This is a genomic window from Chloroflexota bacterium, assembly GCA_014360905.1.
Lineage (GTDB): Bacteria > Chloroflexota > Anaerolineae > UBA2200 > UBA2200 > JACIWX01.
Genome location: JACIWW010000001.1, coordinates 171251 through 216153, shown reverse-complemented (window position 1 = coordinate 216153; position 44903 = coordinate 171251). Strand labels below are relative to the sequence as shown.

Annotated in this window: 36 protein-coding genes (1 of these 36 cut by a window edge); 18 read left to right on the top strand and 18 right to left on the bottom strand. The window is 54.6% G+C overall.

From position 1 onward, the window contains the following. Positions 1 to 372: 372 nt before the first annotated feature. The 3 genes from H5T67_00985 to H5T67_00975 all read right to left on the bottom strand — a co-directional run bounded on the left by H5T67_00985 (position 373) and on the right by H5T67_00975 (position 4295). Entirely contained in the window at positions 373 to 1470 is a 1098-nt protein-coding gene (locus H5T67_00985) for a hypothetical protein (GenBank protein ID MBC7243894.1), read from the bottom strand. Positions 1471 to 1617: 147 nt separating this feature from the next. Then, positions 1618 to 3195 carry an AmmeMemoRadiSam system protein B gene (gene amrB / locus H5T67_00980; GenBank protein MBC7243893.1) on the bottom strand — a complete coding sequence of 526 codons (1578 nt, stop codon included), beginning with the start codon at positions 3193 to 3195 and terminating at the stop codon, positions 1618 to 1620. A gap of 65 nt (positions 3196 to 3260) precedes the next feature. Then, positions 3261 to 4295 (bottom strand): DUF2804 domain-containing protein, encoded by a 1035-nt coding sequence (locus H5T67_00975; protein ID MBC7243892.1) that lies wholly within the window; start codon positions 4293 to 4295, stop codon positions 3261 to 3263. Positions 4296 to 4502: 207 nt separating this feature from the next. Here H5T67_00975 and H5T67_00970 point away from each other — a divergent pair, with 207 nt between their 5' ends. Then, positions 4503 to 5837 (top strand): B12-binding domain-containing radical SAM protein, encoded by a 1335-nt coding sequence (locus H5T67_00970; GenBank protein MBC7243891.1) that lies wholly within the window; start codon positions 4503 to 4505, stop codon positions 5835 to 5837. Here the strand turns inward: H5T67_00970 and H5T67_00965 are convergent. Continuing rightward, a complete protein-coding gene (locus tag H5T67_00965) occupies positions 5830 to 7704 on the bottom strand; it encodes a cellulase family glycosylhydrolase (GenBank protein ID MBC7243890.1) in 1875 nt (624 codons plus the stop codon). The two genes, H5T67_00970 and H5T67_00965, sit on opposite strands and share 8 nt — an antisense overlap. Positions 7705 to 7979: 275 nt before the next feature. Between H5T67_00965 and H5T67_00960 the strand changes: the two genes are divergently transcribed. From H5T67_00960 to H5T67_00885, 16 genes are all read left to right on the top strand, one after another. Next, positions 7980 to 8453 (top strand): hypothetical protein, encoded by a 474-nt coding sequence (locus tag H5T67_00960; protein ID MBC7243889.1) that lies wholly within the window; start codon positions 7980 to 7982, stop codon positions 8451 to 8453. Between the two features lie 163 nt (positions 8454 to 8616). Then, positions 8617 to 9627 carry a LacI family DNA-binding transcriptional regulator gene (locus H5T67_00955; protein MBC7243888.1) on the top strand — a complete coding sequence of 337 codons (1011 nt, stop codon included), beginning with the start codon at positions 8617 to 8619 and terminating at the stop codon, positions 9625 to 9627. A gap of 19 nt (positions 9628 to 9646) precedes the next feature. Beyond that, positions 9647 to 10804 carry an alcohol dehydrogenase catalytic domain-containing protein gene (locus H5T67_00950; GenBank protein ID MBC7243887.1) on the top strand — a complete coding sequence of 386 codons (1158 nt, stop codon included), beginning with the start codon at positions 9647 to 9649 and terminating at the stop codon, positions 10802 to 10804. A gap of 49 nt (positions 10805 to 10853) precedes the next feature. Further along, positions 10854 to 11888 (top strand): inositol 2-dehydrogenase, encoded by a 1035-nt coding sequence (iolG, locus tag H5T67_00945; GenBank protein MBC7243886.1) that lies wholly within the window; start codon positions 10854 to 10856, stop codon positions 11886 to 11888. Positions 11889 to 11895: 7 nt separating this feature from the next. Beyond that, positions 11896 to 12726, top strand: a complete 831-nt coding sequence (locus tag H5T67_00940; GenBank protein ID MBC7243885.1) for a sugar phosphate isomerase/epimerase — start codon at positions 11896 to 11898, stop codon at positions 12724 to 12726. 4 nt (positions 12727 to 12730) lie between these two features. After that, on the top strand, positions 12731 to 13567 hold the full coding sequence (locus tag H5T67_00935; protein ID MBC7243884.1) for a sugar phosphate isomerase/epimerase: 837 nt from the start codon (positions 12731 to 12733) through the stop codon (positions 13565 to 13567). Positions 13568 to 13775: 208 nt separating this feature from the next. Then, positions 13776 to 15014: an extracellular solute-binding protein gene (locus H5T67_00930; protein ID MBC7243883.1), complete on the top strand. Its 1239-nt coding sequence runs from the start codon at positions 13776 to 13778 to the stop codon at positions 15012 to 15014. 78 nt (positions 15015 to 15092) lie between these two features. After that, on the top strand, positions 15093 to 15941 hold the full coding sequence (locus H5T67_00925) for an iron ABC transporter permease (protein MBC7243882.1): 849 nt from the start codon (positions 15093 to 15095) through the stop codon (positions 15939 to 15941). Then, positions 15938 to 16777, top strand: coding sequence for an ABC transporter permease (locus tag H5T67_00920; protein ID MBC7243881.1), 840 nt, complete (start codon positions 15938 to 15940; stop codon positions 16775 to 16777). Before H5T67_00925 ends, H5T67_00920 begins: the two co-directional genes overlap by 4 nt. 1 nt (position 16778) lies before the next feature. Continuing rightward, positions 16779 to 17849, top strand: coding sequence for an ABC transporter ATP-binding protein (locus tag H5T67_00915; protein ID MBC7243880.1), 1071 nt, complete (start codon positions 16779 to 16781; stop codon positions 17847 to 17849). A gap of 3 nt (positions 17850 to 17852) precedes the next feature. After that, positions 17853 to 18740, top strand: coding sequence for a hypothetical protein (locus H5T67_00910; GenBank protein MBC7243879.1), 888 nt, complete (start codon positions 17853 to 17855; stop codon positions 18738 to 18740). A gap of 111 nt (positions 18741 to 18851) precedes the next feature. Continuing rightward, positions 18852 to 19820 carry a creatininase family protein gene (locus H5T67_00905; GenBank protein ID MBC7243878.1) on the top strand — a complete coding sequence of 323 codons (969 nt, stop codon included), beginning with the start codon at positions 18852 to 18854 and terminating at the stop codon, positions 19818 to 19820. Further along, positions 19784 to 20680, top strand: a complete 897-nt coding sequence (locus H5T67_00900; protein ID MBC7243877.1) for a carbohydrate kinase — start codon at positions 19784 to 19786, stop codon at positions 20678 to 20680. The genes H5T67_00905 and H5T67_00900 overlap by 37 nt, the downstream gene beginning before the upstream one ends. Further along, positions 20670 to 21479: a sugar phosphate isomerase/epimerase gene (locus H5T67_00895; protein ID MBC7243876.1), complete on the top strand. Its 810-nt coding sequence runs from the start codon at positions 20670 to 20672 to the stop codon at positions 21477 to 21479. Before H5T67_00900 ends, H5T67_00895 begins: the two co-directional genes overlap by 11 nt. Further along, complete coding sequence (locus H5T67_00890) at positions 21385 to 22497, top strand: inorganic phosphate transporter (GenBank protein ID MBC7243875.1); 1113 nt, start codon at positions 21385 to 21387, stop codon at positions 22495 to 22497. The genes H5T67_00895 and H5T67_00890 overlap by 95 nt, the downstream gene beginning before the upstream one ends. A 59-nt stretch (positions 22498 to 22556) precedes the next feature. Then, positions 22557 to 23183: a DUF47 family protein gene (locus tag H5T67_00885; GenBank protein ID MBC7243874.1), complete on the top strand. Its 627-nt coding sequence runs from the start codon at positions 22557 to 22559 to the stop codon at positions 23181 to 23183. A gap of 26 nt (positions 23184 to 23209) precedes the next feature. On the opposite strand, the gene H5T67_00880 is transcribed toward H5T67_00885, so the two are convergent. The 13 genes from H5T67_00880 to H5T67_00820 form a co-directional block, all read right to left on the bottom strand. Then, complete coding sequence (locus H5T67_00880; protein ID MBC7243873.1) at positions 23210 to 24013, bottom strand: hypothetical protein; 804 nt, start codon at positions 24011 to 24013, stop codon at positions 23210 to 23212. 95 nt (positions 24014 to 24108) lie between these two features. Further along, a complete protein-coding gene (locus H5T67_00875; GenBank protein ID MBC7243872.1) occupies positions 24109 to 24615 on the bottom strand; it encodes a DJ-1/PfpI family protein in 507 nt (168 codons plus the stop codon). A 205-nt stretch (positions 24616 to 24820) separates the two neighbouring features. After that, on the bottom strand, positions 24821 to 26203 hold the full coding sequence (locus tag H5T67_00870; GenBank protein MBC7243871.1) for a cobalamin B12-binding domain-containing protein: 1383 nt from the start codon (positions 26201 to 26203) through the stop codon (positions 24821 to 24823). Positions 26204 to 26442: 239 nt separating this feature from the next. After that, positions 26443 to 32514: a hypothetical protein gene (locus tag H5T67_00865; GenBank protein MBC7243870.1), complete on the bottom strand. Its 6072-nt coding sequence runs from the start codon at positions 32512 to 32514 to the stop codon at positions 26443 to 26445. A 94-nt stretch (positions 32515 to 32608) separates the two neighbouring features. Next, on the bottom strand, positions 32609 to 33076 hold the full coding sequence (locus tag H5T67_00860) for a PaaI family thioesterase (protein ID MBC7243869.1): 468 nt from the start codon (positions 33074 to 33076) through the stop codon (positions 32609 to 32611). Between the two features lie 200 nt (positions 33077 to 33276). Then, the gene (locus tag H5T67_00855) at positions 33277 to 34350 is read right to left on the bottom strand and encodes a hypothetical protein (GenBank protein MBC7243868.1); all 1074 of its coding nucleotides are present in this window, start codon (positions 34348 to 34350) and stop codon (positions 33277 to 33279) included. 52 nt (positions 34351 to 34402) lie between these two features. After that, positions 34403 to 35470 carry a hypothetical protein gene (locus H5T67_00850; GenBank protein ID MBC7243867.1) on the bottom strand — a complete coding sequence of 356 codons (1068 nt, stop codon included), beginning with the start codon at positions 35468 to 35470 and terminating at the stop codon, positions 34403 to 34405. Between the two features lie 19 nt (positions 35471 to 35489). Further along, entirely contained in the window at positions 35490 to 37271 is a 1782-nt protein-coding gene (locus H5T67_00845) for a DUF3459 domain-containing protein (GenBank protein MBC7243866.1), read from the bottom strand. A gap of 113 nt (positions 37272 to 37384) precedes the next feature. Beyond that, positions 37385 to 39079: an alpha-glucosidase C-terminal domain-containing protein gene (locus H5T67_00840; GenBank protein MBC7243865.1), complete on the bottom strand. Its 1695-nt coding sequence runs from the start codon at positions 39077 to 39079 to the stop codon at positions 37385 to 37387. An 8-nt stretch (positions 39080 to 39087) separates the two neighbouring features. Then, positions 39088 to 39951, bottom strand: coding sequence for a sugar ABC transporter permease (locus tag H5T67_00835; GenBank protein ID MBC7243864.1), 864 nt, complete (start codon positions 39949 to 39951; stop codon positions 39088 to 39090). Then, positions 39948 to 40886 carry an ABC transporter permease subunit gene (locus H5T67_00830; protein MBC7243863.1) on the bottom strand — a complete coding sequence of 313 codons (939 nt, stop codon included), beginning with the start codon at positions 40884 to 40886 and terminating at the stop codon, positions 39948 to 39950. Before H5T67_00830 ends, H5T67_00835 begins: the two co-directional genes overlap by 4 nt. Before the next feature lie 99 nt (positions 40887 to 40985). Next, positions 40986 to 42314, bottom strand: a complete 1329-nt coding sequence (locus tag H5T67_00825) for a maltose ABC transporter substrate-binding protein (GenBank protein MBC7243862.1) — start codon at positions 42312 to 42314, stop codon at positions 40986 to 40988. A 149-nt stretch (positions 42315 to 42463) separates the two neighbouring features. Next, positions 42464 to 43471 carry a LacI family DNA-binding transcriptional regulator gene (locus H5T67_00820; GenBank protein MBC7243861.1) on the bottom strand — a complete coding sequence of 336 codons (1008 nt, stop codon included), beginning with the start codon at positions 43469 to 43471 and terminating at the stop codon, positions 42464 to 42466. Between the two features lie 155 nt (positions 43472 to 43626). Between H5T67_00820 and H5T67_00815 the strand changes: the two genes are divergently transcribed. Continuing rightward, positions 43627 to 44709: a uroporphyrinogen-III decarboxylase-like protein gene (locus H5T67_00815; protein ID MBC7243860.1), complete on the top strand. Its 1083-nt coding sequence runs from the start codon at positions 43627 to 43629 to the stop codon at positions 44707 to 44709. Between the two features lie 79 nt (positions 44710 to 44788). Here H5T67_00815 and H5T67_00810 read toward each other — a convergent pair whose 3' ends face one another. Further along, on the bottom strand, positions 44789 to 44903 hold the 3' end of the coding sequence (locus H5T67_00810) for a DNRLRE domain-containing protein (protein MBC7243859.1). The gene runs 3542 nt beyond the window's last position; only the last 115 of its 3657 coding nucleotides appear in the window; the start codon falls outside the window, past its right edge — the gene reads right to left on this strand; its stop codon occupies positions 44789 to 44791.

The window sequence follows — 44903 nt, the reverse complement described above, 5'->3', positions numbered from 1 at the left end:
CGCCCCCACTTTGGCGTGGGCATGGAGCAAAAGCCTCCTTTGGCCGTCTTGCGCCATTTGGGGTATACTGGGGATGAGCATATCGCCTTGCTACCACCTATCCTGCTCGACCCAATTAGTACCGACCTGCTGCTCGCTTGTGACAAAGAGGCTGGTAACGATCTATTGGCCACTTACAGCCAAATAGGTCGAGAGATCCTCTTCTTGCGCTTATTTTGCTTTCACGAAAGAAGCCAAGTTGTTGCTAGCCCTCTTAGAGTTTGGCAATGCGTTCCTATGCTGCTTTTAGTTCCTCCTGCAAGGCGGTTACCTACCTACATAAGGTCTGCATCTCGGTACGTAGAATGTCAGATTCTTCCAGTGTTCAAGTCGTTACTCTCTGTTGCGGCTGGTAGCCTGACGCTTCTGCCATAGTGACCACCCGATGTACCCTACCGCAGTGAGCCATATAACGGCAAAGCTCAACAGTAGAAAAGGATTGCTACTGGCACTACCCCCTGTGGATTCGCTTGCCGGTATTCTTGTCTTGGTTGGAGTGCTTGTAGGCAATGGAGTATCCGTTGGGAAAAGCGTCGGGGCTGGCGTTGGTGTCATGGTTTCCGTTGGAGGAGGCGTGGCAGTCGGCAGCGGCGTTTCAGTTGGTGTTGCGGTCGCCGGAACGGTGGGTGTGGGAGATTGCGTCGGCGACGGAGTTGGCGTGAACGGTTTGGTGGGGGTTGCCGTTGCTTTGGGTGGAGTAACGGACAAGCAAGCATCGTCCCAATAGGACACATTGTAGGCTACGGCAAACTCGGGTTGTCCTTTGGTATAAACGGTAATGTGATCAGCGGCAGCTTTTGCTGTTACCTTCAATTGCACCCAAGCGTCATAGGGCAGCCCTTGCTCGTTGACCCGGCGCGTTTCTCGGTCTATCACCGGGTCGGACCACACCGTTTCCTCGGGAGGCGGGGCACCGAACCCTGCTGGTTCTCGACCATAGGGGTCAATGCCCGCGTAGACGCGATAGTTTCCCGGATGGTTGAGGTCGGAAACCAATTTCCCGTCCGAGGTCGAGGACTCCTGTCCTGTGTATATCTGCACCCAAATGGAGAAAGTAACTGTGCTGCCTTTGGGCACAGCCACGCGTTGGTACATGCCTGCTGTGTGCACAGCATAACTGGAGGAGAATTTTTGCGAGAAGTGGCCCGAATGCACACGGTAAGTTGAAAATCCTAGGCGCGTGATGTCCTCTAGATCAAATTCTGCCTCCTGACTGTAGGGTACGTCACCCCACACGCTCCATGGGCTCCATCCAGTAGCGACGATGGAAGAGGGACGCGTGCCCATTGCGCCAGTATTCCATGAGCCCTCTTCGAAACCAGCATTCGTCAGACGGTTGCCTGGACAGGGTTCTTGGGATAACACAGTAACGGGAGATAAGGCCAGCACAATGAGTGCGAGTGTGATGTAGATGATCTGCCACCTGTGCATGTCGTTCCCTCCTGAGAGAATGGATTGGCATGATTATAATCAGGCTGTGGCTAATAGCCAAGGTCGGCTGGAAAGCCACCCTACTGAGAAGGGCAAATGCCTTATGGAGTGCGCTCAGAGAAAGTCACCTATGTCCCGCGGTGACCTTTACTTTGCTTCTCCGAAGACTTGGGCTTCGAAGCGGTAGAGCATGGCTCCTTTCTGCCACGCATTTGAGGGTAGCCCTGCTTTGAGGCACACCTGTTGTAAAAACTCCTCGCGGTTCCAGCCCCACTCTGTTGCTACCTGAGGCAAAAGCACCCCCGCGTAGGGGCCGCTGATGATATACAACCCATCCCGCCCCACCTGGATTTCCCCCACATCCCGGACATAGTACAAGGGGGAGAGCACAGAGATCTCGATGGTGATATCTACTAGTTCATTTGCTCTGAGCGGAGGGAAACGAGGGTCCTCGGTTGCTGCCGCGATGGCCATCTCTTGCACTGTGCGGTAAAGCTCCTGGTCGCTTGTCATGTGACCAATGCAGCCGCGCAATTGGCCCTTTTTCTCCAGCGTGACAAACGCACCGCTCTTTTGGCGCAATCCGGGTTCGTTTACCTCATATTTGGGAATAGTTCCTTTTTCCAGGTATTGCTGTAGTGTCTCGCGGGCGATACGTAGCAAAGTGGCTTTCTCTTGCTCATTCAGCATCATCGCCTCCTCCTTCCAGAACATAATGGCTCCGTATCCAACTACTTGGTCCTTACTACCGTATGGGGAGTCGCCCGAATTGGCATAGTGGAGCACAGTGGCGCGGTTGGCTCCCAGTTTTTGGGCTACTAACATTGTCGTAAGCACGGCCCCTTCTCCGCATAGCGTGCAGTACAAGTTGTCCACACCTTTGCTGAGCCAATGCTTGGTATTGGTGATGACAGCCTGTGGGTCTAGCGAGGTGATGGCCAGCAGCGTTGCGCGATCTACTTGCACCGCATTATCATAGGTGGGGTAATGAGACATGTCCGTGCTGGCAATGATGAGCGCTTTTTTGCCACGCAGGGCGGTGAACAACGCAGTGCTGAGTGCTTGGCAGTTCTCCCAAGATTGTTGACCCATCAAGACGGGGACAAAGGGAGCCGGGCCATATGCCCGCAGCAGGAAGGGCAGTTCCACTTCGATGGAGTGCTCGGACAACTGCGAGTTGCGATCAGCGATGATGTGCTGTGGGTCAGCGGCCACGATTGTCTCCGCCAATGCACTATCCACCGGCACGAGCCCGATGGGCGTGGAGTAAGCACCTGAGGGCCAGATAGAGATACGCGTGAAATACGGATCGTAATGGTTGCCGGCCACTATCACGATCGCATCGTATTTGCGCCCCTCCAGTTGTTTGAACGCTGTTGCTGCCACTGCGCCGCTATAGATATATCCAGCATGGGGCACTATCAACGCAATAGGTTCCTGGGGTACCTGCTCTGCTTGTTGCAGCAACTGGTCTACCATGGCCTGCAATTCGGCGGGCTCGGCTGGGTAGAACATGCCAGCAACCGCTGGCTTGCGGATATCCTCAGCAGCGATAGCAGTTATCGGGCTAGGACTGGGCGATATGGCTGGTGTGCCGACAAGCGAGGGTGCGGGAGTATGGGGAGTAGAGGTTTGAGGCGCAGCACAGGAGATCAAGGCGATGGCGCACAGAAGCGCACCCAAAACGTAACACTTTGCCGGAAAACCTTTGCATCTACCGGACATCTTATTCATGCTCACGTTTTACTGATAAGCGCCAGGTTGCCTTTTCAATTGATTATGCCTGCGGTTTACCACCTGGCGTGATGCTCTTCAGCCCAGCCAATCACATCGTGGATATGCAGTTCCTCGCCATCGTCGCTGCGCAGCAAGCCGTTATAGCGTCCAAACATTTGGTGTACCTCGCTGTAGAGCAGGAGAAGCTCGCTCCGCGCCGTGCGCTCTTTGAAGGGCACAAATTCTAGGTCCAGACGCCCGTCTGCGGAGCGCATTGTCCATGGGCGCATGAAGTTGCTCGAATCATAGTCGAAGGCGATATCTTCCAACTTGTGAATGCGTCCATTGAGGATGAAGGCGTTTTCCGTTGCGGCGCTGGTGTCGCCAAAGCCATAGCCCATATTCAGACCTAGGGTGCGACCATCGGGTAGAAAACCTGAAGCGCTTGCCCATACCCAGAAACTCTTGTACTCCCAGACGCCACGGCCCCAGTCCAGGTTGCCCAGTGCTTGATTGGGTTGCAGATCAAGGCGGCGCTGCCCGTGTTGCACCCAGCCGACTGCTGGTAGGCAGTTTATCTTGCGGTTATAGTAGAAGCGGCGGCGTCCGATAGGGATGACGATGACCATGGATTCATACTGAGGCGGGCAGTGGAGCGTCACATCAGCGGCAATGCCCTGGCCGCGGTTAAAAGCTGGCCAGTCCACCTGTAGATGACGCTGGTCTTCCTTTAGCTGGAAAGCGATTCGGACGCGGCCATTGTCAAAGTAGGAATCGCCCTGGTCGCTGTTTCTTGCCAGGTGGATGCCTCTGCCCAGCGGCACGATGAGGGTCTCCTCTGCCAAATCTTGCGTGTGGAAATCCAGCATGTAGACAAATACCAACCCGAGGTAGCCAACATGGGATAGCGTCGCAGAGAAGAAAAAGTCGGGCGTGGTGATCCCATAATAGTCCCAGCGCTTGATGCGCAGGAATTGCAGCGCGCGCAAGGGGTAGAAGCGGACGTTCTCCAGATTGCAGTCCAAATACGGTTGCCGTGACCAACCTACCTGCACAAGCTTGCCCTCTGCATCAAGCAGCGGAGATGGCGAGATGATTTCCTTTTGCATGGCCCACCTTCCTTGGTTCCCAGGCGTTGTAACTACATAATAATAGGCGAAAATAGGCAAGCGGTCAAACGGACATGCGCATCAACGAACATGATCACAAATGAACGAATGTGCTGCTCCACGTATTCGTCTCCCATCCCTGACAGCCGAGATTCAAGACAAATCCCTCGTTTGTGTGGGGCAATCAGTGGGGGTAGAATAGAAAACATGGCACGTGTCCTGTGCGTTAATCCTTGGATTTACGACTTTGCCGCTTATAACCTGTGGATCGAGCCGCTGGGGCTGCTGACTGTCGCGGGGGTACTGCGCCAGGCAGGGCATGAGGTGACGCTGCTCGATTGTCTCGACCGGCATCACCCTGTCGCCCCGGCACCGGTATCTGCCCGAGATGCCTATGGCTGTGGCCATTTCGCCAAGGTCGAGCTGCCCAAGCCACAGGTGTTATCTCATGTTCCGCGGCGTTGGGGGCGTTATGGACTGCCTGTGGAGGTTTTTGAGGCAGAGTTAGATGCCCAACCCCGACCCGATGCGGTGCTGGTCACCTCGATGATGACCTACTGGTACCCAGGTCCTTTCGAAGCCATTCGCCGTATCAAGATGCGTTGGCCAGATGTGCCCGTGGCTCTGGGTGGCGTGTATGCCACACTGTGCACCGACCATGCTCGTGCCCATTCTGGAGCGGATGCCGTGATCAGTGGGCCGGGGGAAAGACAGGCGCTGGAGTGGGTGAACGAGGTGACTGGCGAGTCACGCACCCTAACAGTTGCGTCTACGGATGCCCCTCCGGCGCACGATTTGCGTCGCCCACAAGGCTACGTCGCGATCCAGACTGCCCGCGGCTGTCCTTTTCACTGTCCCTATTGCGCGGTGCACCAGATCGTGCCTGGAGGGATTGTGCTGCGCCCAGTAGAGCAGTTAGTGCGGGAAGTAGTCTGGTGCGTCGAGACTCTGGGCGTGCAGGACATTGCTTTCTATGACGATGCCTTGCTGGTGAATGCAGAGCAACATATCCAGCCTATTCTCGATGCGGTGATCGAGCGTGGTATGCGCGTGCGTTTTCACACGCCCAATGGCCTCCATGCGCGGTATATTGACCGCACTCTTGCCAAGAAGATGCGCCGTGCTGGCTTTGTCACCATCCGTCTGGGGCTTGAGACTGTTGACCCTGAAGAGGAGCAGCGCGATGGTGGCAAGGTGGACGAGGCAAGTTTTGCCCAGGCGGTGAAAGCACTACAGGGTGCGGGTTTCACGGCGCGCGAAATATCCGCCTACGTGCTGATTGGGCGACCTGGACAGGATCTGGGAAAGGTACGTGCTACCGTTGCTTTTGCCCATCGCTTGGGCATCCAGGTGCATGCTGCTGAGTTTTCGCCTGTGCCTGGGACAACCGAATGGCAGGCAGCGGTCAGCGCAGGGTGCATTCCAGCAGATGCGGATCCCCTGCTGCACAACAATTCCATCTACCCTTGTGCCGATGTGCAGGCTATGGAGGAACTGAAACGACAGATTCGAGCAGGGAATCAGGCATTGCTTTCTATTTAGGTCTCACTCGGATGGAATGCGTCTCACGCTCCATACTGTGCCGGTAGATGAGCGTCTGGGACTCGCGATCCACTTCGTAATTGCCATCGGATACCTCGACCAGGTAACCATCAGGGTACTGGTAATTGGGCACGAAGATCTCTGTGGGCGCCCGCACGGCCGGATCGTGGCGGAACTCGAATTCGAAAGTGCGGGACTTGTAATTGAAACTCATGCGCAAGGGCTCCCCGGCGGTTGCCTGTGCGTAGGGACGCACGACGGCTGGAAGCGCCCGACCACCAGAGTGGATGTCGCTAGGGTCAGTCTGCTGGTCACGGCTGAAGATAGAGAGATCCTCATCGTTCCACTGGTCGCCATGGACGTTATCGTTGTCGGCAGTGTAATTCCACAGTGTGCAACTGACCAGGTTGGCTTCCATAGTCTGGAAACTGGCATCCATTGCCCGCGTCTGCAGGGAGAAATCACCTGTGCGGTAGGCGCGTTTTCCCTGCATATCGAAGGGGATTCCGAATTCGCCGATGAGCGTGGGGATATTCCCCATTTTACTTGCAGCCTCTGCTTTGATGCGGGCAATCTGCTCGAAGAAGGAGCCTCGTATCCGCCATGGGCCAAGGACGAGTTTGCCCGTGTGAAAGTCCATGGTCAGATAGGAGCGAAAGTGCTTGGTGAACAGGGTCAAGCCGTCGTACCAGTGGGCGGCATTGACCACGTTCGGTGCATCTTCCGGCCCCCAGTGGGGATGTCTCTGGGCTGGCACGCTCTCCAGGAAGATGATCGCGTCAGGAGCAACGGAACGTATTTCCTGGGCATAGCGGTTGAGGAAAGGACGCAGGTGGTCATTGACAAAGTCCACGCGGCGTCCATTGACCTGGGTAAAGTAGTCGGGGCGAAGCAAACGCGGCTTGCTTTCTGCGTCCACGTCCCATACGCCATGCTCCTTCCAAATGCAGTCGTACCCAGGCAACCAAACGCGCACTCCTTGGGGATTGACAAGCCGCTTTTCACGTAACTTGGCTCCGGTGATGCGCATCTCCCATATCCCTACTTCCTGTGGGAAGCCTGCACCCAGCACCATGGACTGGAAAGGCGTCGGCGTTTCCCCCAGCAGCAATGGCCCAGCGTAGTTCAAGTTTGGCCAGCCTATGTACCCAGATGAGGGCTCGTTCAATGTATCGTAGCCCACAACATTGGGCAGGCCCGACAACCGCTGTGCAACTCGTTTCATGGCGTTGATGTAGTGGCGCTGTAGAAAATCTTGCACTGGTTCGCCATCTACTCGGGTGCAAGGGGCGAAGTCGTTGCCGCCGAAGAAGAGAGTGAACATCGTCGCCGCTGCCAGTTTGTTGTAGTTGCTTGGCCAGATCATGGGCGGGAAGGGATCGCCATGAATGGCATGGATGATGGCTGCGCCAGTTTCGGAGAAGCAGGTGACGTCCATGCCCACCGCCTCAAAAGTCCAGCCTGGCGCGCCGTCACCGCCGGACATACGGCTCCAGACATCCTGGTGCGGGTCGATGAACAAGCGGATGCCGTACTCGTCTGCCTTGCGCACTATGGCATAGAGATAGTCCAGGTATTCCTCATCGTAGATGCCTGGGCCTGCGTGCTCCACTGCTTCCCAGGTGACCAGAAAGCGCAAGAAGGTGAATCCCCAGGCACGCAAACGGGAGAAATGCTCATCTGCTTCCCCGAGAGGGAAAGGACGTCCGACGAAGGAGACATTGCGGTGGTCATAGAATCCTTCGCGGATGTGGGTCGCTCCGTTTGGGCGGAATGGCACCTTGCTGCTCCCTCCCAGGTTCACGCCACGCAGGATGAGTGTCCGTCCATGTTCGTCTTTGAACCATGGCCCGTCAGTACGGATCATGTTTCCTCCCCAAATTCATGTTATTTTGGACAAAGCAAAGGGGCATCACTCACAAAAGAACCCCTGTGCACTTATATTGTACTGGGGAATTACCTCGGGTCAATTGCGCATGTTGTTTCACACCATCAAGAACGGTTTGACCATAAGGGTTGGTATCATTAGAATCTGCACGCGGGTTTGATGCTTTGGGCAGCGCTGCCCATGCGCTTTGCAGGCAGTTGCCCAGATATTGCCTTATTTACCCATGAACAATCGCTTGATCAAGGAGCTATCCAGTGAGATATAGTGTATTTCTTCTCTTGATCCTTGTGCTGACATCGTGTGCACAGAGTGCAATGCCGACTGCGACAACCATTCCCACGTTGCTGCCGACCGCGATGTCAAGCATCGCACCCACTGTTCAACTCTCGCCCTCGCCGCAGCCGAATTTCATGGTACATCCCGATGGTGCGCGCATTGAACTGGATCTCTGGGTGGATGACCCCACGCCGACGCTCGGTTCCTATGTCACTGTGCGGGGGAGCATCATTAGGAACGGCGTGCGCCTCGGTGGGCTGATGATGCGGGCGGAGTACCCTGTGAAAGATGGCACCAAGCAGTGCGATGTGCTCATTATCTACGGGGCCGGGGTCTGCACGCTCCCTGTGCGGGACTATGTGCCTGGTGTATTCCTGCCAATTACGGTTACCTTTGACTACGACGGCGTGCGTTATACGGGTCAGACTGGCTTTACCCCGCGACAGCCATAGGAACAAGCATTCGATAGTACTTTCGGTGGTGAAACAATCCTCTCCCTCTCGCACTTAAGATGGCTTCGGGCGCAAGCGCACGCCAGATTTGACAAGGTTGCTATTCTCTGTTAAAATATTAAATGCACACGTGTGCAAAATACCTGGCGTCAAGGATGCAGCCATGGGCGTGTCCATCAAAGAGGTGGCCAAAGCAGCAGGAGTTTCCCATTCCACCGTCTCCCGAGCGCTTAGAGACAGTCCCCTGGTCAACGATGAGACCAAGCGCAGGATACGGCGTCTTGCTGAGGAAATGGGGTATGTACCCAGTGGTGTCGCTCGCGGCCTGGTAACACAGAGCACTCGCACCATCGGTTTGGTTGTTACCACGATTGCTGATCCTTTTGTAGCCGAGATCGTGCGCGGGGTGGAGGAACTAGCGCTGGATCATGGCTACAGCGTGTTCCTCTGCAATTCCAATGCTCAGCCACAACGTGAAGTCGCCGTGGTACGCCTCCTCCACGAGAATCGCGTAGATGGGGTTATCGTAACTTCTTCTCGGGTAGGGGACCTCTATCTCCCTCTGCTCGAAGAGATGAAGGTGCCAGTTGTGCTCATCAATAATCAACGGGCTGGTCGGTATGTCTGGTCCGTAGCCACGGACAACGTCCATGGCGGCTGCTTGGCCACAGAGTACCTGATTGAATTGGGACATAGAAGGATCGGCTATATTGGTGGATCCCCCGAAGTCAGTTCCAATCGCGATCGCCTGCATGGCTATAGGCAGGCATTGAAATCTCATCGGATCCGATATGACCCTCGCTTGGTCACCAGCGGCAATGGTCGGATGGAAGGTGGACAAACGGGGGTACAGAGCTTGCTCTCCTTGCCCCAGCCACCTACTGCCATTTTCTGTTACAACGACATGACGGCTATCGGAGCGCTGAGGGCATTGAAGGAGGCACGAGTGCACGTGCCTCAAGACATGTCCGTGATCGGTTTTGACGACATCGCACTGGCAGCCTATGTTGACCCCTCGCTGACCACGGTAGCCCAGCCAAAGCATGAGATGGGGCAACTAGCTATGCGTATGCTGCTCGAACTGCTCTCAGGGAAGAAGGATGTGCACAATATTGTGCTGCAGGGCGAACTGATTGTGCGGGCTTCGTGTACCCGATGCAAGGAAAATACATAAAAGAGGAGGAAACCCGAGTATGAAGGCACTAGTGCTCAATGCAGAGTGGAAACCCAGAGAAGGGTACATTCTCTCGGATTTCGAGCGCCAAACGGGGAAAGCCATCACTGGCAGCAGTGTTTGGCGAAACCCCCAGCTGAAGGTTCGGGAGGTGGAGCGGCCAATTCCCGGGCCAGACCAGGTTCTGATTCGGGTGAAGGCTTGCGGTGTCTGTGGTTCGGATATCCATTTCTATGAGACGGATGAGCAGGGTTATATCCTCTATCCCGGACTCACCAAATTCCCCACTATTCTGGGGCACGAGTTCTCCGGCGTGGTCGCAGAGGTAGGCAAGCAAGTGAAAGGCTTGGTGCCTGGTGATATGGTCACTGCCGAGGAAATGATCTGGTGTGGTTATTGTACCCCATGCCGTAACGGGTTCCCCAATCATTGCGAAAACCTGGAGGAGATTGGTTTCACCATCCCCGGCGCATTTGCCCAGTACATCGCTATTGGTGCCAAGTACTGCTGGAAGATCAACGATTATAAAACCATCTTCGAAAGCGAAGAGAAAGCCTACGAAGCAGGCGCTTTGACCGAGCCCACATGCGTCACCTACAATGCCATGTTTGAGCGCGCTGGAGGCTTTCGGCCAGGTGCCTATGTTGTTGTGTTTGGCACAGGGCCCATTGGACTGGCCGCGGTGGGTTTAGCCGAAGCAGCCGGCGCTGGGAAGATTATTGCCTTCGAGGTTTCCCCGCAGCGACGGGAACTGGCCAAGAAAGTTGGGGCGGACTATGCGTACGATCCCAGGCAAGTTAAGCCAAGCGAAGCGATCATGGACCTGACCGGGGGACAAGGGGCTGACTTATTTGTAGAGGCTGCTGGTGCTCCTCACTTGACCGTGCCGGAGATGGAGAAAAGCCTGGCCATCAACGGTAAGATCGTGCAAATTGGCCGTGCGGCGCAACGGGTGCCGATTTATCTCGAGACGTTCCAGGTGCGGCGTGGGCAAATCTATGGCTCACAGGGTCATTCCGGCCATGGCAATTTCCCCAATGTCATTCGTCTAGTGGCTTCTGGCCGGTTGGACCTGACGCCTATTATCACGGCGCGCTATGACCTTGACCACGTGGTAGATGCCATTGCCCAATCTGGCGCACGGCAGCATGGCAAGATCATAGTAAAGCCGGATTAGGGGCAGGATATCGGGTCTAAGCAATCTCTTTTCACAGCGGGAGGAGAACATGCCACAGAAAGTTAACGTTGCAGTGATCGGTGCTGGCCGCATTGGCAGGCTGCATGCACAGAATCTGGCTTTCCGTGTCCCCCATGCTCGGCTCATCGCCATCGCAGACATTGCTCTCGAGGCTGCCGAAAAATGCGCTGCAGATTGCCAATGCCCCACTGCTTGCCAAGATTATCGCACCCTGCTGGACAATCCAGACATCGAGGCTGTGATCGTTTGCAGCAGCACGGATACCCATGCGCAGATCGTCGAAGAAGCCGCTGCGGCAGGAAAGCACGTGTTTTGCGAAAAACCGCTCGATTTCAACCTAGCGCGCATTGACCGTGTGCTGGCTGCTGTGGAGAAAGCGGGAGTCAAGCTACAGATTGGCTTCAATCGCCGTTTCGATGCCAATTTCAAGCGCGCGCGCGAACTCGTCGCCGCAGGCGAGATTGGCTCACCTCATATCCTGCGCATCACCAGCCGCGATCCGCAACCACCGCCCATCGAATACGTGAAGCGCTCGGGGGGCATCTTTCTGGACATGACCATCCATGACTTTGACATGGCGCGCTATTTGATGCAAAGCGAAGTAACCGAGTTATATGCCACGGGCGGTGTGATGGTAGACCCAGCGATTGGCAAGGCAGGCGATATTGATACTGCGCTCATCACCCTCCGTTTTGACAGCGGAGCTATCGGCTCCATAGACAACAGCCGTCGAGCGGTGTATGGCTATGATCAACGCGTCGAGGTTTTTGGGTCCGGGGGCGTGGTTATCGTTTCCAACAAAAAACCTGATACGGCGGAGTGGAGCACAGCCACAGGCGTTCATTCTTCGCTGCCTCTGTTCTTCTTCATCGAGCGGTACACGGATTCTTACATTGCTGAGATGCAAGCGTTCATTGAGTGCATTCAGCAGGACAGAGAACCACCCGTTACAGGGCTGGATGCGCGCGTCCCTGTGGTCATGGGTTATGCGGCGGGCAAATCCTATGCCGAGAACCGTCCAGTCAGGTTGAGCGAGATTGATCCAGCAATGGGGAGAGGATAGGTCTTGGATGCGTTATGGCGTCTGTACATGGATATTCGGGGATGAGTCTTTAGCAGAGATAGCGGCCAGGTTAGCGTCCCTTGGCTACGATGGAGTGGAGTTGCTGGGCGATCTCGCGCGTGTTGATGCTCGTGAGGTCAACGCAGTGCTGAATGGACAAGGACTAAAGGTTCTCTCCCTCACACCGGAGAACGTGGATTTAGCCCATCCAGATGACGGCATTCGCCAGGCAGCACTCGACTATTATTGTCGTTTGCTGGACCTGGCCAGCTCGCTGGGGAATCCCATTGTCTGCTGTCATGGTGCGGTGGGACGTGTACGAGCTGTGACGAGTTATTGGGAAGAGCGAGATATCTTTGCGGAGGCAGTGCGCCTCATTGCGCAGCGGGCTCAACAATATGGGCTGAAGATCGCCATGGAGGTGCTCAACCGCTATGAGGCTCATCTACTGAACACAGCGCAGGAGGCGCTGCGCTTCATCGAAGAAGTGGATATGGAAAACGTTGGCATTCTGCTCGATGCCTACCACATGAACATCGAGGAGGCAGATCTGCGCTCAGCTATCCTATCGGTTGGGACGCACCTTTTTCTCTTCCATGCTGCGGATTCCAATCGGCAGGCAGTTGGACGAGGACATACGGACTTTATCGGACTAATGCGCACGCTCCGTGAAGTTGGCTACAATGACTCTATCATCATCGAGTGCACTGCTGCGGGGCCTGATCCGTTCACTCCAGTCAAGGGTCAAGGGTGGCGGGAAGAAGTGTGGGGATATGTGGCGGAATCGCTCGAGTTACTGCGTGCTTATGAGAACATCGTGTGGGGAAAGGAAAGCTAGGGCTATGCTACTAGGTCTCAACGGCGCTACTACAATGAAAGCTGACTTGCCTATGGATATCGCTGCCGCAAGTGCGGCTGGCTTCAAAGCATTGGAGATTTGGGCGGCGAAACTGGATGACTATCTGCGAGATCATCGCTGTGAAGAATTGAGCACGCTCCTCAGTCAGCGTGCGATCCTTCCCGCCAGTATCAATTCGATTGAATTCATCACCTTCCGTCCTGAGCATGAGCATGCGCAGATCACTTCCCGCTGTCAACAACTCTGCGCGTGGGCACATGAGGTGGGATGCGATAAGATCGTGGTAGTACCAAGCCCGACACCCAAAGGCCAAGTCAGCAGGGCGGAGATACGGACGGAATCGGTCAATGTGCTACGGGAACTAGCCGCTATAGCCGAGCCGTATGGAGTCAAATTGGCTTTTGAGTTCTTGGGTTTCCCTTGGTGCTCGGTGCGGACTCTGGAGCAGTGCTGGGAGATTGTTCAGGAAACGGCTCTACCCAATGTAGGTCTTGTGATTGATACCTGCCATTTCTATGCTGGAGACTCGTCTCTAGACTCCATCGCAGAGGTATCGCCCCAAAAAATCTTCATCTTTCATATCAACGATGTAGAAGATCGTCCGAAGGATTCGATTGAGGATGCCTATCGCTTGCTGCCCGGGGAGGGTGTGATCCCGTTGAATGACATCTTAGCGCAGCTCAAGCGAATTGGGTTCGATGGCCTTTGTTCTGTCGAACTGTTTCGTCCAGAGTATTGGGAACGTGAACCAAGTGAACTAGCTGCCGCGGCACGGGCAGCCGCATTGCGTGTGCTAAGCCCGTACTTTGAAGTGGCATAAAAGGCAGAGCAGCCTAAATGGAGAGAATTTGTTACGCTTGTCTGTAGATGCTATAATTGAAAATAGGCAGCAAGACAATGGCCAGAAGGATTTCCCGAGAAAAGTATTACAGGAAAGGAGGTGGGCAGAAAGATAGGGATCATCTGTGGAGGGTTTTTGAGGCTGGGTTTCTAGCCTTACCATTCCAATCTTTCGAGGAGGAAAGCAAATGGGCAACAAAATGTGGAGACTATTCGTTTTGATCTTGGTTGTGGCCGCTCTCGTGGTTTCATGCGCACCATCTCCTACACCTACACCGCAGGTCATTGTCCAAAGGGAGACTCAGGTTGTCAAGGAGACGGTGGTTGTTCCCATCACGCCGACACCCCCACCGCCAGCGCCAACAGAGATCACCATGGTAGATACCAACTCCGGTGCCAATTTCCAATGGTACTGGCAGAACGTGGTCATCCCCTCCATCCAGGAGCAATTGGGGGTGAAAGTTAACTATGTAGTGGGCAGTGAATCAGAGCTGATCGAGCGCATGAAGGCTTGGGAAGCGGGCAAGGGCGATGTGCACTTGCTGTTCGTCAAGCCCGAGCACATTGCCAATATGGTGCAGCAGGGAATCTCCTTGGTCAAGCTATGGCCTGATCTCAAGGGAGAGATCCCGAATCTGACCAAGTGCCGCGAGGATTACCTCGAACTGGCGCAGGGTGTGGACATCCAAGGCACGGGCGCACTCTACTGGCGCAGCCAATATACGCTGATTTATAACACCGAGTACGTCAAGAATCCGCCCAAGTCTTGGAAGGAATTTTACGAGCGGCGTGCAGAGTGGAAGGGTCATATCGGCTGGATGCGCCCCGATTCCAAATCTGGCTCCGGCCGCAGCCTGCCGTACAGCTTCCTCAATGCGTATGTCCCACTCACAGATGCCCAGGACAAGCCCATCCCGTTGGCAGAACTGCAGGCAAAGCCCGAGTTCCAGGAAGCAGTGGACAAACTGAAAGATTTCCTGACTTACTGCAAGATCGCCAACGAGCCAACGAACATGTTTGAGGATTTTAACGCTGGTGATACCTGGATCGCAGTGTACGCTATGGATTATTCTCTGTGGTCTATCAGCCAGGGGACCATGCCGCCAACGCTTGCAGCAGCTGCGCTTAGCGATGGGCTGCCGGCAGGCTCGGATGGCTACCTGGCCATCCCGGGCAATATCTCTGAACCGTACAAGCCTGTGGCCATGAAGGTCATCAATTATCTGCTTTCGGATGACCAGCAGATCCGCCTGATCACCACGATGTGGCAGTATACCGGCACGGAAATCTGGGACAAGATCCCGGATGTCGTCTGGCGCAAGATCCCCAAGTGGGAAGAAGTAGAAGCGTACCGTGTCCGCCTTTCCAACAAAGAGGTTACCGACTGGATCAAGACGGAAGGCCCCAAGGTCCTGCTTGGCCAGTAGCCCTGCGGCCAACGGAGCAGCCTGGGCTGGGGAAACAGCCCAGGCTGCTCTCAAGGGCGCAAGAGGAAAACACTCACTATGCACAATTTCGCCAATAAAAGGCAGAACATTATCACCTTTTTGTTGCTGTCACCTGGATTGGCAGGATTCTTTGGCCTGTTCTTCTACCCCATGGTGGTCACCATAGTCCGTAGTTTTCGTCCTGAAGGACAGGCCTCTGGCTGGACAGTGATGAATTACGCCACCTTTCTCAGCGATCCTGATTTCAGGCGCATCATCTGGCTTACCTTTTTCTTGGCCGTTGCATCCACAATTTTGTCCATCATTCTGTCCGTGCCACTGGCATTGCTGCTGCGACGCAAGCCAGCCGGACATCGTCTGTTTCGTCTGACTATTCTGATACCAATCACCGTGCCTGGTTTGATTGGAGCGCTGGGGCTTTTGCTATTCTGGGGCAGTCGAGGCTGGTTTAACCTGCTCCTGCTTCAAGTGTTTGGGTTCAAAGCCCCGTTGACGGTCAACTATACCTTGGCTGGCTTGGTGATCTTTTACGTATGGCATTATTTCTCCTACACAGCGGTCACTACGCTATCTACGCTGGAGGGGTTGGATCCTGCTTTTGAGGAAGCAGCCAGGGTTGCTGGGGCAACTCCCTGGCAGGTGCTGCGCTATGTCGTGATCCCGCTCATTATGCCGGGCATCCTCTCTGGCTCGGTGCTCACCTTCATGGCTGCCTTTGGTGCGTTCAGCATTCCTCTGATTACAGGCGGGAACTATCGCCCCTTGTCAGTTGCGATTTACAAACAAATTGGGATCTTTATACCAGCACGTTGGTCTGCTGCTAGTGCTATGGCCGTGATCATGGCTACGCTGCAAGTCATTTTCTTAGCCCTGTATATGCGCATCTTGAGGAAGCCTCTGACATGACAACCCTAGCAAGACGTTACTGGCATGCCTTGGTCAATCAGAAAAAAGTCCTTGTCTATACTTTCCTGTGGAGCTTCTTCCTCTGGATTACATCGCCTTTCTTGCTCATTTTGTTCAAGTCCGTAGGAAGGAACTGGTTTGGCAAGCGATGGCTCCCTCCAGAGTTCACGCTGGATTGGTATAGGTGGGCGTTGACCATTGCCAATATCCCGCAAGTGTTGAGCAATACCTTGATCATCGCAGCGATAGCGGTAACTATTTCTACCCTTATTGCTCTGCCGACAGGTTGGGCGCTTGGGCGTCGCAAGGTGCCAGCCAAAGAAGTGCTCACATCCATTATCTTGTTGCCGCGCATGATTCCACCCATAGCGTATGCACTGGGCATTGCCCAGATTTTCTACCGCCTGCACCTGGTGGACACGCACCTTGGGGTTGCTTTGGCACATGTGGCTATTTGCGCTCCTTATGCAATTCTGGTGTTATCCTCTACTTTCGAGGGTTTGGATGAGCGTGTTTTGGAAGCCTCAGCGGTGTGTGGAGCAAACCAACTGCGGACCTTTTTCCATGTTACCCTCCCTATGGTCTTGCCAGGTATCCTGTCGTCCATCATCTTCACCTTCACGACTTCTTACAACGAATTCACCCTGACCTTGATGACCTATGGCCCACACACCATCACTCTGCCTGTGCGTACTTATCTGGCGGTAGGTGAGGGGTACTGGGAAGTGACCAGTGCCCTATCCATTATTCTGATCATTCCCTCCCTATTCGTGCTGTTCATGGTGCAACGGCAGGTACAACCGGAGAAACTGGTGGGAGGGTTCAAGGGAGTATGAGATGAGTGACTATATGATCGTGTTGCAGAACGTAACCAAGCGTTACGGCTCTATAGTCGCCAATGCCAATGTCAATCTCTCGGTCCGGCGCGGCGAATTGATGACTTTGCTGGGTCCGTCCGGCTGTGGGAAGACAACTGCTCTGCGCTGCATCACTGGACAGGTCATGCCAGATGAAGGGCGCGTCTTCATTGATGGAGTGGATGTGACAGATGTACCTACCCATAAGCGCGAACTAGGCATGGTCTTCCAGAATTTTGCCCTGTTCCCACACATGACTGTCTATGAGAATGTCGAGTTCCCGCTGATGATCCGACGCATGTCCCAAGCGCAACGGCGCGAGATGGTGATGAGCGCACTGCACCTGATTCGCATGGAATCCTATGCGCGACACTATCCGCGTCAGCTTTCGGGTGGACAGCAACAACGGGTGGGGTTGGCCAGAGCACTGGTTTATCATCCCAAGGTGCTGCTCCTCGACGAGCCCCTGTCCAATCTGGATGCCAAGCTGCGCGAGGAGATGCGCTTCGAGATCAGAGATTTGATTGGACGTCTGGGCATTACTGCGGTCTATGTGACCCATGACCAAGCAGAAGCCTTAGCCCTTTCCGACCGGGTAGCAGTGATGAATGCAGGTCGTATCGAGCAGGTAGGAACGCCTGATGAAATCTACGAATCGCCTCGCTCCAAGTTCGTGGCTGATTTCATCGGGCTGTCCAATTTCATCCGTGGCCGAGTTCTCTCTTTGGAGCAAGGGATGGCCGTGGTCGCGGTCAATCACATCAAACTGTTGGTGCCTGCTACAGAAGGGACGCAGGTGGGACAGGATCTGTTGGTTTTCATCCGTCCCAACGATGTTCAACTCTTTCCTGCTGATTTTGAGAGACCAGTCAATACATTCGAAGGAGTGGTCAACAAGCTGACGTACTTAGGCGATACGATTGACTACCGCGTGGTTGTGGGTGAAGGGGTACAGGTCAGAGTACAAACCGACGGCAAGGTGCGTTTCAAAGCTGGGGAAACAGTAAAAGTGTGCCTACCAGAGGCATGCTGTCGCGTGATATTAGAATAGACGATGAAACAATACGATGTAGCCTTCATTGGCCATTACACCAAAGACACTATTGTTTCTGCGGCAGGTACGAGAGTTGTAGATGGCGGTGCCTGTAACTATGGCGCCAATGTCGCTGCCAGGATGGGGCTGTATGCCGCTGTCGTTACCCGCTTGGCTAGGGAAAATTTTCATGTAGTAGAAGCGTTAAAGCGCTTGGGCGTGGATGTTTTTGTGCGTTTCACCTCCTTTTCCACTTGTCTGCGCTTGGAATATCCCAGCAACAATGTGGATCAGCGCACCATCTACGTCACCAGTTCTGCCGGTCCATTCACTCCTGAGGAAGTCAAATTCCTACAAGCGCGAGCTATCCTCATTGGCGCATCCATGCGGGGTGAGGTTGGCTTGGACGTCATCCAGGAGCTACGACAGAAGGATACACTCCTCGTCGCTGATGTGCAGAGTTTCATCCGCATAGTGCAGGATGGCGTGCTCGTCCCTGCGCCATGGTCTGAAAAGGAACAGGTGCTCGCTTGCCTCGATGTGCTCAAAGCTGATGCTGTAGAGGCAGAATTGCTGACCGGTGAATCTGACTTGCGGACAGCGGCGCGGATGATTGCGGAACTTGGTCCCCGCGAGATTGTCCTCACCCATCGAGATGGCGTACTGGTCTATGCCGATGGGCAGTTCTATCAGGCCGGTTTTTTCCCACACAAATTAGTTGGCCGCAGTGGGCGGGGTGATACCTGCATTGCCAGCTATGTCTGCAAACGGTTGGCAGCATCCCCACCTGAGGCTACCATCTGGGCAGCTGCTGTGACCAGCTTGAAGATGGAAGCGGAAGGTCCTTTCCGTAGAGACATCGAAGCAGTCAATGCATTAATCCAGACAAGGTATCTGCGGGCTGGCTAATAACCTGCAATCTCTCTTAGGCAATCCTTTCACAATTTACTGGAGTTGTTCTTGGGCTCTGTGAGTCTATGAGATAAGCGATCAAGGATGATTAAAAGGAGGAAGAGAACAATGGGTAAATGGCAAATTCCACCACAGGGTGGGCATATGGAACATGCTAATGGTCTCTATTTCCAGAACATGACAGGGAAAGAGATTGAGCAGCGTCTCAAGACCTGCGACCTCATTATCATTCCTATTGGGTCTACGGAGGCTCATGGGCCACATGCACCTTATGGGGAGGACACCTTTCTAGTCACCCGCATGGCAGAGCAGGTGGCTCTCGCTACTGGCTGCACTATTTCCCAACCGCTGTGGTTTGGCTCGCACCCTTATCATCACGTGGGCATGCCTGGGACGATTGTTGTCCCTGAGGAGTACTTTATTGGCATGTTGAAGGCGATCATGGCTGGCTTTTGGAATGCCGGATTTCGCAAACAGATCCTACTGAATGGCCATGGTCAGGAATACGTAATCCCAACCGCCATTCATCAGTTTGCCAAGACGTTCCAGGTGCCAGGGATTTTCGTCAATGTCAACTGGTACCATGCCATTCCTGCATACCTCAAGACGAAGGGGCAAGGAGGTCCTTACGAGACCAACTTTATCCACGCTGATGAAGTGGAGACTAGCTGGTCGCTGGCACTCTTGCCAGAGTATGTGAAAATGGAGGACGCAGTAGATACCAAGCCACTTGGCTTTCTCCCCGAGGGGCACATTGATAAAGCCGGCAACCTCCTGCAACGCCCTATCGCCTGGTATGGACATGCTGGGTGCGGCCCGATCGAGGTAGCGGCTTATCAACCAGGAGTGGTGGGAAAGGCTACCTTAGCAGACATCGAGAAGGCACGTGCTGGGGTCGAGGCACTTTTGGACTATCTGGAGAAGCTGGTCAAGGATATCATGGCGACCTTCCCACCAGGGAAGTTGCCGCCCGCAGAGATGGTCTCGATGCGTTCAGCGGAAGAGCTGGAAGCGGTGACCAAGCAACCCTTTGAGCAGGGTTGGAGGCATATCTACACCCTGGCCTATCCATTTTAATCGCAATGGCTCGCTTTTCTGCAGACATCGCCGTCATTGGCCATTTCGCCAAGGATGAACTGGTCTTTGGCGGCAATGAAGAGGTCGCCTCCGGCGGTTCGGTCTATTATGGTGCGCTTGCCTTGCGTCGGCTCGGTTTGCAAGTGGCAGTTGTGACGCGGCTGGCGAAAGCAGATTTACCACGCCTAGATGAATTGAGGGCAGCAGGCATCCTGGTTTTTGCCCGGCCTGCAAAGCAGAGTTCAGGTATTCGGAATGTGTATCTCAGCCCAGACATGGACCGACGTGTGTGTACACCCTTGGGCTTTGCTGGGCCATTTCGTCTGACTGATGTGCCTTCCATTGCAGCCAAGATATGGCTGATTGGTCCTATCATGGCTGGCGAGGTGGATATTCCATTCGTACGGGCAATTGCTGAAAGAGGGCCAGTCGCATTGGACGTGCAGGGATTTGTACGAGTGCGTGAAGGAGGCGAACTGGTTTTTAGAGACTGGCCACAAAAGGTGGATGGTCTCTCCTGCGTTCATTTTCTCAAAGCGGACGATGTCGAGGCTCAAGTTCTTACTGGCAAAACTGACCTAAAGGCAGCAGCCAGGGAGTTGGCTGGCTATGGCCCCCGCGAGCTCGTGCTAACCCACGCTGGAGGAGTGTTGGTTTACGCCGATGGGATGGAATACGAAGCACCATTCACACCAAGGGAACTGAAAGGCAGGACAGGGCGCGGGGATACGTGCTTTGCAGCCTATCTGGCTCGGAGGCTGACCTCTTCGCCTGCAGAGGCATGTTGCTTTGCTGCTCTTGTTACTTCGTTGAAGATGGAAAATCCAGGGCCTTTCAAGGGATTTGTAGATGAAATGTAGCATTGTCCTTTCTACGCAACGGACTGCCTTCGAGGGCGTAGCCTACAAGGGCGAGTGGGAGCAAAATGCCGCGAAAATGGCGCACTTGGGCTACGATGGTGTCGAGCTGGCAGTGCGTGACCCTAGCTTGCTTGACGTAACTCATGTGCAACAGGTGTTGTGCCGGCTTCATCTGGAGGTACCGGCTATTGGTACAGGCCAGGCCTACGGCGAAGAGGGACTCTCCTTCACTGACCCGCAGGAAAAGGTGCGACGGCGGGCAGTCGAGCGCGTCAAAAAGCATATCGATTTTGCCCGAACCTTGCAAGCCATGGTCATCATTGGACTAATTCGAGGACAGGTGCAGAAAGGCATCTCGCGTGAGCAAGCAATGGAGTGGCTAATTACTGCCCTTGCTGAGTGCGCTCAGTACGCCATGCCAAATGTTCACCTTGTACTGGAGCCACTCAACCGCTATGAAACAAACCTGATCAATACCGTAGCCGAGGGTTTGGAGTGCATCCAGACGATTGGCGCAGGCAACATTGGGTTGCTTTTCGACACCTTTCACGCGAATATCGAAGAAGTCTCACTTGAAGAAGCGATGCGCTTGGCAGGTGGTCGCCTTCTCCATGTACACGTGGCTGATTCCAACCGCTGGTATCCCGGTGCAGGGCATATTGATTTTGCCAAGGTGATTGCGGTATTGCGGGAGATTGGCTATAATGGTGGATATCTTTCCGTTGAAGCCATGCCAAAGCCCGATGCAGATACCTGTGCCCAGCGTGCGCTTGCCACGCTGCGCAGCTTATGCATCTAACATCGGCGATAAGGAGAAGGCATTGACTATCTACCCGGCGGTTGTTCTGGTTGTTGCTGCTCTTATTTTTGGTTTTCTGAATGGAGTCCAAGACGCAGGCAATGTTGTGGCTACAGCCATTTCATCCCGCTCCATGAACTGGCGCCAAGCCTTGGTGTTAAATGCTATAGCCCACTTTTGTGGACCTTTCCTTTTTGGCGTAGCGGTGGCTACTACGATAGGACAGGGGCTAGTTGCCCCAAACACTTGGACGGCTCCCGTTATCTTGGCTGCCTTGCTCGCCGCCATTCTCTGGAGTCTGATTACCTGGTTCTTTGGCATCCCCTCTAGTTCCTCGCACGGTTTGATTGGAGGGATACTGGGTGCGGTAAGCGTGGATTTCGGCCTAGGTGGAATCCAAATGCATGGGTTGATGAAGGTAATGATCGCTTTGTTCCTCTCACCCATCCTAGGTCTGGTGGTGGGTCGCCAGTTGATGCAGTTGATCCTTTTTCTGGCGCGCGAGGCTTCGCCTGGGATTAACCAGGTATTCAAGCGTTTGCAAACTTTCACTACTTTGATTCTGGCTCTGACTCATGGTGCCAACGATGCTCAGAAGACCATGGGCATCATCGCCGGGAGTTTAGTTGCCTGTGGCTACCAATCGGAGTTCAGTGTGGCACGGTGGGTAGTGGCTGTATCTGCTGGAGCGATGGCTTTAGGCTCGATGTTTGGTGGCTGGCGTGTGATCAAAACTGTGGGGAGCAAGTTCTACAAGATAAGGCCAGTGCATAGTTGCGCTGCTCAACTTAGCTCGGCGATGGTGATCCTTGGCGCTGCTCTCCTAGGAGTACCGGTGAGCACTACCCAGGTGGTCAATTCAGCCACGGTGGGTGTCGGTTCGGCTGGACGTCTATCCCGAGTGCGTTGGAAGATAGTCAGGGGTATTCTGTTGACCTGGGTTCTTACTATCCCGGCCACAACGCTGTTGGCTGCTCTCATTTACCGCCTGATAAGCCGACTTCTCAGAGCCTGGTAAGTGGGGATTGCCTTTGGACAACGTAATCAGAGGAGCTATTCCTACAAAAGGGGAAAGCTATGAGATTGAGGGAACTTTTCAAACCGCGCCAGGATAGATTTGTACAATTGCTCACTGCACAGGCTGCTAAGACTCTAGAGGGGATGGAAGCTCTGGAAGCGTATATGAAGGATGGGAATGAGGAGACAGCTAAAAAGGTTGTTAAGATGGAGAAGGAAGCTGATGAACTCAGGCGCATCCTTATTGAGGAACTCAACCGCACCTTCGTTACCCCATTTGATCGCGAGGATATCTTTGCTTTATCTCGCGCTATTGACGATGTCGTAGACTACGCGGCTACAACCGTGGAGGAAATGGCTATCTTCAAGGTAGAACCAAACGAGTATCTGCAGAAGATGACGGCTGTCCTGAGAGAAGCAGCGGAGAAGCTTCATCTCAGCGTTATGCGGTTAGAGGATTATCCCCAAGTAGCTCTCGATCACGCTACCCGGGCCAAGAAGCTAGAAAACCAAGCAGAGCACATCTATCGCGAAGCCCTGGCTAAACTCTTCGAGGGGCCTGAAGATGTGCATCATGTGGTGTACATGTTCAAGATGAGAGAAATCTACCGGCACCTGAGCAATGCCGCTGACCGAGGCGACGAGGCAGCTGATGTCGTTGCAGATATAGTGGTGAAGATGATGTAGACGTTTGAATTGGCTAGCGCGAGCTGTCAGATACCAAACAGACGATGCTTGCGCGTGGGCAAATAATGCTCGGAGAGAAACTTTAATGGCTTCTCGGCAAGGGTGAAACTTTCGGCCAGCTTGTCAAGGACTTGTCTTAGATCCATGAAGATGGCTGCTTCGTGTTGCGCAGCCAGGCGGTAGAATTGCTTTCCTTCCTCTTCGTATCCTTCCAAATCCCTTTTGCTCTTGCTCCGCAGGCTTTCCAGCGTCGGTGAACTAACCTGGATGCATTCAGGAAACATACCGGTGATGAAGAGGCAGACATCGGCGATGCGCTTGTACAACGAGAAGCGATAACCCTCTTCGACGGATTGGCAGAGTCGGATGAGGCTATCCACGTCGAGCTCGTTGAACCGGTATTTGAACCATACTCCTTTGCGTACGCGAACAGGCCACGTGTAACTCTCGATACGAGTGAAGGAAGCCAGCATCTCAGCCAAGTAATTGCACATTTCCCTGTCTTCGAGCAGGTCCACAACCTGCTCGGTGTCAAAGACCGGGATTTTCTGGCGTGACCTTAATTCAATTGTATAGCTTGCTTTCCGCAGATCTTTGCGGGCTTGTCTGAGCAGTACACTGAAGAAAAGCTTGGGTGTGATGTGCGGCAGGATTTCTTCATCGCTCATCACCCGCGTGAAGAGCCTCTCATCGCCCAGCATCGCTTCGATAAAGTCTTCGTCTTCCTGTATCACCTCAACCAAATATTCTTTATCACTACGCTGGGGAAGGAGGGTCTCTATTATGAACAAAATATCCCGTTTAGGAAGGATTGGACGCTTTTTGTCCATACCTTCGCACCTATCTCTGATATGAGATGATAAATGATGAAAAAGTCTATCTGCTCGTGGCTATATCCCAAGCCGCGTCAGTAGCCTTCGAGAGCTCACTCTAGCGCTTTGACCACAGCATTGGCAAATTGCTCGGCCACTGAATGATCTTGGGCAGTGATCATTTTCTCGTCAACTTCCAACGGGCGCCCAGTATAGGTTGCACCACTGCTCACCAGCCAACGGGCCACTTCGATGGGGCCTGTCACCCGCTTTTTTTCTACGGCGCCGGCCAATCCTAGGATTGCCGTAGCGTTGCCAATTGCCCCCAGGACCTTGTACTTAACGTCCTTGGCCAGTTGGCGTGCTTTATCGTAATCGAAGAGAAGGGTAGCTCCGTCTCCACCTACAAAGATAAAAGCGTCATAGTCGTAGGATTTGACATCATCCACTTTTACATCCACGGGAACTGCAATGCCCTGTGAACCTCGTATGACTCCTACTCCCAAGGAGGCGACCTTAACGGTGTGCGACTGCCACTCCAAAGCCCTTCGGATCGCCTCGTAGTAGTTGTCATCGAAATCCCGTGGAGGCATGATCAAAAGGACTTTTTTCCCTGCCATATCCGAAGTTCACCCTCCTGGCAAAGCCATGTTTTTCAGACTCATATAACATATACTTAACTCTGCGCATTTTGGCAAGTTGACAGTTCCAACATGAACAGAGTGAAAAACAGCATTGAAGAATCTATGTATAACTGAGACAGCTTAGTTCCAGTTACGCGCGATGCTGAGGTGCGACCTCAGCACGACTCAAAGAGGAATCGGTTCAACGCTTGGTCGGTGTTTGGAGGCCTGACAAATAGGCTTGGGGGTTCGTTAGGTCAGCAAGCAAGTTTTTCACTTGCCTCAGCGCAGAGGTCTGGATGCGCCCCGAACGAATGCGTTCTTTGAGCTCCGATATACTCATCATGGTGCTAGCATAGAGCCGTGCCATGTTCTCGTAGAACTGTTTTGTGGGCAATCTGGTCGGCAGGACACTGTGTAGGAAGTCGAACAGCTCATAGTTGCGGGTGGTTAGCTCGTTCAGCTTTTCTTTAAAGAACTCTGTCCCAGGCAGTGGAGTAAGGATGGTGAATTGCGGGAAGGTGATCTTCAGTCTGCGCACATACTCGATAAGGGCATCGAAATCAGACCTCTTCCATTGCGGGTCAACGATAAAGGCTCCCCATATATCTACTGCATTCGCGTGTAGGATGTGCGCGGCCTCCTCATTAATACGAACAGAGCTCCTTTTGCTCAGGCCGTTCAATTCTTCCTGCCGAAACTTTTCAAAGCCCACCAATACGGTCATGAGTCCTATTTCTGCCCATTTTTCGATAATATCGGGGCGGCTAACAATGCTGTCACTCCGCGCCTGCATCCAGAATTTGGCTTTTATCCCTGCAGCCTTGATCAGTTCGTAAATACGCTCCGCACGCGGCAAATTCTGTAAGAAGTTGTCATCTACAAAAGCAACCACATCTGTTATCGCATTCTTTAGCTCTTCCAGCACCCGCTCTGGCGACTTGGAGCGACATCTCCGTCGGTGGAAAGTCCAGACAGAGCAGAATTTGCAGCGGTATGGACATCCCCTAGCCGTCTCAACTGGACAAGGTGAGGCCCAAAATTGAAAGAAGTAGTCCTTTCGATATTGATCCACCAGATGGCGAGCTGGCAGCGGTGATTCGTCAAGCACGATCAAGGGCCTGGGTGCAGTGCGCACCTGGGCACCATATTGACGATAAATGATCCCAGGTACCCGGCGATAATCCAGACCTCTGGAGACAGCTTCAACTAATTGTGGAAAAGTCGCTTCGCCTTCGCCAACCACTATCGCGTCAATCTCATCGTGGTCGAAATCTTCAGGACAGAGCGTGGCATGGTAACCGCCTACCACGGTGAAGATGCCAGGGTCAAAGGCTTTCACTTCTCGGCAGATGGATAACATGCGTGGCACATTGGTCGTATAACCAGTCACCCCTACCATTTGCGGCGCAAACTGCGCTACGGCTTCCTCCAGGTTAGGTTCGATGCGCAGGTCCAATATCCTGACTTCGTGGTCAGGGATAGTGGCTGCCAGAATCTCGAGCGCCAAGGGTTCAGCACGCGCCAGCCTTGTGAAACCCACCAGGCTTGGGGGATCCTCAGGCTGAACAAGCAATACTTTCATTTTTCTCCTTGTCAAGTTTTTCTCTTTCCCGCGCTTTTGCTCGGCTAAGGCTATGATACGGCGGGGCAATGATACTTCTACTAATACTAAACACCAAGAGCTATAGGGGGTTGCGAAGATCGCCATTAAACCAGACGGTGTAATTGTAAACGCAAAGCGGATGGCTGGAACAATCGTTACTGCCATCCGCTTATCTGTTGCGTAAAAGTAAGCTATAAAGGCCTACTACGTCCTTGCCTTTATTCCACGACTACCCAGTCCGTTCCTCCGCGCCCAAACACTTCCGGCGAATACATTTCCTCTGCCTTAGGCGGAGGGACGATGAATTTGCCAGGCGTAGTAGCGCGGGCAACGTAGGTATAAGTGTGGACGCCCTCCCAGAGCAGGGAAGCAAAGGCTTCAGCACGCTGATCACGCAGGTTCTGGTGCTCATACCAAGTCCAATGCCACCACCAGTAGCGCATGCTCTCCTGGTCTGCAGGGTCTTGAGGGATGCTGCCGGTGACAGCCAGAGCGGGGTTGAGGATTTCGAATCCTGCCGGCAATGGGTCCATCAGTGCAACGTGATAGCGGCGCGATGGCGCGACCATAGTTAGCCGCACACGCACTCGTGCCCCGGCGCGGACGTGCCAGGTGCCGTCCTCATCTTGCTGCACATCCTGGGGGTTATCCACGGCTTCGTAAGTGCGTAGCACGGTAAAGCCCTGCTCCGTTGGTTCAAGGTCCAGATCTTTAGGAGCATATCTCATGCCCAGCCGATAGTAAAGCCGGCCTGGCCCGTCCTTGCTCAGGATGAGATTCTGCACACCCTGGCGCTGAACGAGGAACCACATGGGTACCTGCACTGCCTGGTACTCCGTAGTGCGGCCCACGAATTTGAAACCTGCCACATACTGATCGCCGAGCCAAATGCGTGCTACGAACTCGGGTGTCTGCGCTTCGTAAGTATTAAAGTACTTGTCCAACGCCAGGAGGATGAAAACATTCTCCTGCGTGTTGTCCCATTTGCCCCGTTTGCGATGGGCCAGCAAGCCGCGAACGATTTTGGGAATCAGGTCGCTGTCTGGTTGGTCTTTGATCAGCGCTTCTAAGATGACCCCATCGGCACGGCGATTGGATGCCAGCAACAGATAGCCATCTTCCTCGCGATAGGAGTTGGTGAAGGTAGCAGCGCCTGCTGTTTCCACCACGCGATTGTTGAGAAAGCGACGAATCTCGGTTACCTCTGCGGTGGATTGCGGGTCATCGGAAAGCACATAGAGCAGCCAGCCCAGAGCCTCTGGTTGCAGCCCAGTCGCGCCCTCGTCCCTGAGCAATTTGCGGGCGCGGGCGGTGTCCACATCCCCTAGTTGCGTCCGAACATAGAGGGCATAAGCGGTGAGGGTATTGCGCACATCCTTGCTGTACCAGGATGGAAAGTGTTTTTCGATATCCCGTATATAGTTCAATGCGCTAGATAGCATCTCATCGGGCACAGTAAAGCCCTTCTGCTTGGCTCTGACCAAGGCATGGGCCGCATGGATGGTGTGGAAAGGCCAGGACTCACGCCCTCGTTGCCAGATAGGAAAGCCGCCATCCATATTCTGAAGACCCTGTAGTATTTCGATGTCACGCTGCACTGCTTTGAGTAGCTCTTCCGGCCTAGGTAGCCCTTCAGCTTGGAAAGCGCTCAACACATCGCGTAGTGCGGCCACAGCCAGAATGCGCGATGCGATTTGTTCCGAGCATTCAAAGGGATACTCTACTAAGTAGAGCACTGCATCTGTCAACGCTTGCAGGGCTGTGGATGAGGTGCTGATGTCAAGGCCACCAAATTGTACGTAGGCATTACTGGGGGCAATCACTGGCTGAGCAATGGCGCCTTCATCTACGATACCATAGACGGCGAAGGCCTCTGTCGTGGCTGGAGTGTACACGGGGAGAGAGAACTCAGCCGCGTCAGCCCAGGGGCCAGACACAGCACCCACCTGGAAGTGGGCAGTGCCAGCTTTGTCTGTGGTGAACGGGAAGCGCACTTCGCGGCGATCTCGTGCTGGGACGGTCAAGCGCTGACCAGCGCTACCAACGAGGTTCATATTGGTTGCACGTACTACAACATCTACCTGCATCGGCTCATCTGTCTGGTTCTGTATGACCACTGGCAACTCGAACTCATCACCAAAGTTCAGGAAGCGCGGTGGCGAGGGGCGCACCATCAACGGTAGCCGCGCGGTGATGCTCGATTCAGCCTTGCCAAATTCCCTCTCACCGGCCACTGCTACGACCATGACACGGTAGCGGGTTAGGTTGTCAGGTAGTTTGACCTGCACCGCTGCATGCCCATCTGCATCCGTAGGCGCCTCCGGTTCGAAAGTGGCCAGCGGGTTGAAATCCATGCGTATTTGGATGGGCTGGCCAGTGCTTGGCGCCTCAGCCCCCACATACGATTTCTCTGCCGGCATCGGTGGCACAGGAGCCATGGCCATCGGTAGGGCTGCGCGCAACATCTGATCGGATGCTACCTGTTCTACTAGCCCGGAAGGCTCCATTAGAAGGATGTGTCCCCGCAAGTGATAATCTGCTACACCGGCTGAACGACGCTGGTAGAAAATCGCCACCGGGTCGGCAAGCTGGTAATTGGTCAGAGACAAGATAGCTTCATCCACTACCACCACGGCCAGTTCGGCGCCTTGTACTGGTTTGCCCGATGCGTCTTTCACGGTGATGTCTACTAGGGTTTCTCCGCCTGGCTCCAGTTCTTTATCCCTCGGTGTTACCTGCAGGGAGAGCGTGCGCGAGTACGGTGGCACGGAGAGGTCCAGTCGGCCGGTGGCGAAGGCGGGCCTCTTTGGCAAGGTTTCATCTACCTCGCCTGCGCTGTTCAGACGAGGTGCGGAGCCGACGAGATCCACTTGCACGTGAAGGTTGGGGATATATGCTTCCACAATCGGTACCCGGATGGTGTACGTGGACTCATCCATGCGAAAGCGCTCCGTGTGGATGATACCGGCTCGGCGCAAGGTAAGCAGTCCCTCGGCGGGGACGAACGGCGACTGCACCAGTATCTCCGCTGTATCCCCAGGCTGATATTCCTGGCGGTTGGGAATCAACTCAACTTCTTCTTGCTCCACCCGCGTCGCACCGGGCTGCTTCCCGCCACTAACCCAGCGGGTGATCTGGGTCAAATTGCGGCGACCCTTGCCATCCACAATAGTTGCAGTGATGCGGTAGGTACCGCCTTCTGGCGTTTCGAAAGTGCAGCTAACCGGCTCCTCTTGTGAACCTACGGTGCAGCGTTGTTCATCCACTTCTTCCTCACGCCATTCGCCTTTCACGTAGCGCCAGTCCAGACGTACCATGCGCATCTCAATGGGTCTGTCGGCTATGGTTTTGCCATCCAGATCTGTGACGATGGCATCTACTTTGATAGGCTTGCCTTTCTCGTAAAAAGTGGCGCTGGTGCGCAAGCCCACGTACAGGTCGGCGGGATGTACTAGAATCTGCGAGGAGGCAGACCAGGCCTGGCGGTTGACATCCATGACCGAGGCTTCTATTGTGACATTATTTGGCTGCGGAGGGTCAACTGCCTCGAAGTCAATGCGCAGATTGTGCTTGCCCGCTGCATCGGTAACGCCAGTAAAGGTTTGAGAGCGGATAGTCACGGGCTCCGGGATGCCCCAGCGGGGAAAACCGCGCCACCAAGGTACCCAGATACCGAAGGTGAAGTCATCCCAATTAGGTGGTCTGTAGGTCCCCGGCTGCGAGGTTACGTTCCAGATAACCTCGGAATTGGCCAACGGCCCCCCCGCATAGTACTTGGCTTCGACTGTGGCAGTGGCATGTTCCCCAACGAAGTAGGGACCTTCGCTGATGCTAGTGGAAACCTCAAATTCTGGACGCCGGAATTCCTGAACCTGAAATGTATGGTAGTGCTCTGCCCCGCTTGCTACTGCGCCGCCTAAAGCCAAGCGTAGATTGGCATAGCCCAAGTTCATGTTTTCTGGCAGTTTGAACGATGTGTCAAACCCGCCGAGGGCATTCAGGTATAGTGTGCCGGCCAGGAGTTGGTTATCGCGGGAATCAACCACCTGATAAGAAACAGGCGTGCCCTTTGGAGGTGCAGTCAGCACATCGGCGCCCTCGCTCATGCCGACCAAGCGAACCCAACCTTTGACATGGACTTCCTCGCCGGGGCGGTACATCTGGCGGTCATCGAAAACGTACCAACGCGGCTGGTCTACTGATTCTACATAACGCCAGCCAATGTCCCACCAACTGGTGCTGCGAGGCAAAATAGCAGTGTCATCACCAAGCTGGGCAATGAGATAACCGTTTTTCTCCTCCTTGGAGGGCAGGGGTAACCTAGCCAATCCGTCAGGGCTGGTCTTGGCACTAACTTTTCCTGGGAAGAGGGTCAATTCTACTCCTTGCAGCGGAGTTCCATCTTGGATCGAGTTGGCCCAGGCAATCATTTGCTGACTGTCCACAAAAGCATCCAAGCCAATGTTGGTCACCTGCACCCAGACGCGGATCACTGGTTTCCAATCCCGATCCGCAGAGATTGACACGGAGGGCTGACCCGCTTCTATGATCAGGATGACATGCCCCTTTCCGCCTTCCAGCACGCGTGTCAGGTCAATAGAAGTCTCAGTGAGGGTGTCCAACTCGCCAGCGACACGTACCTGCTCATCCAATACTTTACGGCCCGGTGGCTCACGGGGCTGGTCGCGACGGCTGGCTTCCTGCAGATACTCCAGGTAACTGAGCCAATCCTCTGGCTTCACTGCGTAGGCTTTCACCGTCACTGTGTTGTAGTTGATGGTGAAAATGGAATACGTTGGCTTGCCGGCGGGATCCACAACAGCGAGGTTTTCCCAGGAGACGTACATGGACGGTTCGGCTGAGCCGACCTGGAAGGTAACGATTGTGTCTTTGCCTAGAGTTTGCCCGAACTGGTCAGCGATGCCCGCTTTCAGCGTTACTTTGTAAGTCGTCCGCCCTTTGGAGCGTCCCTCGATTTGCAAGGTGTTGCCTATGATGGAGAGCTTTCCTCCGGGCAATTCCGGTTCAATCTGCACCAGGGATTCATCAAAGACTTCCCCGTTCAGCGGATTGCTGAAACGGATGTACCAAGGCATCATGGGGCGACATTCATCCCCCCAGCCACAATTGGATTCCACGACACGCAATGGCCCGTACGTGGTGAAGGTGAAGCTCTGCACGCTATCCGTGATCAGAGGGCCTTCCGCTGACGGCGTACCGGGGCCAATGTCCACGGTAACGGTAGTGTCATAGGGCAACAAGTCTGAGCAACGGAAGGCCAGCCAGCGTCCTTCGCCAGCATCTTTTGCCAGACGGGCAACCGTCTCGTCCGCCTCTACTTCCTCTTTCTTGGCCAGCATGGTGGGGAACACTTTGCCGCCTGCCTTGACCTTGATTGTTTCCAATACGGCAGAAGGATCAATGCGCTGGTCGAAAGCAACGAATATCAATGGATTGCGCACTTGAGGACCTTCTGCGGGATGCGTCGACACTACGCGTGGCGGCGGCGTGGTAAAGGTCCACGAAACGGTTTCTTCCAGCCTGCCGCCGATGGCTGAAGTAGTGCCGGCGGGGATTTCCACCGTGTAGATGGTGGCCATGGGGAAGCGGACGGTCGGCTGGAAAACGAGGGTCTTGGTGCCCACCCAGCGCCAGGACCCCTGGGGCAAAGGCGACAGTTTGACCGGCACTTCCTTTGCCGCCAGTTCGGCGTGGTCAGTGAGAGGCACCATTGGTTGGTCGAAGGTGATGCTGAGGAAAGGAGCCAACTCCACATTGCCCTCGGGGCTGTAACGGAGCACTCTCAATGGGCCAGCAGGTGGTTGCTCACTAGGTTGCATTTCAACAGACGGTGGGAAGGGCTGTTGGATCGTCTCGCCTGGGCGTGGCGCAGGCAGCGTCTCTGGTGGCAAGCGAAATTCTTGCCTATCCTCAGGTCTGTCCGCAAGCGGGGGCAGCCTGTTCAACACGGCCTGTGCTTCCTCTGGGGACAGAGGCTCTGTCTCTGCTAGCGGTACAGGAACTGGTTGAATGGGTACTTCCGAACCCTGGCTAAGTGCGAAACGCATGCCGCCTGTGCATCCTTCTGTAACGAGCAGAGTGGCGGGTCGGACCATGGTCAGCCCATACTCGCCAGTGACAACTGGGACTTTGGTTGGCATGGGTGTCGCAGGCGCAACACACCCCACCATGCCTGTTATGAGCAGAAATGACAATAGAGCGTGAGCGTATCTCCGTACCGCCGCACGATGCCCAAAGAACGCATTGCGCTGTGGAGTATAATCCAACATAGCCGCCTCCTCAAAACTAGACATTGCGTATCTCTGACGCCTAAATACGCAGGTTTGTTCCCGTTTTGAAGGCCTGCAGTGGGTTGATACCCTGTCAATCTTCGTATACGCGCCAGAAGGGTTTCTCCGGTTCCCAGCGGTCGAAGAACTCTTGTGGTGGTCGTACCAGGATGGCTTCTGCTTCTGCTGCAATAGTTCCATCGGGGAGCAAGAGGTTGGCAGCAACTCTGGCCCTGTTGGATGTGCGTTGGGTGCCCCAACCATACAAGGTCACGGGTTGGCTAGTGGGAACTGGCCTGCGATATTTTACCTCCAACTTGAGCGTTACCATTAGGTTGCGGTCATCGCCATCCAGAAGCAGGGCACGCCCTGCGGTTTCATCTAGGAGTGCGGCAATGATACCGCCATGCACAATGCCTGGATAACCATTGAAGTGCTCTGGAATGGCGACAGTGGCCTGAACTCGCTGGGTGGCATGGTCATTGTACCAACTTACTTTCAACCCCACTGGGTTTTGGCGGCCACAGACAAAACAAGTGCGCGAATTGGGTTGCTTCTCCATGGCAAAACAAGTCCTTAGCGAGTGATGTGATTTTCGTCTATGGGTAGTTTACTCTCTCTTGCCGTTGGATACAAATTGACTTGTGCGCATGGCGGTTGGTGGACAGGGCGAATACGCAATTTGCCCCTATAACGGCGGACTGTTGTCCGCCTGGAGTGTTGAGTATGTCATCAGCACTGCCGCGCCCACCCCAGGCCATTTCAATCCCGGCGTGGACCTGCCGCCCAGGATTCTGCCTTGCGCATGAGATCCTCGGCTTCGGTCTGGGTCTCACACCAAGTAACGTACATCAGTCCTTCTGGCTCGAGTGCCCTCAGCACGCGCTCTGCATAGCGTGCCTCGCCGTGCAAATGCAGGAGTTTGCCTGCCTTCTGGATGCGTCGGTACATAGGTATCCACTCTGAGACGGGCGGTTGTCCCTCACCAGGCGTCCACTGGATGCCTTTTAGGTTGGGTATCTCCAGCAGGCGGTCGAGATGCTTGATCGCACCTGGGCCGTCCAGGTGGTAAAGCGCAAAGTCTAGATTGGAGAGCACGATCTCCAATTCGGGGACTACAAAGGAGTTGAACATGGCTGGCGAGATCATGCAGGATAGATCGGATTGCACATTGTACATCTTGCCTGGCGCCCAAACTCCGAGCCATTGGATGCTGCCCTGGTCATTTTCTTCCACCATTGCATACAGCTCATTGTAGCAATGAACCCAGATGTGAGCCAGTTCGATGACTGCCTGCTGCACTTGCTCTGGACGACCAACCATGTCCAGAAGCAAAGCCTCTGTAGTGCGCAGACTTGCCAGTACATCCGTGCAGCCTCCCAGGTCGGTGATACCGGTTAGGGCTTTCCCGGCGAAGAATGCGCAAGAAAGGCGAGTCAGGTCCTTAGTCAGTTGCCACCAGCGATTGTCCTCCTCCTGAAGGAGGGGGCGTTCGTATTCGTATGCGATAGGGCCATACCAAACTGTGTCAGGGGCAAAAGTAGGACGCGAGCCCAAGTAGGTAGCCATGATTCCTGGGCCCAGGTTAATCCAGTGCGATGGGACAGCTTCCGCTCCAAAGTACTGGGTGCGAAAGTGATGGTCTGCTGCCGCGATGAGGTAATCCGGGTCTGTCCACAATTGCGTCGGATCTTGTGGAGTGGTCGGTGGTTTTGGTCCCGGGAGTGCCACATCGCGCGGTGCGTAGATCTGCAAAGTTGCCCGCTGAATGGCGGAACCATTCCAAAAGGCAATCAAGTGCTCTTTGGCCTGTTCCCAATCTTCTTTGTATTCCAATGCTCCTCCTACAAAGGGCGTAAGCGCGGCTGCACCTGTTGCTCCCCTCAGATCAAGCGGAGAATTGCCGCACCAGGGCCACTATTTCCTGCCCTTCTTCCACGCTGGACACGTTGCTGGCCAGGATGATGTTCGTGCTCCTTGCCAGACCCTCGATGCGTTGTCGCACGTCCTCTCCGGTGCATCCGATGGAAAGAGGCACGTTGTGAGTCTTGGGCAACAGGGTGTCCAAATGGTCAAAGGGGCGCGGGGTATTGGGGTCATCGGACACCTGCACGCCGACCAGGTTGCGCAGTTGGGTTATCTCTGGAAGGACATGCATCCCCAGGGAATGCGTATGAATCTGGCCATGCCCAAAGGCATCAATTACCTGCTGCGTGTAAGGGCGAGCGAACTGGGCGTAGATGTGCGGAGAGACCATGCAGGCGATATCCTCCGACATGCAGATGGTGCCCGCTGGCAGCCAGGCACCAGCAATGCTGCCTTCCCAGTAGTAACCGATCAATGCCTGCAGTCTCTTGGCAATCCAGATGGTAGCCTTGGTGCAGAATGCCATCAGCCGATGCACCTGCTCTGGAGCATCGAAAAAATCGGTGAAGAGGCGTTCGCCGCGCAGGGCATGAGCGAGGTCCAACGGCGAGTAGTAGCCTCGCACAAGGGGTATGGGTGCAGAGCGCATGCGCTCCACTGCATAACGAACGGCGCGCTCCAGCAAACGTACCCAATAATTGTCCTCGCGCAAGGCAAGTTCATCCAGATCTGCCCAGTCGTGGAGCACGGGTGCAGCCCAGGAGGTGTCCGGCGTGAAAATCACTTCTCCGGCAACAAAAGCGCTGTAATCGCCGATGCCGAAGAACAGCCCAAAGCCGGGGATGAGGTCATCTGGTATGGCTCTGGTCACTTCCAGCATGGCCTCATAGTTGCGTAGGCAAAGGTCAAGGTAATCCTCCAGCCCCTCGTCTAGGCTTACTTCGGTCAGTGGAGGAGCCTTTTCGGGTGGCTCGAATGGTGGGGTGGCGTAGATGCAGATATGCCCTGGCCCCTGTGCCGCATAGAGCCGTTTATAGCGTTCGATCACTTCATAGAGAGCGGGTTTGTAGTAGAGAATGTCTTTGAACATATGTGCTCCTTGTGTTCCTTTAGTGGGTAGGGACGAGAATAGCAGCAGCCCAAGGCTCGAGCTTGACGCGCAGAGAGCCCCCCTTTGCTCTATATTCTCTATCAGTGAGCAGGTCTCGGTAGAGCCCTGGGGCAAGATGTAGATCCACTTGCGCCTTGCCCTCCGCAGCATGTAGGATGATACAGCACGAATCCTCATCCTTGACCTTGCGGTAGACGAGCAAACCATTCGCTCCATCGCTCAGAGTGGGTATCCTGTCGCCACGGCGTAGGGCAGGATGGGCGTGGCGGGCGGCGCACAGGCGCCGGTACCCTTCCATTAGTTCGTGGTCCTGCTCTTCGTCCCAGATCATGGGCAAGCGGACATATTGCAAGTGATTGCGGGAATCGGCGGGTTGGCTGAGCCCTACTTCTGTGCCATAGTAGACGATGGGTGGCTGGCTGAGGGTGAACTGGCAGGCAGCAGCGACGCGCAAGCGGCGCTTGTCCCCACCTGCCATCCACAGGAAGCGGTTCATGTCGTGGTTGTCCAAGAAAGTCAGCAAAATCAATCCCCGTCCGAAATAGGATTCGTGCCGTTCGAGAAAGCGCTCAAAGTCGGCCACCGTCTGCTTTCCGGTGGCAAAAGTTCGCCGTGCTTCCTCGCACCAGGTGAAATCTAAGCAGCCATCCACCCGCCCTGCGAATGTGCGCAGCATTTCAGGCGGAGTCACTGCCTCGGCGAAAGTGAGGCCATCGGCGCGCACGGAACGCACCGCACGGCGAAAGTCGGTCCAAAAATTGCGCGATGGCCCCAAAGCATAGTCCAGCCGGTAGCCATCCACGCCGTGCTCGCGCATCCAATATCGCGCTACCTCGAGCATGTATTGTCGTGCAGGTGCGTATTCCAAGTTGAACTGCGGTACCTGCTTGATGCCAAAGAAAGCTTTGTATTTGTCTGGCCACCGCTCAAACGTGTACCAAGAGCAGTAAGGACTCTGGCGGTCTGCCTGTGCAGCGTGGAAGAATGGATGCTGATTAGAGGCGTGGTTCGCCACAAAATCTAGGATGACGCGCATGCCATAGCTGTGCGCTTCAGCGACCAACTCGTGCAGGTCTTCATTGGTGCCTAAGGCTTCTGCTACGCGATAGTAGTCTGTCGCATCGTAGCGGTGATAACTGGGCGAAGCATAGATAGGCGACAGCCAGATGCAATTGAAACCCAAGTCTCTCACGTATGGCAATTTCTGTCTCACTCCGACCAGTGTACCGCCCATGATCTCTTCTAGATCATCGGTCTGGATATATGTTTGCCCATCCCCGGGATAGAAGCGATCCAAGAAGATATGATAGATAATGGCATCCCATGCCCAATCTGGAGCAGTCCAGCGGTCAACAGCATAGGCGAAGATGGGTGTTTCGGTGGTTGAACCTTCGCCGCCAGAGGCATACTGACCGTTTGCTTCCAGATTGTACCGTACCAGAGTCCCTTCTGGTTGTCCTGGGATCTCTCCTTCCCATTCCTCGACATAATTCCAGACGAGGTCTTCCCAGTGAATGTTCACCCGGTGCAACGGTATGGCTGTGCCCACCGTGGCTATTCCATTCTGACCCTTGGGTTCGCGTCCATCAATGGTGTAGTAGCACCAGACTCCCTGTGCAGTGATCTGCGGTCCCACTCGCAGGCGTAGGCGTACTGGTTGTCCGGGCAGCGGGTCCAGCGGTTCGATGCGATGCCCATGCCACAAGCCACGCAGGGATGTTTGGTGTTCTTTGACAATCTGATCAGTAAGCGAGGTCGTGCCAAAGATAAAGTCTTCCAAATCTGCGCCTCCGATGAAAGTGTGTTTCAATCAGCAAGTTCATACAATATGTTTGCAGGCGTAAAGTTGACATGCTGCTTCATTCCTACACTGTGAGTGTGCTGGTGAATTGGTCAATGCGGTCTATGCAGTTCCAAAACTAGCCCCTCTTGTGCCTGCAACTCAAGCGTCCACGTATCCTCTGTGATAGGGGGGAATGTGCGCTGGCTCAGAGGGTCGGACACTACCCATGGCGGTGCGGGCAATGTCGAAGCACCCAGGTCAAGCGTTGCCTGCTTTGGTTCCCGAGCGAAATTGAGCACGATCAGCAAGTGAGCCTGAGTATCCTGGCGCATATAGGCGTAAACGTATGAAGATTCCTCTTCGACTGTTACGCGCTCATAACTGCCTCTACGCAATGCTGAGTAGGATTGACGCAGGCGAATCAAGCGCCGGTAATGGCTGAGCAGTGAGTTTGGGTCGCTCTGCTGTTCTTCCACTGAGATGCCATCGTGGGGGCGATTGTTACGGTCGGTTGGACGGAACCAGGTCGTCATGCCCGCTCCTTCTTCAGCTGCATACCAGTCCATTGGCTCGCGACGGTACTCGTCCCAATAAGGCTGCCCTTTGCCCTTGACCCCTGCCATGCCAATTTCTTCTCCGTAATAGACAAGCGGCGTTCCCGGCAGGGTGAACAAGAGCGTGGCTCCCAGTTTCGCCCGTTGCACGTCGCCCTGCACATTGCTCATCACGCGGTTCGTGTCGTGGTTGTTCAGAAAGATCACGTTCTGCGCACCCCACGGATACAATTTGGCACGCTGCACCAGTGAGGCATGGATGAAACCGGGCTTGTCCGTGCCGCCCAGCACACCACGCCCCACGGTATCCTGGTGGCCAGCCAGCATGTAATACAGTGGAAAATCAAAGGTGCTATCGAATTCGTCTTGGTAATACCTGGCGATATCTGGTGCATTGCTCCATACTTCACCTAGCAATAGAAAGTCTGGCCGCAACGTTTTAATTCCACGGCGCAAGTTCTTCCAAAAGGTGTGTGACAGACCCAAAGCGTAATCGCAACGGAAGCCGTCCACGCCATCGCTCAGGTCTCCATCCCCATCCAAATCCATCCAGTACTGGGCCACGCGCAGCGCATACTCTTGCACCGCAGGGCAATCTCCATTTATCGAGGGCACGATAGGGATATTGGCGAAGGATTTGTAACGCGTGTGCGCCTCATCATACCAGATGAACCAGTCGGCGTAAGGAGAGGACAGGTTGCCATAGGCATCCTGGAAGAAGGGGTGCTGGTTGGACATATGTGCCATGACATAATCCAGCAGCACGCGGATGCCGCGCCTATGGCACTCCTCTACTAAGCGGATGAGGTCTTCCTGACTGCCATACTCTGGTCGTATCTGGAAGTGGTCGGTCGTATCGTAACCATGGTAACTGGCGGCTGCGAAGATGGGCATCAGCCAGATAGCATTGATTCCCAGGTCATCGTCTGTGTTAGGGTTACCATCGTTCAAATAGTCCAGTTTTGCAGTCAGTCCGTTCAAGTCCCCAATGCCATCGCCATCAGAGTCGTAGAAACTAGCCAGGAGAATAAGGTACAGGATGGTATCCTCTCCCCATGCGGGGGCTGTGACAGCCGGGATGGGTGTGGCTGTGGGGACAAAAGGCTGATAGGTGGGCGTCGGAACTAGGGTGGCGGTCGGTTCTGCCGTAGGCGGCATGGAAGTTGGCGTCGCCGGAACATGCTGACAGGCAACCAGGATGATAGCCACTGCCCACCCCCAATGCAAGGGATGGAAGAGCTTCGAGTTCATAGGCTATGTTATCCTTTCAACGCACCTTTGGTTAGTCCTTCTACGAGGAATCGCTGCAGGCTATAGAAAATGATGGCAATGGGCACAGAGCCAAGGATAGAAGCAGCAGCGAACATGGTCCAGTTGGAAGCATACGGGGCTTGGAAGAAACGCAAACCCAAAGCTACAGTATAGTTCTGCTTCCCGGTGAGGACGATGCTGGCTAAGATGTAGTCGTTGTAGAAGGTGATGAGGTTGAACATAAACGTGACCGCTACCATGGGCATGGCCAGTGGCATGGCGATGCGCACGAACGCCTGCCAATGTGTGGCGCCATCAATATAAGCGGATTCCTCCAGTTCGCGTGGGATGGAGTCAAAGTAGCCGCGCATCAACCAGGCATTGAAGGGGATAGTGATGCCACCGTAAACCAGGATCAGCCCCAGAAAAGTGTTCAAGAGGCGCAGTGCTTGCAGGATGCGGAAGATGGCTACAATGACGGCTGCCGAGGGCAGCATTTGAATTAGGACCAGGATCAGAAGTCCATAGCGCCGTCCCCAGAAGCGGAAGCGAGAGAAGGCATAGGCCATGGTCACGGTCAGCGAGAGGGCCAGCAGACTGCCGCCAATGCAAGCCACGGCGCTGTTTTTCATCCAGGTGGCAAAGCTCGTTTTGCGAAATAGGTTGACGTAATTCATAAGAGTGATTTTGCGCGGGATCAAAGTGCTGGAGTACAGGCTTGCTCCCACGTTGAACGATGAGGTTACTACCCAGAGCAAAGGGAAAATGGTCAAGAGGCAGGCTAGGATGAGCACCAAGCGCGTTAGATTGACGCTCACCACATCGCGCCAGCGTACGCGTTTGCGTTGTACCATCGCTGTTCTCTCGCTCATCTCTCCACCTCCTTGAATGCGCCGGTGAGCCAGGAGTTGATTACGGTGAGGCTGCCTACGATTAGAAAGATAAGGATACCGTTGGCTGCGGCCAGGGCATAGTCACGGTCGTTGGAAGCAAAAGCCATCTTGTACATGTAGGTTGCCAGCAGGTCTGTCGCGCCGGCCAGGGAGCCTGGATTTGTGTAGGGCCCACCGCCGGTCAACAGGTAGATGACGCTAAAATTGGTGAATTGAAAGGCAAAACTGGAGATAAGCAAGGGCAGGGTGGCGGATCGCAGCAGTGGAAAGGTTACATAACGAAACAGCTGCCATGTACCAGCCCCGTCTATCTTCGCCGCATCGTACAGTTCTTCTGAGATGCTTTGGAGTGCTCCCAGGCAGGCGGTCATCATGAAGGGGAAGCCAATCCACAAGTTGACAATGAGGCAGGTGACCTTGACCCAGGATGGATGGCTCAGCCACGGCACGGCCTTGAACCCTAACTGAATCAGGATGCGGTTGATGGGGCCAAAGGAAGTGTTGAGCAGTCCAGCCCAGGTCAGGATGGTGATGGTGGAAGGCATGGCCCATGGCAGGATGAGCACAGTGCGGTACAAGTTGCGCTCCTTGATCTTGCGGTTGTTTAGTAGGAGTGCGAGCAAGAGTCCCGTGGAAAATGCCAGAAGGGTAGACAATATAGCCCAGGTGACGGTCCAGGTAAAGACGCCAAGGAATTCGGCTCGCTTGCTGCCGAGAATGATTTTCTCAAAGTTACGCAGCCCAATGAACCTCCAGTCCTGCAGGTGAAGCACGCTGTAGTTGGTGAAAGCCAAGATAACCGAGACGACTGCAGGGATGAAGGTTGTAACCAGCATGGCTAGGAGGCCAGGCAGAAGGTAGAGATAAGGGTATATCTTTCTGCCCATCGGTTGCCTTTTGACAGCCGTTACCATGTCTATTCCTCCTAAATCTACTCAGAGAGCGTGGGCGAGACGAGAGTCTCGTCTCGCCCACGCAAGGCGAAGGGGGCCAAGGTCTGGATAGCGGTGAGCTTATTGTTTCTGTGCCTCAGCAATGGCCTGCACGATCTGATCTTGTGCTGCTTTCAAAGCCTCTTCTGCCGTGGCCTGGCCATGCACCACGGTCTGGAAGGCAGTGATGGCGGGCAGCCAGACCATGTTCATCTCGTTGATGCTGGGAAGCGGATCGCTCTCTTCGAGCTGGCTCATCCAGGCGGCTAGCGCTGCATCCTGGGTCAGGCTCGGGTCTTTGAGCGCATCCTCATGGACTGGGATGTTGCCAGGGTTGGCTGTGTAAAGGGGAACGGGCAGACTCTTCCCCAAATAGGCAGCCAAAGCCATTGCTTCTTCCTTATGCTTGGAGTAGGCGTTCACGGAAAAGCCGGTGAACGTGGCGAATGGATGCGGATACTTGCCGTTGTCCAGCATGGGAATGCGCGCCACGCCGACATCCACCCCAGCATCTTGGAACACAGACACCATGTTGGGATGAGTGATGATCATGGCTGCTTTGCCCTCGGTAAACAGACTGTTCATCACATCCCAGGTGACATCGGGGGGCATGAGATTGTGCACCTGAACGAGGTCGCGCACAAAGTTAAGCCCCTTGATCGCACCCTCGTTGTAGAATCCGATGTCCTTGGTATCCCAACCGCTGCCCGTCCACTTGAAGACGTAGCCGCCATAACCGGCCCAGAAGCAGTAACTGAACCAGAACTGGTCAACGGTGTAGAGGAGGCCATAGCTATCCCCTTTGGTCAACTCTTTGGCTTTAGCAATCAACTCGGCCATGGTCTTGGGCGGTTCGCTGATGAGGTTCTTGTTGTACAGTAGCGCATAGACATCGGCGCAGATGGGCACGCCAATGAGATGTCCGTCAATGATGAAGGCATCAATGGCAGCCTGGGTGTACTTGGCTCTTTCGCTAGAGGACAAGGCCTCGTCTATGGGGGCGATCAGCCCACCTGGGTAGTTTCCACCGGCGCCGTTGTTCGTGATCATGAACAGGTCTGGTCCCTCGCCTGCGGGGAAAGCCACAGGGATTTTCTCCAGCATGTCGAAATATCCAATATCTACGACCTCGACCTGGTTGCCTGTCTCTTTCGCCCACTCCTCGATGACCTTATGCGTTGCTTCCATCCCTGGCGCACCAACGCGATCGTTGATCCACACCGTCAGCTTGACCGGCGGCTTAGTCGGGGAAGGAGGCACGGGTGTAGCTGCTGGCGCTGACGGTTGGGTTGGCGCCTTGGTTGGTGGCGGAACAGGGGTGGGGGTTGGTTTTGGTGCACACCCGCCCACGGTACCCGCAAACAACGCGACGATGGAAACGAGCAAAACGAAACGGTGTATGCGATGCATTTTTTCTTCCTCCTTACAAGTTTATCGTTCAAAGTTAGTAGGATGCGCTCTCCGTACTTGAAGCGCTGAAAGTACTTGCTACAAACCTTGTCAGAAACTTTTTGCCCTTGCTTCACCTCCTTTTGTCCATGGCAGAAACCTCATTCTTGCTAAGCCTCGGTAGAGGCACGAACAATGAGCCTGGGCGGCACCAATATCTGGGTTTGTTCTGGTTCCTTGCCATGCAGCAAAGAAACCAGCATTTCCGCCGCCAGACGCCCTAAGTCAGCGACACCCTCGAAGGCGACGCTGCAAGGTGGTTCTAGGAATGGGTAGAGCGGGCTTTCGGCATAGCCAATAACGGCTACATCCTGCGGTATCCTCAGTCCCAGAATGCGCGTGGCATTCATCACCCCAAGCACGGCTGCATCGCTCGTGGCAAAAACCGCCGTGGGGCGGTCGGGCAGCGAGAAGAGCTGCAGCGCTGCCTGAGATGTCGCCGCAGGAGTGCCGGCGACATGGACGATGAATTCCTCTCGGATCTCCAAGCCACAATCTTCCATGCCCTGCCGGTAGCCAGTCACGAGGCGCACCGATACCCCGGCTTCGCGCCGTTCGCCCAGTAGGGCAATGTGCCGATGCCCCAGGCTGTGTAGGTAATCAACAGCGAGGTGTGCCACTGCCTCGATATCCGTATCTACATAGTACAAGCCAGTGTTGTCCGCGCAGCGACCAATCATCACAAAAGGCATCTTGGAACGGCGCAGCAAGTCCACGCGGGGGTCTTGCATTTGCACATGCATGAGGATAACACCGTCCATCTGCTTGCCCCTCACATCCGCTTCCAATTCCATCCAAGCCTCGGGACGATTCAGAGTCGGGTGGATGAACAGACGGTAATCGGTGGTGGCCAAGGTATGTCCGATGGCATTCATGACGGTGATGAGCGACATCTGATAGCCGTAGATGTCCAGGGGTGCGACTAGAGCAATGGTATTGGTGCACCCACGCGCTAGGGCACGGGCCGCGATCTTGGGCTGATAGTTCAGCCGGCGCATGGCCTCGCGGACACGTTCAGCCGTTTTGGGGCTGACGCGATTCTTGTTGTTGATAACATACGAGACGGTGGCGATGGACACCCGCGCCTCGTGTGCGACATCGTAAATCGTGGACACCATTGACCCTCCGATTTGCTTAAGCGCTTAAATTATAGTATAAATAGGGCGAATTGTCAAATCCCTTGCTGTGCATTGTTTGACTGCACACCGCAAGGGGCGCATAATGGTCTCGGGTGTAGAAAAGGCAATGACTACTGAGCAAAGGAGCAAATGACATGGTCACTTTCAAACATATCCCCGATTTTGGACATCTCCGACGCACTTTATTGCGGCAGGGACCTCCTGGCCGTGTTCCCTTCATCGAACTTTTTGCCGATGTCCCCATCATGGAGGCAGTGGTAGGGGAAAAGTTTCCCACGGGATTCGACCGTGAATCGCGCGCCCGTGCCTGTGACCTCACCATCCAGTTCTACCGCCAATTAGGGTACGATTACGTTTGTGCCATCCTCGTCATCCCCCTGAACCGGGCCATCGTAACGGCGGAGGATACGGCAGTTGATGGCGCCATGCGCTATTGGCAGAACGAGACCCAGGGTGTGATCACTTCCTGGGCTGAGTTCGAGTCCTATCCGTGGCCCTCGGTGCAAGATATTGACTACTGGGCAATCGAGTACACGGCGCAGCATCTCCCCGAAGGGATGCAGGTAATTGCGCAAAGCGGTGGTGGCGTGCTGGAGTGGGTGATGTGGATGATGGGTTACCAACCCTTTGCCTTCGCATTGATGGAACAGCCAGACCTGATTGAGGCCATGTTCGCCAAGATCGAGGAACTAACCACGGCAGCGTGCGCTACTGCAGTGGATATCCCGGGTGTGGGGGCTTACTTCTTTGGCGATGACATGGGTTTTACCAACTCCACCATGATCTCACCGCGCCACTTGCGCCAGTATGTGTTTCCCATCCAGAAGAAGTTGGTGGATATCACCCATGCCAAGGGATTGCCCTTCCTCTTGCATTCCTGCGGCAATATCACGGCAATCATGGATGATTTGATTGAGTACGTGGGCATAGACGGCAAGCACTCTTTTCAGGACAAGATCATGCCTGTGGAAGAAGCCAGCCGCCGCTGGGGGGAGCGCATTTCTATGCTAGGCGGCGTAGATATGGATGTCCTTGGTCGTGGCACAGAGGAAGAGGTACGGATCAGGACGCGTCAAATACTCGACTTCTGCGGGCTGCGCGGCGGGTATTGCCTAGGCAGCGGCAACAGCGTGGCCAGTTACATCCCGGTGCGCAATTATCTGGCCATGCTGGACGAAGGCTATCGCTGGAATCAAGAGCACTTTGGCCATGGCTAGACGGCTGCTCACCCTTAGGCTTCGATCTCGTTGCCCACGGCAACGACCCGGAAGCAGTAAGGATGATTGCGTTGTACTGTCATGGATTGACTGGCCAGACCCTAGTAAGGCGCTCGCTTGCTGATCTTGAAAACGTTTTTATGGCGCTGACGTTCCTGATGTTCCAGGCGTTGCCCAGTGTGTATTCGCCACGC

Coding starts and splice junctions, on each gene's coding strand:
- H5T67_00985 (MBC7243894.1), bottom strand. CDS start 1,470: ATGCACAGGTGGCAGATCATCTACATCACACTCGCACTCATTGTGCTG.
- amrB (MBC7243893.1), bottom strand. CDS start 3,195: ATGTCCGGTAGATGCAAAGGTTTTCCGGCAAAGTGTTACGTTTTGGGT.
- H5T67_00975 (MBC7243892.1), bottom strand. CDS start 4,295: ATGCAAAAGGAAATCATCTCGCCATCTCCGCTGCTTGATGCAGAGGGC.
- H5T67_00970 (MBC7243891.1), top strand. CDS start 4,503: ATGGCACGTGTCCTGTGCGTTAATCCTTGGATTTACGACTTTGCCGCT.
- H5T67_00965 (MBC7243890.1), bottom strand. CDS start 7,704: ATGATCCGTACTGACGGGCCATGGTTCAAAGACGAACATGGACGGACA.
- H5T67_00955 (MBC7243888.1), top strand. CDS start 8,617: ATGGGCGTGTCCATCAAAGAGGTGGCCAAAGCAGCAGGAGTTTCCCAT.
- H5T67_00950 (MBC7243887.1), top strand. CDS start 9,647: ATGAAGGCACTAGTGCTCAATGCAGAGTGGAAACCCAGAGAAGGGTAC.
- iolG (MBC7243886.1), top strand. CDS start 10,854: ATGCCACAGAAAGTTAACGTTGCAGTGATCGGTGCTGGCCGCATTGGC.
- H5T67_00940 (MBC7243885.1), top strand. CDS start 11,896: ATGCGTTATGGCGTCTGTACATGGATATTCGGGGATGAGTCTTTAGCA.
- H5T67_00935 (MBC7243884.1), top strand. CDS start 12,731: ATGCTACTAGGTCTCAACGGCGCTACTACAATGAAAGCTGACTTGCCT.
- H5T67_00930 (MBC7243883.1), top strand. CDS start 13,776: ATGGGCAACAAAATGTGGAGACTATTCGTTTTGATCTTGGTTGTGGCC.
- H5T67_00925 (MBC7243882.1), top strand. CDS start 15,093: ATGCACAATTTCGCCAATAAAAGGCAGAACATTATCACCTTTTTGTTG.
- H5T67_00920 (MBC7243881.1), top strand. CDS start 15,938: ATGACAACCCTAGCAAGACGTTACTGGCATGCCTTGGTCAATCAGAAA.
- H5T67_00915 (MBC7243880.1), top strand. CDS start 16,779: ATGAGTGACTATATGATCGTGTTGCAGAACGTAACCAAGCGTTACGGC.
- H5T67_00910 (MBC7243879.1), top strand. CDS start 17,853: ATGAAACAATACGATGTAGCCTTCATTGGCCATTACACCAAAGACACT.
- H5T67_00905 (MBC7243878.1), top strand. CDS start 18,852: ATGGGTAAATGGCAAATTCCACCACAGGGTGGGCATATGGAACATGCT.
- H5T67_00895 (MBC7243876.1), top strand. CDS start 20,670: ATGAAATGTAGCATTGTCCTTTCTACGCAACGGACTGCCTTCGAGGGC.
- H5T67_00890 (MBC7243875.1), top strand. CDS start 21,385: ATGGTGGATATCTTTCCGTTGAAGCCATGCCAAAGCCCGATGCAGATA.
- H5T67_00885 (MBC7243874.1), top strand. CDS start 22,557: ATGAGATTGAGGGAACTTTTCAAACCGCGCCAGGATAGATTTGTACAA.
- H5T67_00880 (MBC7243873.1), bottom strand. CDS start 24,013: ATGGACAAAAAGCGTCCAATCCTTCCTAAACGGGATATTTTGTTCATA.
- H5T67_00875 (MBC7243872.1), bottom strand. CDS start 24,615: ATGGCAGGGAAAAAAGTCCTTTTGATCATGCCTCCACGGGATTTCGAT.
- H5T67_00870 (MBC7243871.1), bottom strand. CDS start 26,203: ATGAAAGTATTGCTTGTTCAGCCTGAGGATCCCCCAAGCCTGGTGGGT.
- H5T67_00865 (MBC7243870.1), bottom strand. CDS start 32,514: ATGTTGGATTATACTCCACAGCGCAATGCGTTCTTTGGGCATCGTGCG.
- H5T67_00860 (MBC7243869.1), bottom strand. CDS start 33,076: ATGGAGAAGCAACCCAATTCGCGCACTTGTTTTGTCTGTGGCCGCCAA.
- H5T67_00850 (MBC7243867.1), bottom strand. CDS start 35,470: ATGTTCAAAGACATTCTCTACTACAAACCCGCTCTCTATGAAGTGATC.
- H5T67_00840 (MBC7243865.1), bottom strand. CDS start 39,079: ATGAACTCGAAGCTCTTCCATCCCTTGCATTGGGGGTGGGCAGTGGCT.
- H5T67_00835 (MBC7243864.1), bottom strand. CDS start 39,951: ATGAGCGAGAGAACAGCGATGGTACAACGCAAACGCGTACGCTGGCGC.
- H5T67_00830 (MBC7243863.1), bottom strand. CDS start 40,886: ATGGTAACGGCTGTCAAAAGGCAACCGATGGGCAGAAAGATATACCCT.
- H5T67_00825 (MBC7243862.1), bottom strand. CDS start 42,314: ATGCATCGCATACACCGTTTCGTTTTGCTCGTTTCCATCGTCGCGTTG.
- H5T67_00820 (MBC7243861.1), bottom strand. CDS start 43,471: ATGGTGTCCACGATTTACGATGTCGCACACGAGGCGCGGGTGTCCATC.
- H5T67_00815 (MBC7243860.1), top strand. CDS start 43,627: ATGGTCACTTTCAAACATATCCCCGATTTTGGACATCTCCGACGCACT.